Annotated in this window: 61 protein-coding genes, 1 tRNA gene and 3 pseudogenes (2 of these 65 only partly in view); 48 read left to right on the top strand and 17 right to left on the bottom strand. The window is 61.6% G+C overall.

The features are described from left to right. The 7 genes from kdpF to G6N73_RS10790 all read left to right on the top strand — a co-directional run. On the top strand, positions 1–48 hold the 3' portion of the coding sequence (kdpF, locus tag G6N73_RS38560; protein ID WP_165027489.1) for a K(+)-transporting ATPase subunit F. The gene continues 39 nt to the left of window position 1, outside the view; 48 of the gene's 87 nt are visible here — the last part of the coding sequence; its start codon lies off the left edge, out of view; its stop codon occupies positions 46–48. A gap of 12 nt (positions 49–60) precedes the next feature. Then, on the top strand, positions 61–1,767 hold the full coding sequence (gene kdpA / locus G6N73_RS10815) for a potassium-transporting ATPase subunit KdpA (protein WP_165027416.1): 1,707 nt from the start codon (positions 61–63) through the stop codon (positions 1,765–1,767). Between the two features lie 10 nt (positions 1,768–1,777). Continuing rightward, complete coding sequence (gene kdpB, locus G6N73_RS10810) at positions 1,778–3,829, top strand: potassium-transporting ATPase subunit KdpB (RefSeq protein ID WP_165027414.1); 2,052 nt, start codon at positions 1,778–1,780, stop codon at positions 3,827–3,829. Between the two features lie 14 nt (positions 3,830–3,843). Further along, positions 3,844–4,425, top strand: coding sequence for a potassium-transporting ATPase subunit KdpC (gene kdpC, locus G6N73_RS10805; RefSeq protein WP_165027412.1), 582 nt, complete (start codon positions 3,844–3,846; stop codon positions 4,423–4,425). Between the two features lie 3 nt (positions 4,426–4,428). Next, positions 4,429–7,128 (top strand): sensor histidine kinase, encoded by a 2,700-nt coding sequence (locus tag G6N73_RS10800; protein ID WP_165027410.1) that lies wholly within the window; start codon positions 4,429–4,431, stop codon positions 7,126–7,128. Beyond that, positions 7,125–7,826: a response regulator gene (locus G6N73_RS10795; RefSeq protein ID WP_165027408.1), complete on the top strand. Its 702-nt coding sequence runs from the start codon at positions 7,125–7,127 to the stop codon at positions 7,824–7,826. The genes G6N73_RS10800 and G6N73_RS10795 overlap by 4 nt, the downstream gene beginning before the upstream one ends. 215 nt (positions 7,827–8,041) lie before the next feature. Beyond that, positions 8,042–8,126, top strand: a tRNA-Leu gene (locus tag G6N73_RS10790). A 108-nt stretch (positions 8,127–8,234) separates the two neighbouring features. On the opposite strand, the pseudogene G6N73_RS36310 reads toward G6N73_RS10790, so the two are convergent. After that, a pseudogene (locus G6N73_RS36310) lies at positions 8,235–8,474 on the bottom strand (LysR substrate-binding domain-containing protein); the annotation flags it as partial. On the opposite strand from G6N73_RS36310, the pseudogene G6N73_RS10780 reads away from it, so the two are divergent. The 3 genes and pseudogenes from G6N73_RS10780 to G6N73_RS10770 all read left to right on the top strand — a co-directional run. Beyond that, a pseudogene (locus G6N73_RS10780) lies at positions 8,466–9,500 on the top strand (molybdopterin cofactor-binding domain-containing protein); the annotation flags it as partial. The pseudogenes G6N73_RS36310 and G6N73_RS10780 sit on opposite strands and share 9 nt — an antisense overlap. A 284-nt stretch (positions 9,501–9,784) precedes the next feature. After that, positions 9,785–10,180, top strand: coding sequence for a (R)-mandelonitrile lyase (locus tag G6N73_RS10775; RefSeq protein WP_165027487.1), 396 nt, complete (start codon positions 9,785–9,787; stop codon positions 10,178–10,180). Positions 10,181–10,216: 36 nt separating this feature from the next. Beyond that, positions 10,217–11,206: an aldo/keto reductase gene (locus tag G6N73_RS10770; protein WP_165027402.1), complete on the top strand. Its 990-nt coding sequence runs from the start codon at positions 10,217–10,219 to the stop codon at positions 11,204–11,206. A 51-nt stretch (positions 11,207–11,257) separates the two neighbouring features. Here G6N73_RS10770 and G6N73_RS10765 read toward each other — a convergent pair whose 3' ends face one another. After that, complete coding sequence (locus tag G6N73_RS10765) at positions 11,258–11,434, bottom strand: hypothetical protein (protein ID WP_165027080.1); 177 nt, start codon at positions 11,432–11,434, stop codon at positions 11,258–11,260. 157 nt (positions 11,435–11,591) lie between these two features. On the opposite strand from G6N73_RS10765, the gene G6N73_RS10760 reads away from it, so the two are divergent. After that, positions 11,592–13,226, top strand: a complete 1,635-nt coding sequence (locus G6N73_RS10760; RefSeq protein ID WP_165027400.1) for an AMP-binding protein — start codon at positions 11,592–11,594, stop codon at positions 13,224–13,226. Between the two features lie 19 nt (positions 13,227–13,245). Here the strand turns inward: G6N73_RS10760 and G6N73_RS10755 are convergent, their stop codons facing one another. Together G6N73_RS10755 and G6N73_RS10750 are read right to left on the bottom strand one after the other, a co-directional pair. Next, positions 13,246–14,529 carry a GNAT family N-acetyltransferase gene (locus tag G6N73_RS10755; RefSeq protein ID WP_165027398.1) on the bottom strand — a complete coding sequence of 428 codons (1,284 nt, stop codon included), beginning with the start codon at positions 14,527–14,529 and terminating at the stop codon, positions 13,246–13,248. Continuing rightward, positions 14,529–15,938 (bottom strand): oligosaccharide flippase family protein, encoded by a 1,410-nt coding sequence (locus G6N73_RS10750; protein WP_165027396.1) that lies wholly within the window; start codon positions 15,936–15,938, stop codon positions 14,529–14,531. Before G6N73_RS10750 ends, G6N73_RS10755 begins: the two co-directional genes overlap by 1 nt. 157 nt (positions 15,939–16,095) lie before the next feature. Here G6N73_RS10750 and G6N73_RS10745 point away from each other — a divergent pair, with 157 nt between their 5' ends. The 7 genes from G6N73_RS10745 (at position 16,096) to ubiG (ending at position 19,774) form a co-directional block, all read left to right on the top strand. Continuing rightward, the gene (locus G6N73_RS10745; RefSeq protein WP_165027394.1) at positions 16,096–16,326 is read left to right on the top strand and encodes a hypothetical protein; all 231 of its coding nucleotides are present in this window, start codon (positions 16,096–16,098) and stop codon (positions 16,324–16,326) included. Continuing rightward, positions 16,295–16,753: a type II toxin-antitoxin system HicB family antitoxin gene (locus G6N73_RS10740; protein ID WP_206078786.1), complete on the top strand. Its 459-nt coding sequence runs from the start codon at positions 16,295–16,297 to the stop codon at positions 16,751–16,753. The genes G6N73_RS10745 and G6N73_RS10740 overlap by 32 nt, the downstream gene beginning before the upstream one ends. A gap of 97 nt (positions 16,754–16,850) precedes the next feature. Beyond that, positions 16,851–17,108 (top strand): type II toxin-antitoxin system Phd/YefM family antitoxin, encoded by a 258-nt coding sequence (locus G6N73_RS10735; protein ID WP_165027392.1) that lies wholly within the window; start codon positions 16,851–16,853, stop codon positions 17,106–17,108. Beyond that, on the top strand, positions 17,105–17,488 hold the full coding sequence (locus G6N73_RS10730) for a type II toxin-antitoxin system VapC family toxin (protein ID WP_165027390.1): 384 nt from the start codon (positions 17,105–17,107) through the stop codon (positions 17,486–17,488). The genes G6N73_RS10735 and G6N73_RS10730 overlap by 4 nt, the downstream gene beginning before the upstream one ends. Before the next feature lie 74 nt (positions 17,489–17,562). Then, the gene (locus tag G6N73_RS36805) at positions 17,563–18,225 is read left to right on the top strand and encodes a hypothetical protein (protein ID WP_246251880.1); all 663 of its coding nucleotides are present in this window, start codon (positions 17,563–17,565) and stop codon (positions 18,223–18,225) included. Beyond that, entirely contained in the window at positions 18,111–18,857 is a 747-nt protein-coding gene (locus tag G6N73_RS10725) for an adenylate/guanylate cyclase domain-containing protein (RefSeq protein WP_343044592.1), read from the top strand. Before G6N73_RS36805 ends, G6N73_RS10725 begins: the two co-directional genes overlap by 115 nt. Positions 18,858–19,021: 164 nt before the next feature. Next, complete coding sequence (gene ubiG / locus G6N73_RS10720) at positions 19,022–19,774, top strand: bifunctional 2-polyprenyl-6-hydroxyphenol methylase/3-demethylubiquinol 3-O-methyltransferase UbiG (protein WP_165027386.1); 753 nt, start codon at positions 19,022–19,024, stop codon at positions 19,772–19,774. Positions 19,775–20,044: 270 nt separating this feature from the next. Here the strand turns inward: ubiG and G6N73_RS10715 are convergent, their stop codons facing one another. Further along, entirely contained in the window at positions 20,045–20,962 is a 918-nt protein-coding gene (locus tag G6N73_RS10715) for a DMT family transporter (RefSeq protein ID WP_165027384.1), read from the bottom strand. 98 nt (positions 20,963–21,060) lie between these two features. Between G6N73_RS10715 and G6N73_RS10710 the strand changes: the two genes are divergently transcribed. Further along, positions 21,061–21,549: a MarR family winged helix-turn-helix transcriptional regulator gene (locus tag G6N73_RS10710; protein ID WP_165027382.1), complete on the top strand. Its 489-nt coding sequence runs from the start codon at positions 21,061–21,063 to the stop codon at positions 21,547–21,549. A gap of 6 nt (positions 21,550–21,555) precedes the next feature. Here G6N73_RS10710 and G6N73_RS10705 read toward each other — a convergent pair whose 3' ends face one another. The 4 genes and pseudogenes from G6N73_RS10705 to G6N73_RS10690 form a co-directional block, all read right to left on the bottom strand. Continuing rightward, on the bottom strand, positions 21,556–21,981 hold the full coding sequence (locus tag G6N73_RS10705) for a DUF1178 family protein (RefSeq protein WP_165027380.1): 426 nt from the start codon (positions 21,979–21,981) through the stop codon (positions 21,556–21,558). Further along, on the bottom strand, positions 21,978–22,844 hold the full coding sequence (locus G6N73_RS10700; RefSeq protein ID WP_165027378.1) for a carbon-nitrogen hydrolase family protein: 867 nt from the start codon (positions 22,842–22,844) through the stop codon (positions 21,978–21,980). The genes G6N73_RS10705 and G6N73_RS10700 overlap by 4 nt, the downstream gene beginning before the upstream one ends. An 11-nt stretch (positions 22,845–22,855) precedes the next feature. Beyond that, positions 22,856–23,125 carry a glutaredoxin 3 gene (grxC, locus tag G6N73_RS10695; protein WP_165027375.1) on the bottom strand — a complete coding sequence of 90 codons (270 nt, stop codon included), beginning with the start codon at positions 23,123–23,125 and terminating at the stop codon, positions 22,856–22,858. A 22-nt stretch (positions 23,126–23,147) separates the two neighbouring features. Then, a pseudogene (locus G6N73_RS10690) lies at positions 23,148–23,525 on the bottom strand (ComF family protein); the annotation flags it as partial. Between the two features lie 124 nt (positions 23,526–23,649). On the opposite strand from G6N73_RS10690, the gene G6N73_RS10685 reads away from it, so the two are divergent. The 4 genes from G6N73_RS10685 to G6N73_RS10670 all read left to right on the top strand — a co-directional run bounded on the left by G6N73_RS10685 (position 23,650) and on the right by G6N73_RS10670 (position 28,322). Then, entirely contained in the window at positions 23,650–24,804 is a 1,155-nt protein-coding gene (locus tag G6N73_RS10685) for a tyrosine-type recombinase/integrase (RefSeq protein ID WP_165027373.1), read from the top strand. Positions 24,805–25,019: 215 nt separating this feature from the next. Beyond that, a complete protein-coding gene (locus G6N73_RS10680) occupies positions 25,020–25,229 on the top strand; it encodes a helix-turn-helix transcriptional regulator (protein WP_165027371.1) in 210 nt (69 codons plus the stop codon). Further along, on the top strand, positions 25,226–25,996 hold the full coding sequence (locus G6N73_RS10675; RefSeq protein WP_165027369.1) for a hypothetical protein: 771 nt from the start codon (positions 25,226–25,228) through the stop codon (positions 25,994–25,996). The genes G6N73_RS10680 and G6N73_RS10675 overlap by 4 nt, the downstream gene beginning before the upstream one ends. Before the next feature lie 31 nt (positions 25,997–26,027). Continuing rightward, a complete protein-coding gene (locus G6N73_RS10670; protein WP_246251878.1) occupies positions 26,028–28,322 on the top strand; it encodes a DUF3987 domain-containing protein in 2,295 nt (764 codons plus the stop codon). A 275-nt stretch (positions 28,323–28,597) separates the two neighbouring features. On the opposite strand, the gene G6N73_RS10665 is transcribed toward G6N73_RS10670, so the two are convergent. From G6N73_RS10665 to G6N73_RS10655, 3 genes are all read right to left on the bottom strand, one after another. Next, a complete protein-coding gene (locus G6N73_RS10665; protein ID WP_165027367.1) occupies positions 28,598–28,744 on the bottom strand; it encodes a hypothetical protein in 147 nt (48 codons plus the stop codon). Positions 28,745–29,224: 480 nt separating this feature from the next. Then, complete coding sequence (locus G6N73_RS10660) at positions 29,225–29,491, bottom strand: hypothetical protein (protein ID WP_165027365.1); 267 nt, start codon at positions 29,489–29,491, stop codon at positions 29,225–29,227. Positions 29,492–29,626: 135 nt separating this feature from the next. Then, entirely contained in the window at positions 29,627–30,295 is a 669-nt protein-coding gene (locus G6N73_RS10655; RefSeq protein ID WP_165027363.1) for a hypothetical protein, read from the bottom strand. A gap of 303 nt (positions 30,296–30,598) precedes the next feature. Between G6N73_RS10655 and G6N73_RS10650 the strand changes: the two genes are divergently transcribed. The 4 genes from G6N73_RS10650 to G6N73_RS10635 all read left to right on the top strand — a co-directional run bounded on the left by G6N73_RS10650 (position 30,599) and on the right by G6N73_RS10635 (position 33,144). Then, on the top strand, positions 30,599–31,615 hold the full coding sequence (locus tag G6N73_RS10650) for a hypothetical protein (protein WP_165027360.1): 1,017 nt from the start codon (positions 30,599–30,601) through the stop codon (positions 31,613–31,615). Further along, a complete protein-coding gene (locus tag G6N73_RS10645) occupies positions 31,612–32,046 on the top strand; it encodes a hypothetical protein (protein WP_165027357.1) in 435 nt (144 codons plus the stop codon). The genes G6N73_RS10650 and G6N73_RS10645 overlap by 4 nt, the downstream gene beginning before the upstream one ends. A gap of 424 nt (positions 32,047–32,470) precedes the next feature. After that, positions 32,471–32,629, top strand: coding sequence for a hypothetical protein (locus G6N73_RS10640; protein WP_165027355.1), 159 nt, complete (start codon positions 32,471–32,473; stop codon positions 32,627–32,629). Positions 32,630–32,697: 68 nt separating this feature from the next. Then, positions 32,698–33,144 (top strand): hypothetical protein, encoded by a 447-nt coding sequence (locus G6N73_RS10635; RefSeq protein WP_165027352.1) that lies wholly within the window; start codon positions 32,698–32,700, stop codon positions 33,142–33,144. Between the two features lie 702 nt (positions 33,145–33,846). Here the strand turns inward: G6N73_RS10635 and G6N73_RS10625 are convergent. Next, positions 33,847–34,155 (bottom strand): hypothetical protein, encoded by a 309-nt coding sequence (locus tag G6N73_RS10625; protein ID WP_165027346.1) that lies wholly within the window; start codon positions 34,153–34,155, stop codon positions 33,847–33,849. A 44-nt stretch (positions 34,156–34,199) separates the two neighbouring features. Here G6N73_RS10625 and G6N73_RS10620 point away from each other — a divergent pair, with 44 nt between their 5' ends. Then, positions 34,200–34,568, top strand: a complete 369-nt coding sequence (locus G6N73_RS10620; protein WP_165027342.1) for an HNH endonuclease — start codon at positions 34,200–34,202, stop codon at positions 34,566–34,568. A gap of 2 nt (positions 34,569–34,570) precedes the next feature. Here the strand turns inward: G6N73_RS10620 and G6N73_RS10615 are convergent, their stop codons facing one another. Continuing rightward, positions 34,571–34,876, bottom strand: a complete 306-nt coding sequence (locus G6N73_RS10615) for a hypothetical protein (RefSeq protein ID WP_165027339.1) — start codon at positions 34,874–34,876, stop codon at positions 34,571–34,573. 172 nt (positions 34,877–35,048) lie between these two features. Here G6N73_RS10615 and G6N73_RS10610 point away from each other — a divergent pair, with 172 nt between their 5' ends. The 7 genes from G6N73_RS10610 (at position 35,049) to G6N73_RS10580 (ending at position 41,322) form a co-directional block, all read left to right on the top strand. Continuing rightward, complete coding sequence (locus G6N73_RS10610) at positions 35,049–35,480, top strand: P27 family phage terminase small subunit (protein WP_165027336.1); 432 nt, start codon at positions 35,049–35,051, stop codon at positions 35,478–35,480. After that, positions 35,425–37,278 carry a terminase TerL endonuclease subunit gene (locus G6N73_RS10605; protein WP_165027331.1) on the top strand — a complete coding sequence of 618 codons (1,854 nt, stop codon included), beginning with the start codon at positions 35,425–35,427 and terminating at the stop codon, positions 37,276–37,278. The genes G6N73_RS10610 and G6N73_RS10605 overlap by 56 nt, the downstream gene beginning before the upstream one ends. Next, positions 37,278–38,534 carry a phage portal protein gene (locus G6N73_RS10600; RefSeq protein ID WP_165027327.1) on the top strand — a complete coding sequence of 419 codons (1,257 nt, stop codon included), beginning with the start codon at positions 37,278–37,280 and terminating at the stop codon, positions 38,532–38,534. Before G6N73_RS10605 ends, G6N73_RS10600 begins: the two co-directional genes overlap by 1 nt. Then, positions 38,531–39,151 carry an HK97 family phage prohead protease gene (locus G6N73_RS10595; protein WP_165027324.1) on the top strand — a complete coding sequence of 207 codons (621 nt, stop codon included), beginning with the start codon at positions 38,531–38,533 and terminating at the stop codon, positions 39,149–39,151. Before G6N73_RS10600 ends, G6N73_RS10595 begins: the two co-directional genes overlap by 4 nt. Before the next feature lie 73 nt (positions 39,152–39,224). Then, positions 39,225–40,496 (top strand): phage major capsid protein, encoded by a 1,272-nt coding sequence (locus tag G6N73_RS10590; protein WP_165027321.1) that lies wholly within the window; start codon positions 39,225–39,227, stop codon positions 40,494–40,496. A 65-nt stretch (positions 40,497–40,561) separates the two neighbouring features. After that, on the top strand, positions 40,562–40,738 hold the full coding sequence (locus G6N73_RS10585) for a tudor domain-containing protein (RefSeq protein ID WP_165027318.1): 177 nt from the start codon (positions 40,562–40,564) through the stop codon (positions 40,736–40,738). Continuing rightward, positions 40,738–41,322, top strand: a complete 585-nt coding sequence (locus tag G6N73_RS10580) for a head-tail connector protein (protein ID WP_165027314.1) — start codon at positions 40,738–40,740, stop codon at positions 41,320–41,322. The genes G6N73_RS10585 and G6N73_RS10580 overlap by 1 nt, the downstream gene beginning before the upstream one ends. Before the next feature lie 3 nt (positions 41,323–41,325). On the opposite strand, the gene G6N73_RS10575 is transcribed toward G6N73_RS10580, so the two are convergent. Further along, the gene (locus G6N73_RS10575) at positions 41,326–41,511 is read right to left on the bottom strand and encodes a hypothetical protein (RefSeq protein WP_165027311.1); all 186 of its coding nucleotides are present in this window, start codon (positions 41,509–41,511) and stop codon (positions 41,326–41,328) included. Positions 41,512–41,582: 71 nt separating this feature from the next. On the opposite strand from G6N73_RS10575, the gene G6N73_RS10570 reads away from it, so the two are divergent. The 7 genes from G6N73_RS10570 (at position 41,583) to G6N73_RS10540 (ending at position 44,346) form a co-directional block, all read left to right on the top strand. Then, the gene (locus G6N73_RS10570; protein WP_165027308.1) at positions 41,583–41,996 is read left to right on the top strand and encodes a hypothetical protein; all 414 of its coding nucleotides are present in this window, start codon (positions 41,583–41,585) and stop codon (positions 41,994–41,996) included. Between the two features lie 4 nt (positions 41,997–42,000). Then, entirely contained in the window at positions 42,001–42,351 is a 351-nt protein-coding gene (locus G6N73_RS10565; RefSeq protein WP_165027305.1) for a head-tail adaptor protein, read from the top strand. Then, positions 42,348–42,527, top strand: coding sequence for a hypothetical protein (locus G6N73_RS10560; RefSeq protein WP_206078794.1), 180 nt, complete (start codon positions 42,348–42,350; stop codon positions 42,525–42,527). The genes G6N73_RS10565 and G6N73_RS10560 overlap by 4 nt, the downstream gene beginning before the upstream one ends. Continuing rightward, positions 42,511–42,969, top strand: a complete 459-nt coding sequence (locus G6N73_RS10555; protein ID WP_165027301.1) for an HK97 gp10 family phage protein — start codon at positions 42,511–42,513, stop codon at positions 42,967–42,969. Before G6N73_RS10560 ends, G6N73_RS10555 begins: the two co-directional genes overlap by 17 nt. Next, the gene (locus G6N73_RS10550) at positions 42,966–43,388 is read left to right on the top strand and encodes a DUF3168 domain-containing protein (RefSeq protein WP_165027299.1); all 423 of its coding nucleotides are present in this window, start codon (positions 42,966–42,968) and stop codon (positions 43,386–43,388) included. Before G6N73_RS10555 ends, G6N73_RS10550 begins: the two co-directional genes overlap by 4 nt. A gap of 71 nt (positions 43,389–43,459) precedes the next feature. Then, complete coding sequence (locus G6N73_RS10545) at positions 43,460–43,894, top strand: phage tail tube protein (protein ID WP_165027297.1); 435 nt, start codon at positions 43,460–43,462, stop codon at positions 43,892–43,894. Then, the gene (locus tag G6N73_RS10540) at positions 43,894–44,346 is read left to right on the top strand and encodes a gene transfer agent family protein (protein ID WP_165027294.1); all 453 of its coding nucleotides are present in this window, start codon (positions 43,894–43,896) and stop codon (positions 44,344–44,346) included. Before G6N73_RS10545 ends, G6N73_RS10540 begins: the two co-directional genes overlap by 1 nt. A gap of 119 nt (positions 44,347–44,465) precedes the next feature. On the opposite strand, the gene G6N73_RS10535 is transcribed toward G6N73_RS10540, so the two are convergent. After that, positions 44,466–44,759: a hypothetical protein gene (locus tag G6N73_RS10535; protein WP_165027292.1), complete on the bottom strand. Its 294-nt coding sequence runs from the start codon at positions 44,757–44,759 to the stop codon at positions 44,466–44,468. Between the two features lie 43 nt (positions 44,760–44,802). On the opposite strand from G6N73_RS10535, the gene G6N73_RS10530 reads away from it, so the two are divergent. The 6 genes from G6N73_RS10530 (at position 44,803) to G6N73_RS10510 (ending at position 53,832) form a co-directional block, all read left to right on the top strand. Continuing rightward, entirely contained in the window at positions 44,803–47,304 is a 2,502-nt protein-coding gene (locus G6N73_RS10530) for a phage tail length tape measure family protein (protein ID WP_165027289.1), read from the top strand. Further along, positions 47,305–47,979, top strand: a complete 675-nt coding sequence (locus G6N73_RS10525) for a hypothetical protein (RefSeq protein WP_165027286.1) — start codon at positions 47,305–47,307, stop codon at positions 47,977–47,979. Positions 47,980–47,982: 3 nt separating this feature from the next. Next, a complete protein-coding gene (locus G6N73_RS10520; protein WP_165027283.1) occupies positions 47,983–48,579 on the top strand; it encodes a hypothetical protein in 597 nt (198 codons plus the stop codon). Between the two features lie 8 nt (positions 48,580–48,587). Next, a complete protein-coding gene (locus G6N73_RS38550; protein ID WP_425484071.1) occupies positions 48,588–48,968 on the top strand; it encodes a DUF6950 family protein in 381 nt (126 codons plus the stop codon). Beyond that, entirely contained in the window at positions 48,965–51,103 is a 2,139-nt protein-coding gene (locus tag G6N73_RS10515; protein WP_246251873.1) for a phage tail protein, read from the top strand. The genes G6N73_RS38550 and G6N73_RS10515 overlap by 4 nt, the downstream gene beginning before the upstream one ends. A 77-nt stretch (positions 51,104–51,180) precedes the next feature. Then, on the top strand, positions 51,181–53,832 hold the full coding sequence (locus tag G6N73_RS10510; RefSeq protein WP_165027280.1) for a hypothetical protein: 2,652 nt from the start codon (positions 51,181–51,183) through the stop codon (positions 53,830–53,832). An 8-nt stretch (positions 53,833–53,840) separates the two neighbouring features. On the opposite strand, the gene G6N73_RS10505 is transcribed toward G6N73_RS10510, so the two are convergent. Then, positions 53,841–54,375, bottom strand: partial view of an acyltransferase family protein gene (locus G6N73_RS10505; RefSeq protein ID WP_165027277.1) — the 3' portion only. Its footprint extends 530 nt past the window's final position; 535 of the gene's 1,065 nt are visible here — the last part of the coding sequence; its start codon lies off the right edge, out of view; its stop codon occupies positions 53,841–53,843.

The following is a 54,375-nucleotide window of genomic DNA, read 5'->3' as shown; positions in this document are numbered from 1 at the left end:
CTTCTCGTCTATCTAACGGTCGCGCTGCTGCGTCCGGAACGGTTCTGAGGGAGGCGTGGCGTGGCATCCGATAGTCTTCAGTTCCTGCTTTACGCAATTATTCTCGTCGCGCTCGCCTGGCCGCTCGGAGGCTACATGGCGCGTGTGTTCCAGGGCGAGCGCACGCTGCTGTCGCCGGTTTTGGCGCCGGTAGAGCGCGGCATCTATGCCGCTGCCGGCAAAGGCGCCACGCAGGGCCAGCACTGGACGCGCTATGCGCTCTCCATGCTCGTCTTCAATCTCGCGGGATGGCTGCTGCTCTACGCGATCCTGAGGCTTCAGCATCTGCTGCCGTGGAACCCGGAAGGCTTGGCGCCGATGTCGCCGGACCTCGCCTTCAACACCGCAGTCAGCTTCGTCACCAACACCAACTGGCAGGCCTATGGGGGCGAGACCACGCTCTCCTATTTCAGCCAGATGGTCGGCCTGACGATGCAGAACTTCGTCTCGGCCGCTACCGGCATTGCCGTCGCGGTTGCCGTGATCCGCGGCTTCGCGGCGAGGAACGCCAAGTCGATCGGCAATTTCTGGGTCGATATGACGCGCTCGGTCCTCTACGTGCTGCTGCCCTTGTCGATCGTCGGAGCCATCGTGCTCATCTGGCAGGGCGTGCCGCAGACGCTCGGCGCCTATGTGCCGGCGACCACGCTGGAGGGCGCGAACCAACTCATCGCGCAGGGGCCGGCCGCCTCGCAGATCGCCATAAAACAGCTCGGCACAAATGGCGGCGGCTTCTTCAACGTCAACTCCTCGCACCCGCTCGAGAACCCGACCCAGCTCTCCAACCTTCTCCAGCTCGTTTACATCCTGCTGATCCCGGCGGCCTTCTGCTTCCTGTTCGGACATATGGTGAAGGACAGGCGACAGGGCGTGGCCATCTTCGCCGCCATGGGCATCCTGTTCGTCATCGGCCTCGCCATCATCTACGGCTCTGAGCTGCGCGGCAATATGCTTTACGACGCCCTGCCGATCGACCAGGTCGCGGGAAATATGGAAGGCAAGGAGGTTCGATTCGGCGCCGGGCTCTCGGCGCTCTGGGCCGAGGCCACGACTGCCGCCTCCAACGGCTCCGTCAACTCCATGCACGACAGCTACATGCCGCTCTCCGGCCTGGTGCTGCTCCTCAACATGCAGGTGGGGGAGGTCATCTTCGGAGGCGTTGGCGCCGGCTTCTACGGGATGCTGCTCTTCGTGGTGCTCACGGTATTCCTGGCCGGGCTGATGGTGGGCCGGACGCCGGAATATCTCGGCAAGAAGATCGAAGCCAAGGAGGTCAAGCTTGCCGTACTGGCCTTCCTGTCGATGCCGATAGGCATCCTGGTCTTCGGCGCGCTCGCCGCCGTGGCGCCGTCGGCCGTGGCCGCGGTTCAGGATCCAGGACCGCACGGGCTCTCGGAAATCCTCTACGCCTATTCGTCGGCCACGGGCAACAACGGCTCGGCTTTCGCCGGCTTCGGCGCCGGCGCACCGTTCCACACGACGCTGCAAGGCGTCGCCATGATGCTCGGCCGCTACGCCTTCATCGTGCCGATGCTGGCGATCGCAGGCACGCTTGCGGCCAAGACGCCGGCGCCGGCCTCGGCCGGCACCTTCCCTACTCACGGGCCGCTCTTTGTCGTCCTGCTCATGATCGTCGTTCTGATCCTGGGCGGACTCACCTTCTTCCCGGCGCTCGCCCTCGGTCCCATTGCCGAGCACGTGGCGATGCTCGCCGGCCAAACGTTCTGAGGTGGTTTCAATGACCAAGCACAAGCGCAGGGACTTTTCGCTCTTCGACGGGGCGCTCGCCGCCCACGCGGCACAAAGCGCGGTCGCCAAGCTCGATCCGCGCGTGCTCTATCGCAATCCGGTGATGTTCGTCACGGGTGTGGTCGCGGTGCTCACGACGCTCATTTTCGTGCGCGATCTCGCCATGGGCGCCGCGACAGCAGGCATCGTCGGACAGATCGCGTTCTGGCTGTGGGTGACGGTGCTGTTTGCCAATTTCGCCGAGGCCATCGCCGAAGGCCGGGGCAAGGCGCGCGCCGACAGCCTCCGTGCGACGCAATCCGAGACCGAGTGCAAGCGCCTGCGTGGCAAACCGACAGACCACGAAGAGTTCGAAATCGTATCGAGCCGGGCGCTGCGCAAGGACGATCTGATCCTGGTCACGGCGGGCGAATTGATCGCTGCCGACGGCGAGGTGATCGAGGGCGTGGCCTCGGTCGACGAATCGGCGATCACCGGCGAGTCGGCGCCCGTCATTCGCGAATCCGGCGGCGACCGTTCGGCGGTCACCGGCGGCACTCGCCTTGTTTCGGACTGGCTGGTGGTCCGCGTGACTGCCGAACCTGGCAAGAGCTTCCTCGACCGCATGATCGCGATGGTTGAAGGGGCTGAGCGCCAGAAGACGCCGAACGAGATCGCACTGAACATCCTTCTTGTCGGCATGACGATCATTTTCCTGATGGTGGTGGTCACGCTGGAGCCCTTCGCCCTGTTTTCCGGCACGTCGATCCCTGTCGCCTTCCTGGTCGCGTTGCTGGTCACGCTCATACCGACGACCATAGGTGGACTGCTGTCAGCAATCGGCATCGCCGGCATGGACCGGCTGGTGAAGGCCAATGTCATCGCCAAGTCAGGTCGCGCAGTCGAAGCGGCGGGTGACGTCGATACGCTGCTGCTCGACAAGACCGGCACCATCACCTTCGGCAATCGCATGGCCGACGCTTTTATGCCGGTGCCCGGCGTGAGCGAGCGCGAACTGATCGAGACGGCGCTGCTCGCCTCGTTCCCCGACGAGACGCCCGAAGGCAAATCCATCGTCGAGCTGGCCCGCAAGATGCTGGGCAGCCAGGTTGATGTGCATCAGGAGCAAGTCGCGAACTTTGTTCCCTTCAGCGCTCAGACGCGCCTTTCGGGAGCGGACCTGACGGACGGGAGTGAAGTTCGCAAAGGTGCGAGCGATGCGACCCTTCGGTATGCAGGCGCAACGGCAAGCCTCGATCTCAAGCGCATCGTCGAGGGCATTGCCAAGTCGGGCGGCACCCCGCTCGTCGTCGCGCGCGACAAGCGCATCCTGGGCGTCGTCCATCTCAAGGACATCATCAAGCCCGGTATTCGCGAACGTTTCGCCGAACTCCGGCGGATGGGCATCCGCACGGTCATGATCACGGGCGACAACCCGCTGACCGCAGCCGCCATCGCGGCAGAGGCCGGCGTCGACGATTTCCTGGCCGAGGCGACGCCGGAGAGGAAGCTGGAGCTGATCCGCAAGGAACAGAACGAGGGCAAACTGGTCGCTATGTGCGGCGACGGTTCCAACGATGCGCCGGCGCTCGCCCAGGCCGATATCGGCGTGGCCATGAATTCGGGCACGCCAGCCGCCAAGGAAGCGGGCAACCTCATCGACCTCGACAGCGACCCGACCAAGCTCATCGAGGTGGTGCTGGTCGGCAAGCAGCTTCTCATCAGCCGCGGCGCGTTGACGACCTTCTCGATCGCCAACGATGTGGCGAAATATTTCGCCATCCTGCCGGCCTTGTTCATCACGGCCTATCCGGGCCTGCAGTCGCTCAACATCATGGATTTGTCGAGTCCGGCGAGTGCTATTCTGTCGGCTGTGATCTTCAACGCGCTGGTTATCTTAGCCCTGATCCCTCTCGCCTTGCGTGGCGTGCGCTATACACCGGCAACGGCAGGGCAACTGCTTCGGCGCAACCTGTTGATCTATGGGCTGGGCGGTCTGATCGTGCCATTTGTCGGGATCAAGGCGATCGACATGGCGGTCTCCGCACTCGCTCTCGCGTAAAGAAAGAGATGATGATGCTTTCGCAGACAAGACCGGCAATCGCCCTGCTCGCGATCATGACCGTCCTGACCGGCGTCGCCTATCCGCTGGCTATTACGGGAATCGGGCAGGCGCTCTTCCCGCACCAGGCCAATGCCGCCCCGATCACCAGGGACGGCGTCGTTGTCGGCTCCGAACATATCGGACAGACGTTCACGCGGCCCGAATATTTCCACGGCCGGCCGTCGGCGGTGGACTACGATGCCGCAAGCTCGGGCGGCACCAATTTTGCGCCCACGAACCGCGAGCTGGTCGATGCCGTCGCCGAGCGAGCGCGCCGGCTGGCCGCCGAGACCGGCGTCGAAAGAATCCCGGTCAATCTCGTCACTTCGTCGGCCAGCGGGCTCGATCCGCACATCTCGCCCGATAGCGCCTATCTACAGATAAAGCGCGTTGCGGAGGCGAGAAGTGTTCCCGCCGAGGAGCTGCGCCGGATCGTAAACGAGCACATCGAAGGCCCGCTGCTCGGCGTGTTCGGTGCGCCGGCGGTCAACGTGCTGAAACTGAACCTCGCGCTCGACGAACGGGCGCCGCATCCGGAAACAAAACGAGACTGATGGATGGCGCCAGCACCGAACGGTGAAAACCGCCCCGAGCCGGAAGCCCTTCTCGCGGAGGCGGAGAAGGAGGGCCGAGGAAGGCTGAAGATCTTCCTCGGCGCGGCGCCCGGGGTTGGCAAGACCTACGCGATGCTCCAGGCCGCGCGGCAACGCGCGGCCGAAGGCGTCGATGTAGTCGTGGGCATCGTCGAGACACACGGGCGATCCGAGACGGAAGCGCTGATACGGGACCTGACGGTCCTGCCGCGCCGTGCGCATTTCTATCGCGGCCGCATTCTCCATGAAATGGACCTCGATGCGCTCATCGAGCGCCGGCCACAACTGGCCTTGATCGACGAGCTCGCCCATACCAACGTCCCCGAAAGCCGGCATGACAAGCGCTGGCAGGACGTGGAGGACGTGCTGGCCGCCGGCATCGACGTCTACACCACGCTCAACATCCAGCATTTGGAAAGCCTGAACGATATCGTCGCGCGCGTTTCGGGCGTGCGCGTGCGCGAGACCTTGCCGGACAAGGTGCTGGAGCTGGCTAACGACATCGAACTCGTCGACCTGCCGCCCGAGGAACTCATCGAGCGCCTGCGCCAGGGAAAAGTCTACCTGCCCGACCAGATCGCCCGCGCGATCGAGAACTTCTTCTCGAAGGGCAATCTGACGGCGCTCAGGGAACTGGCCATGCGCGTGGCGGCCGACCGGGTCGACGCGCAGATGATCGCCCATATGAAGACCCACGCAATCAGCGGTCCGTGGCCGACCCAGGACCGCATCATGGTCTGCATCAACGAATCACCGGTCGCAAAATCCCTGGTGCGCGCGGCAAAGCGCATGGCGGACCGGGCCCGCGCGCCATGGATAGCCGTCAACATCGTGTCGTCCACCAGTGAAACCCTGCCCGACGAAGCCAAGGATCGAATTGCCGAAGCCCTGAGGCTCGCGGAAACTCTTGATGCGGAGGTCGCAAGCGTCAACGCGGAGGCGAATATCGCCGGCGAGATCCTGGAGTTCGCCCGGTCCCGCAATGTCACGCGCATCCTTGTCGGACGTCCGCGCCCGCGCCGCCTCTTCGCATCCTTGACACGAGAGACGGTGGCCGAGACGCTGATCCGCAAGGGGCAGGACTTCGAGATCACGCTGATCGCCCCCGACCAGGAGGAGGCCCGCCGGGCCGCCATACGCGCCGGGCGCATCCAGGTCGAGCGCGACCCCAAAGCCTATTTTGCGGCAACGGGCATTGTTGCTGTCGCCACCGCGACCGCCTTCGCCATCGAACGCATTCTGCCGGTCGCCAGCCTGTCGCTCGTCTTCCTGACCGGCGTCCTCATCACCGCGACGCGCTTCGGGCTGTGGCCGTCGCTTTATGCCGCGACCGTCAGCTTCTTCGCCTACAATTTCTTCTTCACCGAACCCTATCACACCTTCGTCATGCACCGCCGGGATGACATCCTGACCCTTGTGCTCTTCTATGTGGCGTCGGTCCTGGCGGGGAATCTGGCGGCGCGACTGCGCAACCAGGTGAACGCGCAAAGGGCGATCGCAAAGCGCACGGCGAACCTCTACGAGTTCAGCCGCAAGCTCGCGAGCGCCGCCTCCTTCGACGACGTCGTCTGGACGGCCGTCAGCAATGTCGGCCTGATCCTGCAATGCCAGGCCGTCGTCCTCACGCCAGGCGCCGAGGGGCGCCTGGAAATCAATGGCGCCTTTCCGCCGCAGGACGAGCTCGGCGTGCGCGACTACAGCGCAGCGCTGTGGGCCTGGGAGCATGGGGAGCCGGCCGGCTGGACCACCGCGACCCTGCCTTCCTCCGCCTGGCTCTTCTTGCCGCTCAGGACGGCGCAAGGGACCCATGGCGTACTTGGGATCACCTTCGAGGAGCTGCGCCCGCCGACGCCCGCTGATCGCCGCGTTCTCGTCGCCCTGGCCGATCAGGTGGCGATCGCCGTTGAACGCACGCAGCTTGTCTCCGATCTTCAGAATTCCCGCATTCTCTCGGAGACGGAACGCCTCCGCTCGGCGCTGCTTTCCTCGGTCAGCCACGATCTGCGAACGCCTCTCGTGTCGATCATCGGCGCAGCCAGCTCCTTGATCGAGGCGGATGAGGCGCTCGGGCCCGATAGTCGCCGCCAGCTCGCCGAAACCATCAAGGAGGAAGGCGACCGGCTCAATCGCTATGTTCAGAACCTGCTCGACATGACGCGGCTCGGCTACGGCGCCCTGAAGCTCAACCGACAGCCGAGCGACGCGCGGGAACTCGTGGGTGCGGCGGCGCGCCAGCTTGGCTCTGCGTTGAGGGACAACACTCTGATCCTTGATATCGCGGAAGACTTGCCCGCGATCGACGTCGATCCCATTCTTATCCAGCAGGTCCTGGCCAATGTGCTCGACAATGCCGCCAAATACGCTCCATCCGGTTCCACGATCGCCGTCGCCGCCGCAGCCGGCAAGGGAGACCTGACGATAGCCGTGAGCGACGAAGGGCCAGGCATTCCACGCGAGGACAGGGAGCGCGTCTTCGACATGTTTTATCGGGTGCGCGCGGCAGACGGTCAGCGCGCCGGCACCGGGCTCGGGCTTGCCATCTGCAAGGGCATCATAGATGCGCATGGCGGCAGCATTCACGCCGAGCCGGCCAGGACGGACGGAACGGGCACGCGGATCGAGATTCGGCTGCCGCTGGCAACGGACAGGAGGGATACCGCGTGAGCGCTCTTGCCCGGATCCTCGTCGTCGACGACGAAACCCAGATCCGCCGCTTCCTGCGCGTCGCCCTCGAAGCGCATGCCTATGAGATCGCCGAAGCAGCAACGGGACGGGAAGCCGTGCAGAAGGCGGCAACCGAAGAACCGGACCTCATCGTGCTCGACCTCGGGCTTCCCGACATGGACGGCAAGGACGTCATCGCGAAGGTCCGGGAATGGTCTCAGATACCGATCCTGGTGCTGTCCGTCCGACAGGCGGAGGCCGAGAAGGTCGAGGCGCTGGACGCGGGTGCACAGGACTATGTGGTCAAGCCGTTCGGCATCAAGGAACTGCTGGCGCGCATTCGGACGCTGCTGCGCGACAGGTCAGCCGCAAGCGACGCTGCGGGTCAAGCCGTCGTGAAGATCGGCGACCTGTATATCGACGTGGCGGAACATGAAGTCCGTCAGGGCGGAGCGCCGCTCAAGATGACGCGCAAGGAGTTCGACGTTCTCTGGGTGCTGGCCCGCCACACCGGCCGCATCGTTACCCACCAGACCCTTCTGCGCGAGGTGTGGGGCAAGGCGCATGAACACGATACCCAGTATTTGCGGGTTTTTGTCCGCCAGCTTCGCCAAAAGCTCGGCGACGATCCGGCCAGCCCCCGCTACATCATGAATGAGCCCGGCGTCGGCTATCGGATGCTCGAGCCGACCGATTGAAACGACCGTGCGCTTGACAGGGCCTATCGCGGTTTCGGCGTTGCACAGGTGAAGCTCCGTCTCAGGCCTGCTTCGGCCTCGCGTCAGTAGGGGCATAGATCACTGACAAGCCGAGGAATTTTGAGCGCGGCTTCCATCTGGAAATCCTGGGGAAGGTGTCGTATAGGAGCGCTCGGCTATCCTCGACGCGCAATGCACGCAGGGATCCGCACCGTGCGGGTGTGGTGGAATTGGTAGACGCGCCGGACTCAAAATCCGGTTCCGAAAGGAGTGTCGGTTCGACCCCGACCACCCGCACCATCTTTATCTCGATAGAATCCGACGGTCAGGAATTCGAGTTCGCCCGGCTCCCCGGGCGGCGAAGATGCGACCTGCGAATTTCTCGGTTCCCCGCTCGCTGCCCTTGGCTCAGGCGCGGTAGCGCAGCGCATCGACCAGCAGGGCGAAGGCCGGCGTGGGTTGCCGGCGGCTCGGATAGTAGAGATGGTAGCCTGAAAAGGGCGCACACCAGTCATCGAGCACCTTGACGAGCCGCCCGTCGGCGATGTGCGGCTGCACCGCGTCCTCGGGCAAACACGCCAGGCCGAACCCGGCCAGAGCTGCCTTCAGTATCAGGGCCGGGCTGTTGAACACCAACTGCCCTTCCAGCCCGAGCGGCGCTTCTCGCAACGTCAACTGGTCGAATGCCTGCGGCTGGGCGCGGAGCGGTTCGGATGGGACAAGCGCAACGCCGCGCCCGGCAGCACTCGCGACGGGCGCTGGCTCGTCGGCATGGGTGTCGCCCCAGGCTTCCGCAACAATCTGTTGACGAAATCGGCGGCGCGCGTCCGGCTCGACAATCGCGGCATGGTGACGGTCGAGACCGACATGACCGATATCGGCACCGGCAGCTACACCATCATCGCCCAGACCGCGGCCGAGATGATGGGCGTGCCGCTCGATCATGTAGTGGTGCGCCTCGGCGACTCCGCGTTCCCGGTTTCGGCCGGGTCGGGAGGACAATGGGGCGCCAACAACTCGACTTCCGGCGTCTATGCGGCCTGTGTGAAGTTGCGCGAAGCCGTGACCCAGAAGCTCGGCTTCAACTCCGCCGACGCGGTGTTCGCCGACGGCGAGGTCCGCTCGGGCAAACGCAGCGTCTTACTCGCCGAGGCCGCAGGCGAAAACGGCCTCGCCGCCGAGGACGCGATCGAATATGGCGATCTCGACAAGCAGTACCAGCAATCGACCTTCGCGGCGCATTTCGTCGAGGTCGGCGTCGACGTCGCGACAGGCGAGAGCCGTGTCCGGCGCATGCTCGCGGTGTGCGCGGCAGGCCGCATCCTCAATCCGAAATCCGCCCGCAGCCAGGTGATCGGCGCGATGACGATGGGGGTAGGGGCGGCGCTGATGGAAGAGCTCGCGGTCGACAAGCGCTTCGGCTTCTTCGTCAATCATGATCTCGCCAGCTACGAAGTGCCGGTCCATGCCGATATCCCGCACCAGGAGGTGATTTTCCTGGACGAGACCGATCCGATCTCCTCGCCGATGAAGGCCAAGGGCGTCGGCGAGCTCGGCCTGTGCGGGGTTGGTGCGGCCGTCGCCAACGCGATCCACAACGCCACCGGCGTGCGCGTGCGCGACTATCCGATCACGCTCGACAAATTCCTCGACCGGCTGCCGGACGCGGGGTGATCGCTGAAGAAGAGGCGCGCCTGCCGCCTCCCCTTCCGGCGAACACATTCATGAGCATTGGTCATAAGTACATACGCATTTTTGCAGCTAATCGCAGGCAGGCGCAGCCGCTAAATAGCTGTCGCCTCGAAGCAGGAGGCGCGATGATCACGCGCAGACGAATGCTCGCCGGGACCGGCGGCCTCGCCGCGCTGGCGGCGGCTGGACCTGCCGACGCACACGCAAGGCTCAAGGCTCCGGCGATTTCGACACCGACTTTGCCGACAACAAGAAGGACAGGAACGATGCAGATCATGCGGAACGGTTCACAGCCATCCGAAAGGGGGCCGGCGGATTATTTTACCGGTTCCGTGCGCATCGATTCACGCTTCCAGCGTAGCGATCCAGCGCGCGCCGGCGGCGCGATCGTCACTTTCGAGCCGGGCGCACGCACTGCCTGGCACACGCACCCGCTCGGTCAGACGCTGATCGTCACGGCCGGGCGCGGCTGGGCGCAAAGAGAGGGCGGCCCGGTCGAGGAAATCCGGCCCGGCGACGTGATCTGGTTCGAGCCCGGCGAGAAACACTGGCATGGCGCTACGGCAGTCACGGGCATGACCCACATCGCCATCGCGGAGGCGCTCGACGGCAAGGCCGTCGACTGGCTGGAGCATGTCAGCGACGAACAATACCAAGCCTGACGACACAACCAATTGGACAGCGCAGGAGAGCAAACAATGCAGAAGCGAAAACTCGGAAGCAGCCTGGAGGTTTCGGCGATCGGGCTCGGCTGCATGGGGATGAGCCAGTCCTACGGACAGCCGATGGAGACACCGGATGCGATCCGCCTGATCCGGTCGGCCGTCGAGCGCGGTGTCACCTTCTTCGACACCGCCGAAGTCTACGGCCCGTTCACGAACGAAGAACTTGTTGGCGAGGCTCTCGCCCCCGTCCGCGACCAGGTGGTGATCGCAACCAAGTTCGGCTTCGATCTCGACCCGGGCACTGGTCAGCAGCGGGGCCTCAACAGCCGGCCGGAGCACATCAGGGAGGTCGCCGAGGCCTCGCTGCAGCGGCTCAGGACCGACCATATCGATCTGTTCTACCAGCACCGCGTCGACCCGAACGTCCCGATCGAAGATGTCGCCGGCGCGGTGAAGGAGCTCATCCGGGAAGGCAAGGTCAGGCACTTCGGACTTTCCGAGCCCGGCGCGCAGACGATCCGTCGCGCCCATGCGGTGCAGCCGGTCGCAACGGTGCAGAGCGAATATTCGCTTTGGTGGCGGCAACCCGAGGAGGAAATCCTTCCGACGCTCGAGGAGCTTGGTATCGGCTTCGTCCCCTTCAGTCCTCTGGGAAAAGGCTTCCTCACGGGCGCCATCAACGAGAACACCACCTTCGACGGCAACGACTTCCGCAACATCGTTCCCCGCTTCACGTCAGAGGCTCGGAAGGCGAATCAGGCGCTGGTCGATCTGCTCGGGCAGATCGCAGCGCAGAAGCAGTTAACGCTTGCACAGATCGCGCTCGCCTGGCTGCTCGCCCAGAAGCCGTGGATCGTCCCGATCCCTGGCACCACGAAGCTGCATCGCCTGGAAGAGAACATCGGAGCGGCCGCCGTCGAACTGACGCCCGACGATCTTCGCGACATCGACAGCGCGGTGTCGAGTATCGAGGTGCAAGGGGCACGCTACCCGGAACATCTGCTGCAAATGGTCGGTCGCTGAGGGGGAGGATGCGGACGCGGCGCAATTCCCCGGTTTCGGAGGGGCTCCAGGCTACGAGCTGGCGATGACGCCGACGAGCGCACCGACGCCGGCGCCGATGACGACGCCGAAACCCAGCCCGACCGAGCCGTCGTCGAATATCCAGTCGCCGCCCACATATCCGACCAGCGCGCCGACCGTGATGCCGACGGCCATGCCGAGAGCAAACCTGGCAAAGTCGAGATCCATCTTCTCTCCTCGGTTTCCCTCTGTCGAAAGCATACGCCAAGCCGGGCCGATGGTTCCATAGGACAATGGCGCACATTTGGCGCGAGGGCGCGCCAGCAGGGGCGTTTGACCTTGGGGCAGGTTGTCAAAGCACGGTCCGGCGGGATAACCATCGCTCATGCTCGAACGGCGCGACAGCTATGCCAGCCTCATCCGCGATTTTCGCTGGACGATCCCTGAGCGTTTCAACATCGGCGCAGCGGTCTCGGATCGCTGGGCGGCAAGCGAACCGGGCCGCACAGCGCTGCTCGACTACCGCGCCGAGGGCGAAGCGCAGCGCCTGAGCTTCGGCGAGTTTGCGGCGCGCTCCAACGGGCTCGCCAACGGGCTCAGGGCGCTAGGCATAAGGCGCGGCGACCGCGTCGCGCTGCTTCTGCCGCAATGTTTCGAGACGGCGATCGCCCATGTCGCGATCTACAAGCTCGGCGCTATCGCCGTGCCGCTGGCGCTGCTGTTCGGCGTCGAGGCGCTCGAATACCGGCTGCAGGCGGCCGGCGTCAGGGCAGTCGTCACCACTGCCGGCGGCCATGCGAAAATCCGGAAAATCGCCCAGAGGCCGGCGGGCCTCGAGCGGATCGTGTCGATCGACGGGGCGGACGGCGACGCCATCGATTTCCACCGGCTGGTCGCCGACCATTCGCCGCATTTTTCCGCCGAGGACACAGGGCCGGACGACCCGGCAATGATGATCTTCACCTCCGGCACCACCGGCCCGCCAAAGGGTGCGCTGCATGGCCATCGTGTGCTGCTAGGGCATCTGCCCGGCGTGCAGACCCATCATGAATTCCTGCCGCAGCCGGGCGACCTCCTGTGGACGCCGGCAGATTGGGCATGGGCGGGCGGCCTGCTCAACGTGCTGCTGCCCGGCCTTTATTTCGGCGTGCCGGTGGTCGCCGGGCGGTTCGAGAAGTTCGATCCGGAGGCAGCGCTTGGACTTGCCGAGAAGATGCGGGTCAGGAACGCCTTCATCCCGCCGACAGCGCTTCGAATGCTGAGGACGGTGCCTGATATAGGCCGGCGCTTCCGGCTCGACCTGCGGACGGTGGGTTCCGGCGGCGAGTCGCTCGGGCGCGAGACCTATGAGTGGGCGCGCGCGGAATTCGGCATCACGATCAACGAATTCTACGGCCAGACCGAGTGCAATCTGGTGCTGTCGTCCTGCGCGGCGATCGGCGTCAGCCGGGCCGGCGCGATCGGCAAGGCGGTGCCGGGCCATGCGGTGGCGGTGATCGGCGAGGACGGCCGCCGCATGAAGGCGGGCGAGGCGGGTCAGATCTCGATTTTGCGGCCCGATCCGGTGATGTTCCTGGGCTATTGGCGGGACGAGCAGGCGACCGCGAAGAAATTCATCGGCGACTGGATGACCACCGGCGACCAGGGCATCGAGGACGAGGACGGCTACGTGCATTTCTTCGGCCGCGACGACGACGTCATCACCTCGGCCGGCTTCCGCATCGGTCCCGGCGAGATCGAGGACTGCCTGACCGGCCACCCGGCGATCGCGCTCGCTGCCGCTGTCGGCAAGCCGGACGCGATGCGCACCGAGATCGTCAAGGCCTATGTCGTGCTGAAGGACGGGACCGCCGCCAGCGAAGCGCTGGCCGAGGAGATCAAGCTGTGGGTGCGCGAGCGGCTCTCGGCGCATGAATATCCGCGCGAGGTCGAGTTCGTCGACGAAATGCCGCTGACCACGACCGGCAAGGTCATCCGCCGTATTTTTCGCGATCGGGCGCGAGCGGAGGCGGGGGTGTAAGGCACCCGAACGAAACGGGCTACCGCCTCTTCAGCAGCCCACGCACCCGGTTGCGCAGCAGGCGGGCGATGTTGCGGGTCTCGCGATAGAGGTGCAGTTGCGAAGCCGCCTGGCGGGTGACGCGGTCGGCGCCCGGCGTCATGCCGATGACGATGGTTCCCATCGTCTTGCGTTCCGACCACAGCCGGCTCATCACCGGATGGTCGGGCACCGCGCAGGAATCGGTCGTCATGATGTTGGGATCATCGAGATGCTGCTTCGTCACCTCGATCATCAGCAGCGTGCCCGGCGAAAAGGCGGCATAGGCCTCGTCATAGGCGGTCTTCCAGGTGTAGGCGACACCCGCTTCGACGAAGACGACAAGGCAGGCGACGACCTCGCCGTTCAGCGTCAGCGAATGCACCCGGCACATATCCTGCTCGGCAAGGCGATGGACCGCCTCGCGGGCGAAGGCGGCGCGGTAGCGGTCGGTCGCCATGGCGGTGCGCTTGCGCCCCTTCCAGCCGGCCGCCTCCAGCGTCAGGAAGGCTTCGATGGCATGGCGGATATCTTCGGGGCCGCGCGCGACGACGTGTTCGAGCGTGCCTAAATCGGCCAGCCGGCGCTTCAGCCGGCGGAATTCACGGTCGTGGTGCGAGCGCAGCGATGCCTTCAGGTAGGCGTTGCCGTCGAGCGTGCTTTCGAGGAAGGGCCGCTCGGCCTCGGCCGTGGTCACCAGCGGCAGGCCGCGCGTCTCGGCGACCGATTTCAGCATGGCGGTCACCGCGCCGTCGAGCCGCATGTCCGGCAGCACGAACACCTTGGGCAGCCTCAGATGCGGGCGCGACAGCATGGAAAAGAAATCCTCGATCACGCCTTCAGGGTCGTCGCGGTCGACCAGCGGCGTTCCCAGCGGTCCGAACGGGCTTGCCCAGGTGCGCATGATCGAGACGCCGAGCGGCGTGGCCGGGCGCTCCACCGAGAACGGCACCAGCAGCCGCAGCCGGTTCTTGTAATCGTGGCCGTCGCGGATGACGGCGAGCCGCACCTCGCGATCCTCCAGCCGGGGCATGGCCGGGGCGAGGAAGCGCGGATTGAAGAACACGTTCGGTTCGATGGTGCGCGAGCAGAGGTAGTCAAGTTCCTCGACGAGGTCGAAGCCGGCGGACGCCGGGTAGATTGCGAGCCTGCGCGGCGGGCGATGGCTTTCGAGCAGCTCGATCTGTCCCGGCTCGACGGCGGCGCCGTCAAAACCGGCGAGGCCAGAGATCATCGTGCCGGCCGGGCCGGCGCTCATTTCCTCAAGCAGCGGAATGGCGGCCATCAGCGTGCCTCCGGCGCGGTTGCAGGCGGCGCGAAGATCGCCATGACGATGCCGAGCTTGCGCCAGACGGTGAAGGCCAGTGCGCCTGCTTCGAACATCATGGCGAGCGCGGTGGCGATCGCCGCGCCCCATAGACCGAATTGCGGGATCAGCAGCACGCTTAAGCCTATGTTGAAGGCGAGCGTCATCGCGTAAACCAGCGCGCAGATATTCTGGTTGCCGCTCATGGTGAGCAGGCTTTCGCAGGGACCGACGGCGGCGCGCGCGACGACGCCGGCGACCAGCAGGAACAGCAGCGGATAGCCGGCGTCGAAGCCCGGTCCGAACAGCATCAGCATCGGCTTGCCGAGCGCCAGCACGACCAGCGCCATGATGAGCGACGGCCAGAACGTCCACGCCACCGTCTCGCGGGCGAAGCCGGCGAGCTTGTCAGGCTCGCCATGGGCGATCGCGGCGTATCGCTGGGCGACGCCGGCCTTGACGGCGAAATACACGAAATGGACCAGCGCCAGCGTTTTGACCGTGGCGAAATAGACAGCGACGTCGTCGGGCTGCATGTAGAAGCCGACCATCAGCACGTCGGCATTGGTCAGCAGGAAGAAAAAGCTCTCGACCAGAAAGATCGGCAGCGAGATTGCGAACCACAGCCGGAAACGGATGTTTCGCGGGCCCTGCGGCAGCCGTCGGTCGACGCGCGCGGTGACGCTGACCAGTTGAATGATGGTGGTGGCATAAGTGGCGAGGATGGCGGCGATCAGAGCGGTTTCGGCGCAAGGCTCGTAACCCGCCAGGAGCGCGCCCGCCATGAAGGCGAGGATCAGCACGGGACGGATCAGATAAGTCGGCGACAGCGCCGAGACCGCCCAGGAATGCGCCCGCGAAATGCCCTGAACCACATCCGACAGCGCGATCATCGGCAGGCAGATCAGCCCGAGGATGAAGGGCACGAAATAGTAGCTCTCGATCGCACCGGAAAAATACCAGACGCCTAAGCCCCCGAGAAAGGCCATTGCCGTCGAAGCGACCAGCACGAACAGCCGGCTCGCCACGAGCACGCCCCGCAGCTCGGCGGTCATGCCGCGTTCGCGGTATTCGGGAATGAAGCGGATGATGGAGGTGTGGAAGCCGAAGCAGGAAATGTTGCCGGCGATCACCATCGTCGTCCAGACGAGGACGAAGATGCCGTATTCGAAGCTGCCCATCCAACGCGCCAGCAGAACCTGGCTGACGAAGGCGATGGCCGCGCTGACGATGCGGATCGCGAAGGCGATGAGCGACATGCGGCCCGCCTCGCCGCGCTCGTCGGCGGTAAACAGGGCCGCATCGATCTGGCCGAGCAGCGGCCGGGCGCGCAAAGCGAGGCGCTCGGGCAAAAGCCGCTCTGCCGTCGTTGCCGCGGAAAAGCGCACGCGAGAACTCTCCGATTTCCGCCAGACCCGATGCCGGCGCATGGCCTGGCGCGAAAGTCTGCTTTTTCGCACCACGCCGCACCTTTTCCGGTCTAGACAACACACGTTAAGAAACGGTTCGGCGAGCCGGCGGCGGCTCCGCAAAGGCGGTACCGGGATGATCGGCAAGACCGAACGCGAAAAGATGCTGAAGGCTCATTCGATCGGGCCACGGATGATTTCTTATCTTGAGGAGATCGGCGTCGAGACCCTGTCGGAATTGCGCGGCGCCGACCCGCACGAACTCGCCATGCGTATCGACATCGCGCTCGGCCGCAAGCATATGAACCGGCTCGGCGTCGAGGCGCTGCGGAACCTTGTGGAACTGGCGGAGAGGGAGGGGGATTGAAGTAACGTTTGGTTACAGGATTGAACTCACCCCGGACGACAATGACACGTTCCTTGTTACGTGCCCGCAACTTCCTATGGTGGCGACGTTCGGCGAGACGAAGGAAGAAGCTCGAGCACATGCCGTGGATGCCATCGAAACCGTACTTGCCAGCATGATCGATGATGGCGAGGATATTCCGGCTCCGGACACGGCAGATGGCGAAATCATTGCGCTACCGCTGCTGACCGCGCTCAAGCTCAATCTTTATTGGACGCTCCGGTCGTCGGGCATTACCCGGGCCGAGTTGTCACGCCGGCTTGGTTGGAACCGGGAATCCGTCGACCGGCTTTTCCGGCTCGATCACCGGTCGAGACTTGAACAGATCGAAGCAGCCTTTTCGGCTCTAGGCCGTGCGGTTGAGATTGAGGTCCACCAGGCTGCGTGAGGTTGGCACGAGGATCAGCGCTCGCCGCCGCCTCGATAGCATTTCTTGACATGGACCATATGATGGTCCATTTTTTAAACGAACACTGGGCCATGCCATGCAAATCTCGGTTACCGAAGCCAAGGGACAACTGACCGAACTCGTTCGGCGCGCCGAAGCCGGCGATGAGGTCGTGCTCACCCGTCATGGGCAGGCTGCCGTCAGGCTGGTGCCGGTCAAAGTAGCGCCAAGCCCCAAAGCTCGGCGGGCATTGATCGACGCCGTTCGTGCTTCGGGGGCGGCAAAGGCGACCGCCGGGCCTGACGCCGCCCGGAGCCAGGATTTTCTCTATGATGACGACGGCCTGCCGAAATGATCGCAGTCGACACGTCTGCCCTCATGGCGATCGTTCTCAACGAGTCCAGCGCCGATGCCTGCAGCGCCGCGATCGAAGCGGCCGATGGCCTCCTGATTTCGGCGGGAACGATCACCGAGGCGCTCATCGTGTCCGCCCGCAGGAATGTCGGCGAGGAAATGGCAGTGCTGATCGAAGGTCTGGGCTTCGACGTCACGACTGTAACAGCGGCCTCGGCGCGACGGATCGCGCAAGCCTATGAGCGGTGGGGCAAGGGCGTTCACCCGGCCAGCCTGAACTTTGGTGACTGCTTCGCCTATGAGGCGGCGAAGGAGAATGCCTGCCCGTTGCTTTATGTCGGCGACGATTTTGGGAAAACCGATATCGAAGGCGTGCTGTAGGCCGCGGTCACGCCGCCTAGCGCGGGGGCGAAACTTCGGTTAAGCCACGGTCTGGGATCGGGGGGTACCTGACCATGACTTTCGTGGCGGCTATCGAGCATTATGCGCAGCCGGCGTTGAAGCCGTTCGGGCGCTATCTGAATTACGGCGTGGGCGATCCCGACAAACGCAAGGAGCGCGGCGCCGCGCTGCTCAACTTCGTCAGCCTGGCGACGGTGTTCTCCAACACCGGCTTCGCGGTCATCTTTCTGCTCCTCGGCCCGGTCCGCTATCTCCCGTTCATCGCGGCGCTGCTTGCCTTCTCCCTGGTTTGGCTGGCGACGCCGCTACTGCATCGCTTCGGCACGCTTGCCGCCGGCACCTATCTGTGGGCGACGGCGGCGGTCGGGCTTTCGACCTATGCGCTGATCGCCGGGGCCGACGCCGGCCTGCAATATTTCCTGCTCGCCGGGCCGGGCATACTGATCATGATACTGGGGTCGGGCCGGCTCGGGCTCGCCTCGATGTATTTTTCGCCTATCTCGTGGTGTTCGCGGCGATCGAACTCGCCTTCCCGCGCCAGTCGGCGATCATGCCGATGCCGGAGAGCGTGGCGACCTTCACCTTCATCCTGTCGGTCTCGATGTCGGCGATCATCAATTTCATCGCCGCCTTCTACACGTTCCGGCGCGCGGAAGCCTCCGAGGACGCGCTGGAGGCGGAGCATGAGAGGTCGGAGCGGCTGCTGCTCAATCTGATGCCGGCCTCGATCGCCGCGCGGCTCAAGCAGCGGCCGGACGAGATCATCGCCGACGGCCTGCCTGCCGTGACCATATTGTTCGCCGACATTGTCGGCTTCACGCCGCGCGCCGCCCGGCTTCCGGCCGACCGGCTGGTGTCGTTCCTCAACCGGATCTTCTCCGAATTCGATACACTTGCCGAACGGCACGGCCTGGAAAAGATCAAGACGATCGGCGACGCCTACATGGTCGCCGGCGGCCTGCCGGAAAAGCAAGAGGGCCATGCCCGCGCTGTCGCCGAGATAGCGCTCGACATGCTGGAGGTGACGGCGGCGTTGTCGCGGGAACTCGGCGAGGAGATCGCCGTTCGCATCGGCATCCACAGCGGCCCCGCGGTGGCCGGCGTGATCGGCTCGCGCAAGCTGTTCTACGATGTCTGGGGCGACACGGTGAACACCGCCGCCCGCATGGAGCAGCATGGACAGGCAGGCCGGATCCAGGTTTCGCACGAGGCGAGGCAGGCGATCGGCGACGGCTACAGCTTCGAGGAGCGCGGCATGGTTCTGATCAAGGGGAAGGGCAGGATGAAGCTCCATTTCCTGACCGGCCGGGCCGAAACCGCCGACAATTCCACTTCGGCCGCCGCCTGACACGGTTTTCCACGAAAAAATGCAGGCGGGCAGTCCAGCGCGAGCCGCGCAATATCGGCTTCGGTTCGACCTCAGGAACCGGTGGTGGTCGCCCCGTTTGCGATTGCCGCCTTGACAAGACCGCCATGGGACCCGACTTGGTTGCGCTCGAAGGAGACCACGCCATGCCCGAACCGACACGATCTACGATCGATGCCGGAGAAGTGGAACGCTTCTCCGCGCTGGCCGCCGAGTGGTGGAACCCGAACGGCAAGTTCAGGCCGCTGCACAAATTCAACCCGGTCAGGCTCGCCTACATCCGCGACCAGATCGCAGCCCGGTTCGGGCGCGATTCGCATGCCGCGCGGCCCTTCGAGGGTCTGCGCATCCTCGACATCGGCTGCGGCGGCGGCCTTTTGTGCGAGCCGATGGCCAGGCTCGGCGCCGAAGTGGTCGGCGCCGACGCATCGGAGACCAATGTCGAGGTGGCGCGGCTGCATGCGGCCGAGGCAGGCGTGGAGGTCGACTACCGCGCGACGACCGCCGAGGCGCTGGCGGACGCCGGCGAGACCTTCGACGTCATCCTCAATATGGAAGTGGTCGAGCATGTCGCCGACATCGATCTGTTCATCGGCAAGTGCGCAGACATGGTGAAGCCGGACGGCATCATGTTCGTCGCTACGATCAATCGTACGCTGAAGGCGCTCGGCCTGGCGATCGTCGGGGCGGAATACCTGCTGCGCTGGCTGCCGCGCGGCACCCACCAGTACGGCAAACTGGTGCGGCCGGAGGAACTGGAAAAGGCGCTTTCCAATGCCGGCATGATGACAACGGACCGCACCGGCGTCATCTACAACCCGCTTGCCGACCGCTGGCAGCGCTCGCGCGACATGGACGTGAACTACATGGTGCTGGCGGAAAAGCGCCGACCGTCGTGAGGGCGGCTGGAGGCGGTTGGCGTCAATCGTCCTCGTAGAGACTGTCGATAAACGCTTTGTCCGCAGGTTGCCCTTTTTGAGGATCGCCACGAGTGCGAACCTCGCGGCTGAATTTCATGCTGAGTTCGACCAGCGAAGGCTTGGCTCCTCCGGCGCAAGTTCATTGCCGGGCGCGGTGGCCCTCGGGGCAAGCTCGTCGGCGTCTGGATTCTTAATGTGAGAGGCCATCTCGATTTCCTCGTGCTGGCCAATGATACATCAAGATATTGACTACTTGTCGAGCTTCTGCGCCTTCGTCGTCATGATGACGCCAACGGTGACGATCAACGCGCCGAGCCAGGTCAGGAGCTGGTAGCGTTCGCCGAGGAACAACACGCCGGCGACGAGGCCGATAGCTGCGGCGACATAGCCGATCTGGCTCAGATAGACCGGGCCGCCGACCGCCTGAAGCCGGAAGAAGAAGGCGAACATCGCCGCGGCCGCGGTCATCTGCGCAAGCACCACGACGGGCATACCGGACAGGACGGCGAACGAGCCTGCTCCCTCGATCGAAAGCAGGCCCACAAGCAGCATCGCGGCCGCCGCCAGATGGCTGCCGACGGCAAGCTCGATGGGCCCTGCGTCGCGCGGCCAATCGAAGGTGCGGTAGATGTTGCCGGCCGCGAGGAAGAAGGGGATCAGGAGGCCCACGGCCACCCAGAACAGGTCCGCCGGCGCGCCCGCCTCGCCGCGCGTCGCCGCCACCATGACCGCGCCGACGAAGCCTATGGCAATGCCGGCGACGCCGAGCAGATTGGGGCGGCGGACGCCGAGCAGGATGGACAGGACCAGCGTGATCACCGGCGACAGCGTGAACATGATGCCGGTGTAGCCGGCGCCGAGATGCGGAATGGCCGAGAACATCAGGAAATTGGGGATGGCGTAGGAGACCGCCGCCGTGATCGCGAAATAGCGCAGCTTATGGGTATCGAGCACGATGCGCTTTCCTCTTGAGAGGAGCATGGCCAGAAGCACGCCGCCCGCGCCCAGGGAGATGACGAAGGCCCACAGCATGCCGGAGGCGCCGCCCTCGGTGGCGATCTTGCCGAAGGGAAGCGAGAGGCCGAGCAGGCCGCCGGTGACGAGGAGGAGGGCGAAGGCGGAGTTCCAGAGGTACGGCCGCCATAGGCCAGCGCCGTCAAATTGCATGCCGCCGAAGATCAAGGAGGCCGGGACTTGGCCGCTGCCCGGTTTCGAGGTAACATAGTACAAAGATTCTTTATGTCAAGATACTTTACGGTGAGGCAATGGACAGAGCCGCAAGGGCTGTCGAACAATGGCAAAAAGAGCGTCCGGACCTCGACGTCCGTCCGATGTTGGTACTGGGGCGATTGAGGGAGGCAGCCTCCCTGATCTCACGCGACCGGCTCAACCCCCTGTTCGCACGCTTCGGGCTGCAATCCGGCGAATTCGACGTGCTGGCGACGCTGCGCCGCTCAGGGCCGCCTTATGCGCTGACGCCGACAGCGCTTTACGAGGCGACGATGGTGACGTCGGGCGCCATGACCAACCGGCTCGACCGGTTAGAGAAAGCCGGGCTGATTGCGCGCGGTCCGCATCCCGACGACCGGCGCGGCGTGATCGTGCAACTGACGGAGAAGGGCCGCGCACTGATCGACGAAGCAGTCACCGCGCGTGTCGAAAATGAGCACCAGGTGCTGGCGGGATTGACGCGCGCGGAGCAGGATAGGCTGGCGGAACTGCTGGAAAAGTTGATCAGGAGCGTGGGCGGCTAGTCCACTTCAGTTGCGATCCTCTGGAAACACCGGGATCGGCATGAACTCGACGCCGTCCTCAATCAGGCCGCGCGCCTCCTCGGTGGTGGCTTCGCCATAGATGCCGCGCGGGTCGGTCTCGCCGAAATGGATTTTGCGCGCCTCCTCGGCGAATTTGTCGCCGACATAGTCGGCGCTTTCGCGCATCTTTTCCGACAGCGCCTTCAACTGCGCCATCGCCTGCTTCTGTTCCTCGCCCATGGCGAGCGCGATCTTTTCACGGCTGCGGCCGGTGGAGACGGCGGGCGCCATCAGCGCCTTGTCGACCTTGTGCGAGCCGCAGGCCGGGCATTCGACAAAGCCGCGTTTGCGCTGCGTCTCGAAATCGTCATTGTTGCGAAACCAGGCCTCGAAGCCGTGCTCGTGCTCGCATTCGAGCGAAAATCGTATCACGACGCTGCTCCCCTGAGCGCTGCCTCGGGCCGGCCGGCCTGGGAGACGCCGAATTCGCGCGCGTTCTTCAGATTGGGTATTTTTCTCCGGGCGGCAGCCGACAGGGCAGTGTCGATCTCGGCGACGATAATGGCCGGTTCGTCATGCGCGGCTTCGGCCAGCACGCGGCCCCACGGGTCGACGATCAGCGAATGGCCGTAGGTCTCTCGGCCGTCCTCATGAAGCCCGCCCTGCGCGGCGGCGATGACGAAGGCGCCGTTCTCGATGGCGCGGGCGCGCAGCAGAACGTGCCAATGGGCCTCGCCGGTCTGCCGTGTGAAGGCTGCCGGAACGGTCAGCACATCGGCGCCTGCCAGCGCCTCGGCGCGGAACAGCTGCGGGAAGCGCAGATCGTAGCAGATGGCGAAGCCCAGCTTCGCGAAGGGCAGGTCAGCGACGACGCCCTCGCGGCCCGGCTCATAGGCGGCGGATTCGCGCCAGCTTTCGCCATTGTCGAGATCGACGTCGAACATGTGGATCTTGTCGTAGGTCGTGACGATCTTTCCGTCCGGCGAAAACAGCAGCGCTCGGTTGGCGAGCTTGCCGTCGGCGCGCAGGATCGCCGTCGAACCGATATGCAGGAAGATGCCGAGTTCGGCGGCGAGCCGGGCCGACGCGGCGACTATCGGGTCGCGGTCCTGTGTCGTGAACAGCGAATTGCGCGCCTCCCGGTCGCGCACGATGGCGCCTGTCATTTCGGGCGTCTGGATGTAGGTCGCGCCCTGCGAGGCGGCGTCGCGCACCAGCTTTTCCAGATCGGCGGCGTTGCGCTGCGGGTCGGTACCGGAGCGCATCTGGATCGCTGCGGCCTTGAACATGTTCATGATCGGGATTCCTACTTCAAAGTGCCGTTGGCGAGCAGCCTGTCGAGCCGCCCCTGTGCGTCCAATGCATGCAGGTCGTCGCAGCCGCCGACATGGACGTCGCCGATGAATATTTGCGGGAAGGTCGAGCCGCCATTGGCGCGATCGATCATCTCTCGGCGCAGCTCCGGCGAAAACGAGGCGTCGTGCTCGGTGTAGGACACGCCCTTCCTGTCGAGCAGCCGCTTGGCCGCCGAGCAGTAGCCGCACATCATGCGCGTATAGATCGTCACATCAACCATGATCGGTCCTGTTGCCTGAAATCTATATAGTCTGCGCTTCGCCGGGCTGAAAGTCCCCTGGCAGAACCCGCGCGAAGGTCAGCACGTCGACCGCCTTGGCGCCGCTTTTGGCGAGCGCACGGGCGACGGCGGAGACGGTGGCGCCGGTGGTGTAGACGTCGTCGACCACCAGCACGCGCCGGCCGCGCACCTCAATGTCGGCCTCTGGCGGCACGCCGAAGGCGGCGCGCACATTGTCCTCGCGCTCCCTGAGCGGCAGCCCGACCTGCTGGCGCGTGCGCTTGACGCGCCTGACCGCATCCGGCGCGAAGGGCAGGCCGGACATGGCCGCAACCGTGCGGGCGAGTTCGGCCGACTGGTTGAAGCGGCGCTCGAGAAAGCGCCGCCAGTGCAGCGGCACAAGTGCTTTTGAAGTCATTAGCTTTTTTACCATAACTCGTTGTGTTCGCTTGTCTTTGTGTTGACTTGGATAATATGGTTATCCATAGTAGCAACCGCTATTGTTATGTTAGGCGGTATGGTAGATGGCACGACACAAGCTCACGGATTCGAAGGTCAAGGCACTCACAAAGCCCGGCGTCTACGGTGACGGCGATATGTTGTATCTTCGCGTTCATCCGGGCGGAAGCAAGAGTTGGTTTTTCATTTATCGACGGCACGGCGTGAGGCGTGAGCTTGGTTTGGGAAGTTACGGAGGCGCAGTTTCCATCAACCTGGCGAACGCCAGAAGGAAGGCCGACGCCTTCCGCGACATGCTTGCCGAGGACCGAGATCCGTTCGCCGAGCGCTCGACACAGAAGGCCAGCCGCGCAACGTTCAAGGAAGTTGCCGAGCGCTACATTGATGAAGCCGGCGACTGGACGACGAAGACACAATCCGAATGGCGGTATCACCTTCTTGTCCACTCTGCGAAGATAGCGAACGTTGCCATTGAAAAGGTGAATACGGAACTGGTCGAGGAGGTGTTGCGGCCGCTATGGGCCAAGAAGCCGGCTACCGGCCAACGTGTCCGGAGCAAGATCGAGAATGTGTTGGACTATGCCAAGGCGAAGAAACTGCGCAGCGGTGAGAACCCTGCACGCTGGCAAGGGCATCTAGAGCACGTGCTAGCCGAAGCTGGCCGCGTCACCGGAGCCAATCATGCCGCCATGGCATACGCGGACGTTCCAGCATTCCTGAAGGAACTTGGCGACTCACCTGAAGAGAGGTGCCTGCTCTTCGCCATCCTTACCGCCGTGCGAACCGATGAGGCGCGTAAGGCGCGATGGCGCGAGATCGACTTGGCAACCAAGCTATGGACGATACCGGCCGAGCGGATGAAGGTTAAGAAGAAGGAACATGTTGTTCCGCTTTCCGACGCCGCCATTGCCGCACTTGGCTCCCCCGGCGAGGGTTATGTGTTCGCCGGGCGGTTAAGAGATCGCCGTCCTATAGGGCATAGCCGCATGCGCGACGTCACGGTGGAGAAGCGTCCCGGCATCACCGTGCATGGCTTCCGTTCCGCGTTCCGCGATTGGGCAGGTGATTGCACAGACTTCCCGCGCGAAGTTGCCGAGGCGGCACTGGCGCACGCCGTTGGCGACGCGACGGAGCGTGCCTATCGCCGTGGCGATGCCTTGGCGAAGCGGCGGGAATTGATGAATGATTGGGCCGTCTACTGCGACAAAGCGCCTCACTAAATATTTGTCCTTGACATTAGAGGCGAATTGTAGGGTGAAATTCACCTTGCTTTTGTAGGCGAAAACGCCTATACGGTTGTAATGGTTGGTTTTACCAGCCGCGTAGCCGGCGCCGAGAGGCGTCAGTCTTTCCGATACCCGGCCCAAACCCTTTAACTTTCCCAAGAACCAAATTGAACCGCGCTCGGATTTTGTCCGGCGCCGGAGGAGGAACCATGCATTTCGACAATGACAACTCGCCGACTCTTGTTTCGCTTAACACCGCTGCGGCCATGACCAGCTTAAGCCGCACAATGCTGAATCGCTATCGCGCAGAGAAACGCTTCCCGGTGGCTGTATTGCTCGGCGACCGCCGTGTGGCATTCGTCAAAAGCGAAGTCCAACAGTGGATTGACCAGCGCATCGCGGCGAGGGCGGCAGCATGATTTCCGAGAAAGTACAGGATCGCATCGACGCACGAAAAGCCGCATCTGAATCCGTCAACGATAACGCACCTCGTCAGACCAGCGCTTTTAAGCCGACCTTCGACTTCAAAGCCTATCGCGTCAGGTCAGTCGACTGCTCTGCAATGGCGGACGGCTTCACTCAGATTACGGTCGGATACTCGGCCGTGCGCGCGCCCAAAATCGTGTGGGCGATGGAGCTATGCACGGCAAGGACTTCGTTTCACCGCGGCTGCAGTCCTTTTTTTCTGCTATCGGTGTCGGACACCTTTCTCATATCCACGACGGCGACCAACTTGTCGGACGCTATTTCGCTGTCCGCGACGGGGGCAATAAGCCCGACGAATTCGCAACCTTGGAATACGCGTCCTCATGCCTTCGATGCGATATCGCGCGATTCAAAGATGGGGCAGCATATGCGGCGCAGTGTGCGGCTGAAGAAGCTTTGGGGGAGTACGCCATTGCCGCCTGAACCGAAAATTCAGCGCTTGAAGGTGGCGGGCGAATCCCCGTCGCCGAACGGCTTTCAGCGAATAGCGACGTTCGACGTCGAACTCACTCCGGACGTCACACTGTTGGGCTGCCGGCTGGTGCGAACGCCGTCTGGTGGCCTTCAGGCCTACCCTCCCGACGCGCGAGACGGATCCAGAAGCGCTGCTCTATCGCCAGCATTCCGAGACCACATCGCTGATATCGCCGCCCTTGCACTGGAGTCGTCAATTGTCCCCACTTCCCCGCCCGCAGCCTAAGCCTTCCTGCCCAATCCGTAATCATGTCGAAATGCTCCACCAACTCGCCGCCGGCATTGACGGCGTGCTTGTCGTATCCGTATTCCATGCCTCGCCGACTGGCGAACAAGACCGACCTGGCACAGTGACCCGCCACCCCGTGGGGGATGTGGACGGTATGCTGGCCGCAATAGATGCGCAGCAGGACGTTCCCGGCGCCAACTGCTACGTCGGCCTTCAAGTCATGCGGAAGGGCCTGGCCCGTGGCAAGCGCGGCACTGAAACGGACATTCTCGCGGTGCTCGGCCTCGTGGCTGATATGGACGGCGACACCGGCAAAGTGGGCGACCTGCCTATTGAACCCAATCTGATCCTCGAAACCTCGCCGGGAAATGGCCAACCATTTTGGCTGTTCGACGGTCCGCTGTCCGCGTCCGAGGCTAAACCGCTCGCCGCAGCGTTGAAGCGAGCGACCGGATCCGATCACGGCACGGCCGATATCGCCCACGTTTGGCGCGTGCCGGGAACCCTGAACCATCCGAATAAAAAGAAGCTGGAACGCGGTCGCTCACCGGATCCTGTTGGTGTCACCGTCGCGCAAGATTGGGACGGCACCCTGACCAGCGTCGACGAATTGCGCGTGGCGCTGGCGCCGTGGATGACGGCTGCCGCGGAAAAGCGGTCGGTCGAGGTTGGCGACCTGCCGACGATTGACGGCATAGCCGTATCGCCCGCCGCTGCAGAACTTCTTTCTGAGAACGATGTCGAAAAGCGTTCAGAACACGCTGCGGCCGTTGTCGAGAAGCTAGCTTTCGACGGCCACCCGGTTGAAGAGGCGTGCGCGCTGTTCTTGTCGGCCGAAGGCAACTGGCTCGCACGGTACGAAACCGAGGCTCGGGCACGCGCTGATTTCGAACGCATGTGGGGCAAGTTCGGCCAGCCGCACGTCGATGCACGCGAGGCCAACGCTAACGCGGTCGCGGACTTGGTGGCGAAGAAGGCCCTGCCTGAGCCGGCCAATGACAATGACCCAAAGGCCGCGCCGCCCCGCGTTCTCCCCGTACCGCCGCGGATGTGCTCGGATCCCTTCAGCCTGTCGTCGGCGGGATGGCTGCTGGCAGAAATCTCCGAGTGGATCACTTCAACCGCAATCATTCCCGTGCCCGAACTGTCCCTAACGTCGGCTATCGCCTTACTAGGCGGCATGTTCGGCGACCGTGCCCTCGGCCCAACTAGAAGCGGGCTTAACCTCTATCTGGCAACCGTGATGGGCGTCGCCAGCGGCAAAGGCCACGCGCCTAAAAGCATAATCACCCTCGCGTCGAACGCAGGTAAGCCCGGCGCAGTCACGAACGGTGACCCGACCAGCTACGCCGCAATCGAGCGAATATTACGCAAGAACATCTCGACCGTCTGCGTCATGGACGAACTCGGGGTGACGCTGCAAGACGTAAACAGCCGACACAAGAACAGTGCCGCAGCCTCGATCCGCAAGTTCCTACTGACCGTCTATGACCAGGCAGATTCGGTCTTCCACGGCCGGCAGTACGCATCCGACGAAACGAAGAAGGACGATTCACCGCTAGTCGGTCCGGCCCTTACGATTTTGGGAATGACCACGCCGACGACGCTTTACGCTGGCCTTTCCGACGACTCTCTGAACGACGGCTTTCTTAGCCGCTTCGTGTTCATAGAGGGTGCGGGGCCAGAAGAAGTAACGGCACCCAAGCTCAATCGGTCCGTTTCGTTGCCAAAGCCGCTCATTGCCAGCCTCAAGGCAGCATATGAGGCCTTTCCAAAGTCGGACCGGTCCGCCACTCAACTTCGTGCCCCGAAGTACCAGATACGGTTCGAAGGCGACGAGAGCGGCGACGCTTACAAACTGTGGGCCGAAGTCTTCCATTGGCAACATTGGAAGGGATGGGAGCCGCGGGAATACCATGTGAATGGTCGTGCCGCCGAAAACACAGTTCGGCTCGCCTCCATCCGGGCGATAAGTCGCGACCCTGCGAAACCACTCGTCATGGTGGAAGATGTTGAGTGGGCTTGGGCGATCGTGCACCGCTCGATCGCGATCATCACAGAAGGCGTCGAACGCCACATGGCCGGTTCCATAGCCGAGTCCTTACGCAAGGCGATCGTCCGGGCACTGTCACAAGCCAAGGATAAGACGCTGCCCTGGTCGCAACTGTTGCAGCGGGAAGGGGTCAGCCACGCCGAAGGCGACGACGTCGCCAAATCAATCCAGTGGCTGATCGAAACCGGCAAGGTTGTCGACCTGTCCGGCAGGTCAAAGCCTGGCGCGAGGGCGAGTTTCAAACTTTTGGACGAGGCAAAAGTTGCTTAGCAGTTCAAAAGTTCGGAGCACGAAAAGACCCTTCGAACTTTTGAAACTTTTGCCAAGTTTTGGCGACGACAAAAGTTGGGAGGTCAGAAAAAACCTAAAGAATATCAATGATATAATAGGATTATATATATAGAATATCTCTTACTTTTGAACTTTTCCCATCAGTTTGAGAATCCTGTTTTTCCGATATCTGACGTGGCTTTCCCCTGTCCGTCAGGGTAGTTGGGAAAAGTTCAAAAGTTGCAAAATTTCATCCGGTGACCAGTAGTAGGCCCTTAGCCGAACCATATGTACACGACGGTTGCTCCGACGAGGACCAGCAGGGCCGGAAGAATGAAGTCCATTGCCTGTGTCGCCACCGACGGATGGTCCTTTGCCATTGATTTGTCGAAGCTGAAATTGTGCTGAGAAGGCTTGGTCATCGCCGTGGCGCCACCCGTTTAACTTCGAATAGGCTGTCACACGGTCGTTAACGAGTGACCATCAAAACTCGTGCAATGTTAGCAATAGCTAAATCAAAGCAGTCGGTTGTTCGCGACTATTTGCTCCGCACGACGCCTTGCCCCGTCGCAATCTGCTAGTTTTCGACGGAGCATCTCGTCCGCTGGCGGTCGGAGCATCTTGTCTTTAGGGGGCAGCGCAAACGTCCTAATGGGTTCGTGCAACGCAGGAAGGACAGGATCGTGGTCCTGATGCGGCCGTCTGTAGGGTTCCATGGCAGATCCGTGAATCAATGGTCGCGGCCCAGTCAGACTGTGACGGGCATATGCAACAACTTACGCATCAAAACGCGAACTCTACTCCGGACTGACGAAGGTGACACCGAAGGGTGTCCTTTGTTGGGCGAAAGCACGCGAACAGGGCCTCGGAAAGGGGTTTACTTATTGATTTTTGCGCCGGGTCTACCGGTGCCTGTCGTACCAGTGCCTTGAGCGTTCTTCCGATTGGCCGACAGCCAGGCCGATAAGAAAGCCGATTACCCCGCCAAGGACGAAGACCGAACTAACAACGCCGGGATTTTCCCGAATGGGTGTCACAACGGCCTGTGCGCCGCGGGAAGCGGCGGCGACCATGTCGTCTCTGCGTTCCGCCAGCACCGCTCTTAGGTTGGCAAGTTCGCGACGAAGTCCATCGGCATCATCATCTTCTTCATTGGGGTCGTCAGCCATGGTGCTGCACTCCGGAGGTAATTGTCACGCGGAACGAAGGACGGTCCGCAATGGTTCCGGTGTGCGGGATCGCATCCCTCCCGCATTTACTGGCTAGGGGCGCATCGGGATTGGGGCACAGACTGACGCGAGATCTCAACGTGACAACCAGACGTCCCGTCGCCGATGCGACTTCTCGGCATCATAGTACTTATAATCTTCAAGCCGTTCTTTCACATCCTCAGTAACCAGACCAATCTGGTTGAGAAAATCTTCAAGTTCCGAGGGAGATGGTTCATAACCAATCCCCTTTCTTCGGTCTGCATTGAAAAATTCGTTCCACTTTTTCTTTTGATGCTCGTCCGACGGGGCCAAGCCTCTGGTCACATCGCTGGCGTAATCGAAACGAATGAACGGATATTCTGCTTCAGATATTCTGTCTAGGCGATCTTCTTCGATTCCTATGCGCCTCAATCCGTCAAACATCCGTCTTTTCAACGCCTCGTTCTGTGCCCGGCTCTGGCCACCCCATCGGCCGCCGCCCTGGACGATTTGTAGAACCAAACGAGCCTGCTCTTCGGCGAGGATGTGCAACTGCGAAACGGTGGCTTTGGCATCGTCCAATGCTCTCTGCATTTCGGCATGAATTCCAGTCGGAGAAAGCTTTAACGTTATTACATCCGCAAACCTCGACCCAAGAAGGCACAGGGCCGCTGCAATGAGTGTGATTGTTTGACCGTCCCAACCCTTCAGCACCAAGAAAACCAGCATGCCCAGCAAGACAACCGCGGCTGCACCGAACACATTTCCCCAAGGCTTTGCCATGTCTGTCTCCCCTTCAGCACGCCAATCTAACATACTCAACGGGACAACGATCAACACAATGCACTAGCACAGCGGGGCAGGGATAGCAGACTGGGGGGCATCACAGCCCGGAGCGGTGCCGCTAATACACGCGACGCCGCAGGTTTAGACGACATGAGCGCGGCAATTCTAAATATTGTGTCAGACATAACATAGGCGCACAACATATTGACTTTTGAAGCGAAAAAGTCTATATTTATATTACACATAGCTTCGGCATTGCGCCGCCCGCCGCCCTGATTTTCCACATCCAAGGATCCATTCATGACCGCGACCAATGCCGGCGCCGCGCGCGCCGTTGCAGCAGAGCATGCTAGCCGCATAGAAGCAGTCTCCCTGTCGGCGGTCGCAGATACCGCGGCAACCTATGACCCCTACGAAGCGGCAAACGATAACATAGCCGCAGCACAACAGCAGCAAACCACACCCATGCCCGCCGACCGCATTCTCGGCTGGTTGTTCACGGAGGGCCACATCGGCCAGGACGAACGCGACGCGGGCGAGCACATGATCAAACTGGCGTCGATAGCGCGTTCTCCTTTGACGTCCGCTATGGTTCGCTACACCGCCCGCGATGCCGATCGCAAGTGGCGACCCGTTGAGGTTCAGCGGCATACGATCAGGCCGGCGCTGGACAAGATCATTGAGTCCATCCGCTACGAGCCCCGCCGCAAAGCCACGGTCCAAGCATTCGTGGTCGATGAAACCAATATCGACTTGGACAGCCCACATCGCGTTGCGCAGGGCCTTTCCGACGTTGCCCGTTACCTCTGGGGCCGTCCTGAAGCCGTAACGCGCATCATGGTTGCAGCCAACGATAACCAGCCGCAGGCCGACAAGGCCTCGGCCAAGGGCGGTGTGTTCCGCGTTGCAGACAATCTGCAGCGGATGCATACGGCAAAAAATCTGGATGATGATCCAGAAACGAACGATGCGTTGTTTGCTGCGGGCTTACGCTATGCGCAGGATCACCATCAGGCTGGTTTGTCGCCGCTAGGCGCTGTCGACTACAGCCGCGTGGTCGTGGATGGCGGCGGGCAGCAGAACTCCGCAGACAGCAGGGCGGTTGCTCGTGACCGGTATCGAGCCGCACGCGAGCTGCTGGGCAGCAGATACGGCGGTGTCGTTGAAGGCGTGGCGGTCGAAGGCAAGTCGCTGGGCGAGGTTGGCGCCGAGATCACGCGATACCGCGACCGTGGAAAGGCCATTGCGGCGGCAGGCGAACGCCTCAACGCCGGTCTGCGCTTGTTGGCTGTGCGGTACGGGATCCTGCGGTCATGAAGGCACCATACGACTATTCCCACATCCGCCAGAAAGATGGGGAATCGCTCGCCGAATACTACACGCGAGTTGTTGCCGATTGGGCCGTTGTGGAGAGCAAAGGCAGGGTGGCGCGAGTGCGGCATGCACTACACCACATGGAAGGGTTGGCGGAGGGAGCGGGCCTGGCAATCGCGCGTCGCGAAGGGGAAGAACACCTCAGGCAGGAGACCGCGCGGCTGCAGAAACGCATTGCCGACCTGGAAGCAGTAGTGCGCGGCAGCGTGTCCAAGGTGGAGGCGGAAGAAGAGCGGCGGAAGGCTGCTGTTGGGATGCGAACTCGGGCAGGGTTATTGGCAGAAGGGCCAGACGGCGAGCCGTGGGGACTATCCGAAGCGATCTATGCTTTGCCGCCGCCGTCAAACAGGTGGACGCAAGGAATATTGACCTAATCATATACATGACAAAGCATGATTCAGCGGTCTATGATTCGGGTGTGTGGACAGGTCGGATTTTTTCGTGAAGGAATGTCGTCAAGTGGGTTGGAATTTTGATTTGTTTGCGTAATGTGTGCGATGGAGGCGGTGGGGATCGAACCCACTAGACCAAAGGTCGGAAGCCCGGACTAGCACCAAGCCGCCCCCACAACCTCCCCTGATGGACCGGGGAGGAAGGCACCCGCAAACATTGCCGGGTACGCCAACCAGCAGAGCCCGTTGGGGCGGGTGTGTGAGACCTAGGAAGCGATCACACCCCTCCATCGCGCTGGCACGTATGACAAAAGGCGACTCGCTTTCGCCCGTCAAGGGTTCGTTTCCGTAAGTTTTACCAACCCCAACATGTTGTGGGCCGCGAATGTGGATAGCGGGGAGTACAATGGTAGAATCGACCGGCGACGACGCCGACGACAAAAAATTCAACGAGACGCTAAAGCGGATGCTCAAGACGCCGCCAAAGCCGCATGAAAAGCGCGGCCTAACTAAGGATGATCCAAAACAGAAACCAGTTGGAATCCGCAAAGATCACAAGATCTGAAGTGGCTTACCGATTGTGAGAAAAACCTGCTAGATTGCCCTTGGGGATCATGGGGGGCCGATCTACAGATGGCAAAATCTGAAATCGCCAAGACTGGGCAGATCGCGCCTCCCGTCACCTATTTCACATATGACGAGGAGAGGGTTGAACACATAATCTCGGATGACAAGCTCATGCTCGTAGCAAATGGCGGCAAAGATATTTCGTTCGACATTTGTATCTGCGCGTTTGGCATTGCCTTGGGCTACGCGCAGAACTTTGTAAACGTGGTGACCAATGTAAAGGCGGGTATTCCCGTAGACCCGTGGCAGGGCTTTGGCTCCGCCATATTCTTGGCGGCTGCGGCCGTTTTTACTCTGACGGCATTGCACCACAAGCGCAGCAGCACGAATGTCAGTGAATTACTTACTCAGATAAAGAGCAGAAAGGTCGGTGTCATGGGTGAGGCCCCATTTGTTGGGGGGCAACCATTTGCGCCCGATCCTTCTAAAGATACTTCTTCAACCACTGGCTGACTGCATCAGTATAGCCCTGCCACGCAGCCTCACCCGAAAGCCTGGCGACGACAAGTTTGTCATTCGTGTCGAGGCAAGAGGAGAGAGAAGCACGGATTTGGACTGAGGTCTGGTCCGAAATAACAAACCAGACAGACTGCTGTACATGCCAATGAGTGCCGTATTGTTTAAGCTTTTGAATCAGGCATTCGTAATTCTGCCCTTGCTTATGCAGATCGTACGCGACGATGTATGACGCCATAGGAAACCCCCGCCGGAAACCGTTCGCTACTTAGCACGGTTTTTCGCTTTACGTATCGCCAAAAACCTTCGCGCCTTCTGCTTAGGCGATTGGCTTCACCGACAAGCCACCCTCCTCGTGCGCACCATGCGCACCGAGTTTGCTATGATTGATTCAGGATTAAGTATTGGGGGTGGCGAAAGCCGCCCGTTTCGTTTCGGCGCGCAGCTTATTTGCGGCCGACCCCGTGCAAGAGATTAGCACGGGGGACCCCACCCGCAATCAGTAGCCGTGACCGCGCATAGCGCGGATATTGTGCCCTAGTCAGGTACAGCGGAGTGATTGCGGGCTGACATACCCGTGGCACTGCTTCGGCATGCGGCCATGGGAACATCACCGCAGCGCGTGAAGACGCGACGCGGTGCGCCCCGCTCCCGCCGGTCGCAAGTGGCTGCGGTTGAGCGGGGCGGCTAACTGGCGATCTATCGCGTGCGATTATTGAAATCGTCGACTGCGCTGCTGTATTCCTCAGCGGCCGCCTGGTTCGCTCTCTGTGCCTGGTCAACGGCTTCCTGCGCTTCCCGATTATTGCAGGAGATGAAAGATTCCACCTCGGACTGATAGTCCTCCATATCGTCCTTGCAACGGTCGAACTCCCATTCATCATCGAAGGAACCGTAGTCCGATGCGCATGAAGGCGCCGAGGGCTCCGAGCAATATGCAAACGCAAAGTTTGGGTAAACCAGCGCGAACGCCACGAGCGCTCCCAGCGCAGCACCTGACAATCCCATCCCGTTCCCCTCCAGCGGCCACGGATAGCTAAGCACCAAGACGCATGGCGAACAAGCGCCCTCACCACCGTTCCACGGAAGCCAAGCAATACCACCACCTCTACAGCGACAAGCGCTGGTGTGGCCCGCAGGGCATTCGGCAGCAGGCACTAATCCGCGACCTTTACGCCTGCCAGCGTTGTGGCTGCATCCTGGTTGCCGGTAATCGCCATCATCCGCGGGCCGCTGTCGTCAACCACAAGGTCAGACACCGGGGCGACCCAGCATTATTCTTCGACCTAGAGAACACCGAGAGCGTCTGCAAAACAGACCACGACACGCTGATCCAGCGGGAAGAGGCGCGAGGCTACACGATCGGTAGCGACGTCAATGGGCGGCCGGTTGATCCGAAGCATCCTTGGAATCGATCGTGACCTCACATCTGGTCGTTGTAAGGTTCTTTCATTTGGCCAACCATTCGAGCCAATTTTGAAAACGACGGTATATCAGCCTCCGGCTGACACTGATTGGCCAGTTCCAGCAGTCTGATCGGGAAGTTGACAGCATCGCGACTCGACGGTGACATCCCGTCAGACCGTTCTTCGCCGGTCTCGCTTGCTTCAGCTTTGCGCAAGGCTATGTCTATTTCCTCAGCCGAGAGCACTCCCTTGCGGACAAGGACATGATTGATCGATGCGATGGCCATAAGCAGGCCTTCGAGTTGCAGGTTGGCCACGTTCATTGCTCTTCCTCCATTCGGTAAGCTCCAAACGCGCGAACGTCTGAACTGATCCAGGCGGGAGGGGGGGGTCGAAAGCCCCCAGCTAGCCGCTCCCATACCCGTGCCCCTCCTCCGTTCGCAATGAGATGAATTTTGGGATGGGGGGATGTCGCCCGTTTCGGGAGGTAACCCCATGAGCAGAAACGCTATTCAGGACGTTGAAGGCGGATTGATTGAGCCCGATTGGGCGTCTCTATTCGCCGAAGTAGCCGATGCCGAAGCCGCTCATGAGCAGTGGTCGATCGTTTGCCGCGAACTCCGGGATGCCGGAACGCTGGCCGTTTCGAACGGCCACGCGATCAAACGCCTTGTTGAGTTTCGGGTGCAGTTCGAGCGGTCTTCCCGCCACGTCGCTGAGCACGGGCCGATCATTACGGCGAAGCGCGCCAAGATCGGCCAGTGGAACCCGCACTGGTCGGTAATGCGACAGGCGGACGAAGCCATCCGGGCAATTGAATCGGAGTTGGGAATTTCACCGGCTCGCCGAGGGAAGGTAACGAAGGTGGCGCGTGGCAAGAAAACCTCCCGCGCCGCGGACGCGTACCTCAAACCCGCGTCCGAGTGACCCGACGACTGCTTACGCAACTGATGCTGTGGCCGGCAGGATTGTAGCTGGCGAGCACCATATTGCAGCCGCCGAGCGGCACCTGAAGGATTTGCGCGATGGACGCGCCCGTGGGCTGCATTGGCGCCCCGAACTTGCCGCGCGAGCGATTGGCTTTCCGCCAGCGGTTCTGAGCGTAACGGCCGGCGCACATGAAGGTCGCCCCTTCAACCTGCTGCCGTGGCAGTTGTTCTGCACGGGCAACCTATTCGGCTGGCGCAAAGACAGCGGCCGAATGCGCTTTCGATCCGCATGGGTCGAGACCGGGAAAGGCCAGGCGAAGAGCCCCTGGATGGCAGCCACAGGGCTGTACATGGGCGGGTGGCATGGCGTTAAGCGCGCCGAAGTCTATGCGATCGGTCAGGACCGTGCGACCGCGAACGTTCTGTTTCGTGATGCGGTCGCCATGTGCCGGGCAAAGATACCCGGTGGCGAAGAAGACGAGCACGATTCACTTCTGACACGCGGCGATGTGGTCATCCGCGGCGAACTCGACAACGCCTGGAAGATTGAGTTTCCGGAATCCGGAAGCAAGTTTCAGACGCTGGCGAACGGCGAGGCCATATCCGGCCCGCGTCCGACGCTTGTGGCGGCCGACGAGATCCACGAGTTCAAATCGAACTCATCGATCGAGACGTGGAAACGGGCCATCGCAAAGATGCCCGGCGACGCGCTGATGCTGCTCGGCACCAACACGCCAGCGTCGACGCAGATCGTCGGTACGGACTATTCTGAATTTTACCAAAAGGTCGCTACTGGCGAAGTCTTGGATGACGAGGCGTTCGCCTTCATCGCTCGTGTCGACAAGGCCGACCGTGAGAACGTCTTCGATAATGAGAGTTGCTGGCCAAAGGCGCTGCCGGCGCTCGGCGTAACGTTCCCGGTCGAGAACATTCGCGGCGAGGTGAATACGGCGCGTGTTCTGCTTTCGACCGCGTTTTCGGTCAAGCGGCTTTATTTCGGGATTCCGATCGGTTCGACCGATTTCTGGATTTCCGAGGAAGCCTGGTCAGCCGTTCAGAACCCCGTTGATCCAGCCGCCTTTAAGGGGCGCAAATGCCACCTCTCGTTGGACCTGTCGGACAAAAACGACCTTACGGCGCTCTCCGCTGCATGGGGGCAGGACGATGGCCGGCTTGCGGTCAAAACCTGGTATTGGACGACACAAAGCGGCCTGAAAGAACGCGCGCTCGCGGACAACGCAAAGTACGTCGAGTGGGATGCTGATCCGTTGGTCGACTTCACGGCTGTCCCCGGCGCCGTGATCGACAAGACCTTTGTCGCCGAACAAGTCAAAACGCTGTGCGCTGAGCATGACGTCCAGTTCCTCGCCTTCGATAGTGCCGGCATGGCGGACTTCATCGCGGCCTGCGAGGCGATCGGGTTCGCGGTCTGGAAATATGAGGGGCCGGACAAGCCCGAGGGTCAGGGTCTGAAGCTTGTCGCTCACGGCCAAGGCAAGCGTATCGTGTTCGAAGATCGGGCACTCTGCATGCCGCGGTCTGTTGAGAAACTGGAAGATCGAATCCTCGCCGGAACGATCGACATCGACAATTCACCTGTGACCTACATGTGCGCCGGCAACGCCTTTTTGGATGCTGACGGCCAAGGCAACCGCGCCTTTGATAAGAAACGGTCGCGTGGCCGTATCGATGGCCTGGTAACGATCGCGATGGCCGCTGGCGCCGCGGACAATGACTTCGACGGTACGCCAGTCTCCCCTTGGGACGATCCGGCCTACAAATATCAGGTGGCATAATGGGCTTTTTTGATCGCTGGCGAGGGCGCGAACAGCGCTCCTCGATCGAAGACCCACGTGTTCCGATATCTTCGCCGAATATCATCACCTTCCTCGGTCTGGACGCTATTTCAGCTTCCGGAGAAGCTGTCACCATTGACTCGGCGATGGGAGTTCCTGCGGTTTGGGCCGCGGTGAACTTCATGTCAGGCACGCTGGCAGGCTTGCCGCTGCACCTTTATCGCAGGACCGATGAGGGCAGGGAGAGGGTCAAGGGTGGCCTAGCCACTATCCTGCACGATGCGGTCAATGACGAAACGTCCAGCTTCGAATGGCGGAAGCATTGCTTCGACCAAGCCTTTACGGGCGGGCGAGCATATTCGTTCATCGAACGGAGTGCCGGACGCAAGGTCACGAACCTGTGGCCGCTTGATCCAACGAAGACCGTGGTTAAGCGTGAAGGCGGACGGAAATTCTACCAGTATACGGATGGCAGCCGCACCCACCGGTACGACGCGGCGGAAATCATAGACATCCCGTTCATGCTGAAGAGCGACATGCTCCAGCATCGATCGCCGATCTTGGCGAACAAAGACATCATCGGCCTGGCGCAGGCTGTCACCAAATACGGCGCCAAGTTCTTCCAGAACGGCGGCGTGCCACCGTTTGTTATTGAAGGGCCGTTCCAGTCGCCCGGCGCGATGACGCGTGCGGCCGAGGATTTATCGGCCGCCGTACAGAAAGCAGCCAGGGAGAGCCGGCTCGCTCTTTCATTGCCACTCGGCCACACGCTGAAGCAGATCGGCGTCGACCCCGAGAAGAGCCAGCTTGTTGAACTGCAGCGGTTCATAATCGAGCAGATTGCCCGAATTTATTCGCTACCTCCGACGTTCTTGCAGGATCTGACGCACGGAACCTTTTCCAACACCGAGCAGCAAGACCTGCATTTCGTGAAGCACACCCTAAAGCGGTGGGTGGAGCAGTTCGAGCAGGAACTGAACCTTAAGCTCTTTGGCCGCGGCAACACCCGCCAATACTGCGAGATGAATGTCGACGGATTGCTCCGTGGGGATTTCAAAACCCGCATGGAGGGTAATGCGCGTGCCATTCAGACCGGGCAGCTTACGCCGAACGAAGCCAGAGCAATGGATAACCGCAAGGCGATGCCGAACGGCGACGACCTGCTGATCCAAGGCGCAACGGTGCCGCTCGGCACACAACCGGTCATGCCGGTGCCGGCCAATGACAACGATGAACCGAAGGCGGATGCCGCATGACGAAGATTGAGAAGCGCACGGCGCTACTCGGCGTGGAGACCCGCGCTGCAGACGACGGCAAGCGTACACTGGCCGGGTATGCGGCGGTCTTTAATAGTGACGCAGACCTGTATGGCATTTGGATTGAGAGGATTGAGCCTGGCGCATTTACGCCGGCCCTTTCCGCAGATGTTCGCGCGCTAGTAGACCACGACACAGGCCGAGTGATCGGCCGTACAAAGTCAGGAACGTTGCGATTGGCGGAAGACGCCAAAGGCTTGCGCGTTGAGATCGACGTGCCAGACACCACGGACGGCAACGACCTTTGGACTCTGGTTGAGCGCGGCGATATCTCCGGCATGTCCTTTGGGTTCATTGTGACGAAGCAGGAATGGGACGAGAGTGTCGAGCCGCCAATCCGCACGATCAAGGAAGTCGAACTCCTTGAGGTAAGCGCGGTTGCGTTTCCGGCGTACGACGACACTTCAATCGGCAAGCGATCACTTCAAGAGTGGCGTGATGCACGGTCCAACGAGACCATAAAAGATCCGGCGGCGACGTCGGTTAACCGGGCAGCCGCGAACCTAAAGCAGCGGCTGGCCATGCGCTTGGACTTGAAAGTCCGCACCGGCGCCTAGTCGCCGTTTCCAACCACACCTCATCCACACGCACGGCTCGCCTCGGCGGGCCGTTTTCTTTTGGAGAATTCAATTGACCGTACAGATTACCGAGCTTCGCGAGAAGCAGGCCCGCATTGCTACCAACGCTCGTGCGAAATTCGACGAGATCAATGACAACACGCCGGCCGATCGCGCGGCCGAAATCGAACGCGAATTCGACGCCATGATGGTCGAGCACGACGCCATCGGTGCGCGTGCGGAACGGCTTCAGAAGCTGGAAGACGCTGAGAAGCGCGCCAGCCAGGAGGATCCCCGTCGGCCGAAGGGCGAAAATGCCGAGGCCCGCAGCGGCGCCGATACCGTGCCCGAGTACAGGGATGTTTTTGCGAAAGCGATCCGCTTCGGTGCCGCTACCCTGACTGGAGACGAACGCAGTATCCTCATGGAGGGCCGCACGGATGTACCGGCGGAAATCCGTGCGCAGGCGACCGGAACCGATGCCGCGGGCGGATACACCGTTCCCGAAGGCTTCTCCGGCGAGATCGATAAAGCCATGGCTGCGTGGGGTCCGATGTGGGACGCGAACATCGTTCGCGAACTGACCACTTCGACCGGCAATCATCTGCCGTGGCCGACCGTCGATGACACCTCCCAGACAGGCGAGTCCAAGGCCGAAAATGCCGCGGCGACCGATGACGGATCCGGCGATGTTGTCTTCGGCGAGAAGGCCCTCGACGCCTATGTCTACGATACAAAGATCGTGCGCATCCCGTTTGAGCTTCTTCAGGATTCTGCTTTCGACATAGAAGCGCTGATGAATGATCTGTTTGGCGAACGCCTCGGCAGACGAGCGAATACAGCGCTGACGACCGGCACCGGAGTTAGCCAGCCGCACGGCATCGTGACCGCTTCCTCGCTCGGCAAGACTGCGGCGTCGGGCACGGCGATTACGGCGGACGAGCTGATCGACTTGGTTCACTCGGTCGATCCAGCCTACCGTGCCTCGCCAAAGTGCCGCTGGCAATTCAACGACTCCACGATGGCCACGATCCGCAAGCTGAAGGACGGCCAGGGCAACTATCTATGGCAGATGGGCGACGTTCGCGCCGGTGAGCCGGATCGTATTCTGGCGCACACGTATTCGGTGAACCAGGCGATGGCGAACATCGGACTGTCAGCGAAGCCGATCATCTTCGGTGATCACAGCCGCTACGTCGTGCGCAAGGTCCGTGGCTTCACCGTCCTGACCCTCCGCGAGCGTTATGCCGAAAACTTCCAGGTCGGCATGGTGGGCTTCAAGCGCTTCGACGGCGAATTGCTGAATACCGCAGCGGTCAAGCACCTCGCCAACGCGGCGGCGTAATTCGGCTTTGCAATGTGGCGGGCGGCTTCGGTCGCCCGCTCGTATATTACGGCGGAGGCAAACTAATGAAAATCAAGCTCCTTGTGTCGCGCTGTGGACCTGCCGGCGCATTCGCCCCCGGCGATGAAATCGACGTGGGGGAGGCCGAGGCAAAGCGCATGTTCGAAGCACAGCCTCCGCAGGCCGTGCCTGTGCGCGAAGCCCGACTGGCGACGGAAGTCGCGGCTAAGAAGGGTAAGTGATGTGGACCGGGGTTTCCGTCGTCACAAGGCCCACGGGCGAACTGATCACGCTAGCAAGGCTGAAGGCCCGCCTGCGGATCGACCACAATGACGACGACGGCCTTCTTGCCGATCTGATCAAGGGCGCCATCGCACGCGTGGATGGTCCTTCCGGCATCGGCTGCGCCCTTATGGAGCAGACGTGGCGCAAGTCCATGGACTGCTTTCCTTGTGTGATCATACTCCCTGGTGCGCCGATCAAGAGCATTGCGGCCATCACGTACGTGGATGCGGAGGGCGCTACGCAGACGCTAGACAGCGCCGATTATCGCTTCGACCTCGATAGCGAGCCGGTCCGTATCGCGCCGGCTTACGGCACTGCGTGGCCGTCAACTCGACACGTGATCGGCGCCGTTAAGATCGATTACAGATTAGGCGAGACCGAAGCCGCGAATGTTGAGCAGGACTTGATCGACGCCGTTTGCCTGATAGTGGCCCATCGCTACGAGAACCGCGAAGCGGTTGTTGCCGAGAGCGCCCACGAGCTACCGCTCGGCGTTGAGTGGATTTTAAATGAACATGCCCGAGGGCATGTAGCCTCGTAAGCCCTAGCCGCCCTTCTTGGGTGCAATGGCCGGCTTCTCTCCGGGTTTTCGCTTTTCGCTTTCGAGATGATCGACGTCGAAAGGCTGCGCCGGGCCGGTAGGCATATGACGTCCGTCCATGGGGCTATCGTCAGGGTCTTCATCGCCTACAGCGGTGCCACCCTGACGTTGCTTCGGAATTTTACTCATCGCGCGCGCTCCTTTCGAGCGGCAACGCATGGCACCTCGTTTGGTGCCAACAAACAAAAGGGAGGCCAACGGTGGCCGATATCATCATCAACGCGGCGAATGTCGTCGCAGGCAGCAATGGCACAAAAGAGGCCGGCACGGCAGGCGAGGCGATAACGGCAGGTCAAGCCGTTTACCGCGCCAGCGCAACAGGCAAATACATGCTGGCTGACAACGATTCCGCTACGGCGGAAGTGCGTCAGCCACGCGGCATTGCGCTGAACGGCGCGGCGGCGAACCAGCCCCTCACGATTGCGCGTCCTGGCAGCGACATCACGATCGGTGGCACGCTAACCGCCGGTACGGACTATTACCTCTCGGCGGTGCCAGGAGGGATTTGCCCCCGTGCCGACATCCTGGCGGGCGATTACGTCTGTCTGCTTGGACTGGCCAAGAGCACATCGGTTCTCGCGCTCGATATCCAGTACCCGGGCGTCGCGCTCTAGTACCATGGCGAAGAAGCCAGCCGCGGGCAGCCTCAAATATCGAGTCGACTGCCAGAAGCGAACCGAAGTCGACGATGGTTACGGCAACACGGTCAGCGGCGACTTCGAGACCCAGTTCACCGTCAGCGCTGCTTACCAACACTTGCGGGGAGGCGAGGGCGTGATTGCCGCGCGCCTCGAAAACCGTCACCCGATGATCGTCTCCGTACGGGCATCTTCGGCCACAAGGCAGATCACCTCCGATTGGCGGCTGGTCGATACTCGCAATGGTTCCGCCTTTGCCATTCGCGATGTGACGCATGAAACCGATCGCGCATGGATCTCGCTCCTGGTTGAAAAAGGAGTTGCGGCTTGATGCCTTGGGTTCGCTTCACCACGGATTTCGATTGGAAGCCGTGTCCGCAGGTAACCATCGCCTACCGCGCCGGCCAGGAGGTGAACGTAACCACGCTCTGCGCCGCGAAAGCAGTGAAGGCAGCCAAGGCCGTTCGTTTCTCGAAGTCGAAGAAATCCGATGCGCATCAAAACTAAAATTGAGGGCCGTGATGCGGTCATGCGTCGATTGCGGCAATTGGTTCCCGAAGCCGAGAAGGAGCTTGCCAAGGCCCAGCTTGAGGGCGCGCAGGAACTGGCGGAGCGCATCCGCCCAAGGGCGCCCGTAGGAGAGCCTGGCGGCGGGCAATATGCTGCCAGTATCAAAGGCGAACGCATTGCCGGTCGGGAGGTAGCGAAGCCGAGGAAAGGCGCAAAGGGTCAAACTAAGGATCCGAACGCGACCGGGATTTTCGCGAGCCCGCTTTGGCATCTGCTCGAATTCGGCACCGCCGAGCGGTTTCACAAATCGGGCAAGTCTGTCGGTGCTGGTCCAGCCATTCCGCACATCTTCCCGACCTATAGGGCGTTTCGAAAGCGCCTTCGCCGCATGATGGCGGGTGCAGTTAGCAAGGCCGTTCGCAGGGTTCGTAACAAATGACCTCGCCAGCCAAAGAACTGCAGGGCGCGATCGTCTCGCGCCTAAAGGCGGACGCGACTGTGGCTGCGTTGGTCGAACAGCGCATCTACGACCATGTTCCGCGGTCGACGACGGGCGACGTTTCCGCGACCTTCCCGTTTGTTGGAATAGCCAATTGGCAGGAGATTTCGGACGACGCTGATTGCATCAACGGCTTCCAGATATTCGTCGACATAGATTGCTGGTCTAGGAGTGTTGGGTTTCCGCAAGTCCACGACCTAGCTGATGCTGTGCGGGCTGCGTTATCGGATGCCGAATTCGCCTTAAGCGCCAATGCGCTCGTCTACTTTGAGTGCCGAGAGAACCGGACTTTCCGTGATCCCGACGGCCTCTCCAGTCACGCGGTCCTCACCTTCGAAGCCTTCGTAGAGCAGCCGTAACCCTCACCTAGAACGTACCCACCAACAGCCCGCCATTGTGCGGGCTTTTTCATTTTGAAGGAGCCACGACATTGGCACAGCCGACGACCATAAAAGGCGGCAAAGTCCGCGTCCTACTCGACCTGACGGGTGGCGGAACATACACCGCGCCGTGCGGTTTCACATCGAAATCAATCACTCTCAACAAGGCGCTGAACGATTTCCAGATTCCCGACTGTGACGATCCGGACTCGGTCGACTGGCTTGGTCGCGATGCGGTGTCGCTCTCCATGTCCGTAAGCGGAGAAGGCGTTCTTGCGTCCGAATCCGTCGAGACGTGGCTCGACGCTTGGGAGGATGTGGACTCTGTTGCCGTCAAGGTCGAGTGGGAGTTTCCCGCCAAGACGATCACCTGGACTGGCAGCATGCACGTCGAGAACTTTGACGTCGGCGCACAGAACGCCCAGCGGGCAACCGCCTCGGTTTCGCTCCAGTCAGACGGCGTCATGACGCGCGTGGTGACCTAATGAGCCGCGACGCTTCAGTCACGCTCGACTTCGCGGATGACACTTATCATTTTCGCCTCGCATGGGGCGAAATTGAGAAGCTCCAGGAGGAGCGCGACACCGGCCCGTATGTGATCCTCGACAGACTCCTCACTGGCCGGTGGCTTGTTCAGGACATCGCCTCGACGATCCGGCTTGGCCTGATCGGCGGCGGCATGGAACCGATCGCGGCGCTCAAGCTCACGCGGTCCTACGTCGAAGGCCGGCCGCCTCTGGAAAACCTCGTCGTCGCGCAGCGCGTGCTGGGCGCGGGGCTTCTGGGGGCATCCGACGAGGATGAAGTCGGAAAAAAATCCGAGGCGGCAAGTCCGGAGGAGGAGAAGTCCCTCTCCCCAACGGAAAACTCCGATTTGCCGCCATCTACGGGAACGGAGCCATCCTCGGCTTCACGCCGCAAGAAGTCGGCCGGATGAGCGTCTGGCAGTACATGGCCGCCCTTGATGGCCATGCGCGAGCGAATGACCCCGACGGCGACAAGAGATTGTCTGGCAGCGAGCAGGACGAGCTCTGGGATTGGCTTCAAAGCAAGTAGCTACTCGGCGATCTGCGCCTTGAAGCGATCGAACGTGTTGCGCTCATAGGCTCCCAGATCTGCGTGGATAGCGCATGTACGCGCATCCAACCTGTCGCCCTTGCTGATGTGGCCGGAGGTATCCACCAGGCGTGTGGCGAGGGCGGTGCAAGTTCCCGACCTCGCCAGTTCTGATGCCCGCCCTACGGTGGTGTCGCGGACGATTTGCCGGACTCGTGCTTGTTCGGCGGCTTGCTGCGCTTCGTAGGCGCGATACTCGCCCCAGAAAAAATAAGTGACTGCTGCGATCACCATCACACACGTGATTGCTACCAATGCGCGCATAGCGAGACCCCCCATGGCCGGCGATACTGAAGATCTTGTTCTAAGCATTTCGGCAGACGTGCGCCAGATGCAGCGCGCGCTTTCGCGTTTGACTGGCGACACGGCGAAGACGACTGCTGTCATTCAGCAGCAGTTCGACAGCATGGGCGACGTCGGCGGCAAAGCCTTCGACAAGATAGCGGACAACGGCAACCGGGCGTTTTCGAAAGGCTCGCAGAGCGCTGCCAAGTTTGGTCAGGCGATGAAGGTGTCGAGCCTTCAGACCGGCAACCTGGCCGCGCAGATCAACGATATCGGCGTGCAGCTTGCCGGCGGCCAGTCGCCATTCCTGATAGCTCTCCAACAGGGCACGCAGATCAACCAGGTGCTCGGGCAAGGCGGCGCGCGTGGCGCAGTGGCTGCTCTTGGCGGAGCATTCGCTTCGCTGATTAACCCGGTGTCGCTGGCGACGATCGCCATCATTGGCCTCGGCGGTGCGGCGGTCCAATACGTCACTTCGTTCCTTGGCGACAGCAAGGATATGGCAAAGGCTCTGAAGGAAGAGGCCGAGCTGATCGATAAGGTCGCCCAGAAGTGGGGCGATGCACTCCCCGCGCTGAAAAAATACAATGACGAGCGCAAGCGGCTTCAGGAAGAGACGGAGATTACCACCGCGGTCGAGGCTGTCGCGCAGGGCGAATACGAGAAGATCCGGGAGATCATTAAGGACGTTCGCGGAGAGATCGGCCGGCTTGTCGTCGACCTCCAGCAGGCGGGGACCGAAGACACTGATATCCTGAAGCTGCAGAAGGTATTCAACACACTCTTCGAAGAGGTCGAGGCTGGCAACGCCAAGTTCGAACGGCTGCGTCAGGTTCAGGCTGCGCTCAACGATCTGTTCAAGAATACCGGCATTCCCGCCGCAAAGGACATGGCTGATAGCATCGGCCAGATTGCGGATGAGCTTGAGCGCGCCATTGACGCGGCGAACCAGCTTCGTGCTGAGAACGCTATCCGCGATTTCTTCCAGCGGACGCCGCTCGGAACGCTGGGAGGCCTCGGCCCGATCACAAGCGGCGGCGGGCAATTCCTCAACCCGGGCCAGTTGCAGGATTTCCGGGCCTCCAACACACCTTCGCAGTTCGAGCGGGATCTCGAACGGGCAAGTGGCGCGATCGACAGCTTCGTCGACCGTGTGATCAAGGCGGAAAGCGGGGGCGACCCGAACGCCAAAAATCGCGATTCCTCGGCGACGGGGGTTGGCCAATTCCTAAAATCGACTTGGCTCGAACTGTTCCGGCGCCATTTTCCCGAACGCGCTCAGACCATGGGTCGCGATGCGATCCTTGAGCTTCGCAAGGACGCGGACGTTAGCCGTTCTCTGATCAGGGCGTATGCCAAGGAAAACGCGGCGGTGCTTCAGCGGGCCGGCGTCTCGGTCAACGAGGCTGCGCTGCAGCTCTCGCATTTCCTCGGCGCGGGCGATGCCGCAAAGGTTCTTCGAGCCGCACCTGGAACGCCTCTCGCCGGTCTGATTTCGCAGGCGTCGATCAATGCCAACCCAACCATTCTCGGCGGCGGCCGAACGGTCGACGATGCCATCTCCTATGCGGAACGCCGCGCCAGCGCATCGACATCGACGAGGACGGCGCGAGAGAAGCGGACTCCGGCCGATATCTTCGCCGGTAGCACCCAGCAGATTCAGGCGCGCATAGATCTGATCAATGCCGAGATCGAAGCGCAGGGCCGGCTAAATCCTCTGATCGAGGACTATGGATTCGAGGTCGAAAAGGCGCGCATCAAGCAGCATCTCCTCAACGATGCCAAGAAAGCCGGTGTTGAGGTAACGCCGGCCCTTGCCGCTCAAATCGACCAACTGGCCGGAAACTATGCAAGGGCTTCGGCCAGTGCAGATCAGTTGCGGGCCAGCCAGGAGCGAGCGGCGCAGGCGGCGGTGGAATTCAGCGAGTTCAGCAAGGATTTGCTCGGCGGCTTTATCCAAGACCTTCGGGAAGGCAAGGACGCATCGGAGGCGTTCGCCAATGCGCTGCAGAAGGTAGGCGACAAGCTGCTCGATGTCGGCCTGAATGCGTTGTTCGGCGGTGGCGGCGGCGGTCTGTTCGGAGGAGGTGGCGGCCTCTTCGGGGGCGCGATCATCCCCGGCATTTTGCACAATGGCGGCGTGGCTGGGCAGGACGGCTATGGGCACGGCCGCGCGGTCTCCCCATCGGTGTTTGCGGGCGCACGGCGTTATCACCAGGGCGGCGTTGCAGGGCTTATGCCAGGCGAGGTGCCCGCGATCCTGCAGAAGGGTGAAGTCGTCATTCCGAAGGGTAGTTCCGCCGCTGCTCCGCAAGCCGTCCACGTAACGGTCGGCGTATCGGCAGACAACAACGGCAATCTTATGCCGTTCGTTGAATCGGTAAGCCAGAGGACGGCTACGCAGACCACGCGGCAGGGCTTGGCGACTTACGACAAGCAGATGAATCGGTCGTTCGGCGGGCGGATGGCGCAAGCGCAGGCGAGGGAGTTGTAAATGGCCACACTGCTTTGGCCGATTCACGTACTGCGCGCCCGCGACATTTCTGTGGACGTCTCGCCCCGATCTCTTCGCGGGCCAGCGTCTGTTTCTGGCTTTTCGCAGGTTGTTTCGTCGGATGCCGGCCTGTTTAAAATTACACTCGGCGGAATTATTATAAGGAGCCGCGCTGAAGTGTTGGCGTTCCGCGCCATCGCCAACCTTTTGGAAGGCCAACTCAATCCAATAAACATACCAATTTGCCGCGCCTACCAACCTGTACCAGCAGGCGCCGTAGCGGCTGGCCTTTACGATGAGGTTCCGCATTCCGACGACGCCTACTTCGATGACGACACAGGCTATGTCGGCACGGTTATCGACGTGGTTGCCGCGGCTAACGCTGCGGTGCGCGCTGTCTCGATGACGGTCACGGTAAATTACGCGGGCGATATCGAAAGCGGGCAGCATTTTAGCGTCGGCGACGGCCGCCTCTATCGAGTGCGAACGTTCGACGCAGACACTGGCGCACTAACGTTTAGGCCGCCCTTGCGGGAAGCGGTTACGGCAGGCGATCGGTTGGAATTCGATAATCCAATTCTGAGGTGTCGTTTGGCGGCGGATGATTCCATGAATTTGGAATTAGCCGGCAGGCGCTTCGGTTCTCCGAGCGTCGCGTTCCTAGAGGACATCTGAGCCATGGCTGAATTCTTTACGGAGGCGCAACTCGCCATCTTGGCGGCAAGCACAGTTAGGGCTGACTTCGTAGTAAAGTTCGATTTCGCCACGACCGGCACCAAATACGCCTGGAACGGTAATACGCCTCTGGTCATCGGCGCAAATACGTATTTGCCCATGAAGGGCTACGGCGTAATCGAAGGTCTCGGCCATGGCGACGGTACGCAATCGCAGTCGGTGACGCTAAGCCTGGATGGCTTGCCAGACCAAGCGCTGGACTTCCTGACGTCGGCTTTGGCCGACACACCGGAAGTAGACCAACAGCCGGTTACGATTTCGCTGGTGCTGTTTGATAGCGATTGGCAGCCGGTAGGCTCGCCGCTGCCCGTGTGGTTCGGCTATATGCAACCACCACGGATTTCGCGGACACCTATGCGCGGCACGGAAGGCGGAACGCAGTCGGTCACGATTGTTGCTGAGAACGTGTTCTTCAACCGCAGCCGCCCTCCGTACGGCAGATACACTGATCGCGATCAGCAGGGCCGCTCGCCGGGCGACAAGTTCTTTGGTTTCGTTAGTTCGCTGTTGAATAAGACGATCACGTATCCGGACTTTTAGGGCTATCCATGACTGTTGACGAGTTCGTGGCCGCCGAGGCCGCAAGGCCGTTTGCATGGGGCGTAACGGACTGCTGCAGCACGGCCGACCGCTGGTTACAAACGGCGCGCGGTGTGTCGCCTATTTCTAGTGACGAATGGAACGGTTCGCGCGAAGCGGCGATGGAGTGCATCACGCATCCTTACGCGCTGCCCGCGCGCGTTAACCGAGCAATGCGGAGGGCGGGCTTTAGGCGTACGCCAGGGCCGAAGCCGGGCGACATTGGCTTGGTGCTGTTTGACCGCCGCGTCTGCATCGCAATCCGCACTTCCATGGGCTGGTCCTCGCGTCATGAGGACGGCTTGGTCGGAGCGCCAATCGACAACTTTTGGAAGGCGTGGGCGGTATGAAAGCCAGACTGTCGGACCTTATCACGTGGGACGGGAATAGCCGCCGCGCTATTAAGCAGGGGCGCACCGGCCTTGAGGGCATCGTGTTTGCCGTCCTCGCCTCGAACTCAATTACCATCGGCCTGGCGGGGTCCGCGCTTGCCATCAGCGCCATTACAGGCGCGCTCAGCATCGGCCTTTCTGTCGGTCTTTCGTTCCTGTCAGCATCGCTATTCAAGCAGCAGGCGCCCAAGCCAGAAGACGTTCAGGTTACGACCAAAAACCCAACCGCTCCGCGCGTGCGCCACTATGGCCGCACCAAGATGTCGGGCACGCTTGCGTTTCTGGAAAGCAAGAACGGCGCTATTTACAAAGTCATCGCGACCGGAACCGGCCAACTCGATGCGATAGAGGAATATTACGTTGACGACCGGCTCGTAACGCTCGACGGCTCCGGTTGGGTAAACAGCGGTGGCGAACTGAACGGACAGGTGCGGATTAGAAGCCGCCTCGGTTTACCGACAGAAACGCACTATTCGGAAGTAACGGCAGAGTTTCCGGAGTGGGATTCGTCTCACCGCGGCGACGGCGTATCGAGCATTTTCGTTCAGCAGACTGGCGTAAGGGCAGAGGACTTCTCTGAGACCTTCCCCAGCGGCGCGCACACGCTTTACCGCATAGTTGCGCGCACCAGCAAGGTTTATGATCCGTCTACAGCGACAACCGTTTGGACAGACAACGCGGCCGCTGTAATTCGCGATTATATCATTCATTCAGACGGCATGCGCCTGCCTTCGTCGCTGGTTAACACCACGCAGGCGGCGGCAGGATGGCTCACCGCGTATAATCGCTGCACCGAAAACGTTCCGCTAAAGGCTGGCGGCACGGAAGACAGCTACCGCATTTGGGGTTCATACGCGCTCAACGAGCGGCCCGCCGACGTGCTTGGCCGAATGCTGCCAGCCGCCGACGCGCGCTTGGTGCCTACGCCGGACGGCGGGCTTACGCTCGACGTTGGAACGTGGGCCGAGCCTACCGTTGTCTTGGACGCCGACGCTATTGTTGGCTTCACGGAATTGAGCCGGGGTCGGGACGTTCTAACGACTGCGAACATCATTCGGGCAACCTACACTTCGCCTTTCCATGATTATCAGGCGACGGATGCCGACCAGTGGATTGACGAAGACGACGTTGCTTTGCGCGGCGAAATCGTTTCGGACCTGGCGTTCAATATGTCGCCATCGCACGGGCAGACACGCAGACTGATGAAACTTGCTGCGTACCGCGCCAAGCCGAATTGGATTGGTTCGTTCTCATGCAACCTGAAGGCTATGGCTGCGTTCGGCAAGCGGTTTGTGCGGATAACGTATCCGCTGTTTTCGATAGATGAAGTCTTTGAAATTCAGGACTTCCGGTTTGACATTGGTGAAGGCGGTATTTTGCAGGGAGTCACCTTGCAGGTCGCATCAATGCCGTCTGTCGCCTACGATTGGGATGCCGCGACCGAGGAAGGTACGGAGCCGATTTCGGAGGAGACTACGGTTGACCGCACGATTCCGCTTCCGACGAACTTTTCGTTTACGGTCGACCGAATAACGGTGGGCACTTCGTTGGTGCCTTTCGGCGTACTGGCGTTCGACGCGCCACCTTCCGTGTCGCTCAAGGTTCAGGGGCGGTACAAACTAACGTCTGCTGGCGATACCGAGTGGAACACTGTGTCCATAGCCGAGGGCGCTACAGAAGGCCAGACAGCCGCACTGTCGGACGGCTCGGAATACGAGGCGCAAGTTCGCCACGTTACGATTACGGGCCGTACTGGCGAATGGACTGACAGCGAAATAACTACGCCGGTTGCCGATACGACTGCGCCGGGTCCGGTTACGGGCGTTGGTGCCGTTGGGGGCGTTGGTGAAGTTGACCTTTCCTGGACGTCGCCGAACAGCGCTAACTTTAGCGCGGTTAACATCCGGCGCAACACTGTGAATGTCGAAGGTTCGGCGGCGCTGGTGCATACCGAGTACGGCCCGGCTTCGAACTCCGATGCCTACACGGACGCGGCTTTGGCGCCAGCCACTTACTATTACTGGCTGAAGGCGCGCAACGGCTCTGGCGTTGAGTCTGCTTCAGTGGCTACCGGCGCGGTCGTTGTGACTTAGCGCATCGGGTCGCCGTACACCACCATCCACCCAATTACGGCCGCTCGCGCGGCCTTTTCTTTTAGGAGCATCCCCAAATGGTGGATCTGGCCGATAACGTTTGGCGCGATTTTGTTACGGACGGTGTTCCGGCTTCGGGTACGAACAAGCCGCTTAAGGCGAAGATTCGCGAGTGGGGCGTTTGGGTTGAAACGTTCGTTCAATCCGCCGCAGCAGGTAGCAGCCTAGTCTACGGGCTGAAATCGTCGCTTGATGTTGCACTGAATCACGGTCCCGGCTCAATGGGCTGGGTCGTGGCCGACCCGACCGTTGCCAACAACGGCATCTACCAGAAAGCCGGCGCCTCCGGAACTGGCTCCTGGTCCCGCATGGCGGACCTTCCTTATAGCTTCATCAAGGCGGCAGATGCTGGAGCGGGTACGGCGAACGCTATCGTCGCGACGACGAGTGTGCCGGTTCCGTCGGCTGATGGCGGGGCGCTGATCGCACTCAACATCTTTGAGACGAACACAGACGCCGCGACCGTTGCGTTCAACGGCGGTTCGGCGCTCACAATCAAGACGAACAACGGCAATGACGTATTGTCAGGTTATCTGGCGGCAGGCGCAATCGTTGCTGGCTATGTGTCGGGCACGACGTTCCGACTGATTTCTGATGTTGCTACTTCGGCCGATCGCGCTGCCGCGGAACAGGCCGCTGCCGATGCCGCTGCAAGTGCCGCAGGCGTAAACCTCCCTCCGGTCAGCGCCGCCGACGCCGGCAAGCTGCTGTACGTGAAGGCGGACGGCACTGGATATGAAAAATCATATCTGCGTCGCGACTATCGTCACCTCGTGGATGACTTCGGCCTAGTGGTCGACGGAGCGACCGATGGTCGGGCGGTCATCGCGACCGCATTTTCTACCATTACGTCAGAAGGCACCAAGCGCCGTCTCTATCTACCGGCAGGCGTGACGCGGTTGGACTATTCGACATTGGTCAGCCTGACGCCACCGACTGGTTTGGAGTTCTTTGGTGACGGGCCGGAAGACAGCATTCTTGAAATCGTCTGCACGGGTGGCACGCGAACGATATTCAACGTTAATGCGGCAGACATCGTATTCCGTGACATCGGACTACGGTTTGTAAGCAGCGTGACCGGTATTGCCCTGTGCTTCTCGCTCGGAAACTCTACCAACCTGTCGCTTCTCGGCGTCAACATCAACGGCGGCGTGGCCTTCACGGGGGCTGATCCTGACAACACGCTGAACTGGCAGGTTCATGCGATCCAGCGGCAGAATTCGGAATGGTCGGGGCTATATGTCGATGACTGTGAATGGAGCTTTCTCAACCGCTTCTATCTGAACGACCACCTGCAAACCAGTGCAATCACCCGCCGGGTGCGCTTCGGCAGCGGCTTTTTCGGCCATGATTTCTTCCGTGAAGGCTTCGCAATCAATGCGCCGGGCTGCCTGTCGGAAGACTGGGAATTTGACGGTTGCGACACGCGCGATTGTCTCGATCGCTCCGGGGTCATTCATCATTACGGCATCGGCAATGGCAAGCGGGTTCGGGTCGTCAACTGCAACATTCGCGGGGCGGGTTCAGGCATCCATATCGAGGAAAGCGCTGACGGCTCGGTTGTCGCCAACAATGTGATGAACCTGACGGAGGCGGGCGCTACGGCGATCCGCTTGCTCGACAATAACGTTGGAACCGGCTCGTCGGTGTCACCTCGGAACATCGTCATTTCCGGCAACACCGCGAAGGGGCCGGGCCGCAACAGCGTCGACAGCCGGGGAATCCTGTTTGCCAACGACGTAACCAACGATGGCCCGGTGTTTGGAGCCAATGTCTACGGCAACATCATGGAGGGGTTTGAGCGCGGCTACGCTGCCGACGACGATCAGCGCTTCGTGAATGCCTTTGGCAACATCGCGCGCGACTGTTTTTGGGGCTATTGGGCAACCGAGAACTCGCGCCGGCTCGTCCGCGACCGCTTCCAGAACAACCAGGCGGTTGATTGCATGATCAACTACCGTCACGACAACGTGTCGTTCGGCCTGTGGGGAGGCAAGAATTCCGCCGCCGTCCGCGAGATGTTCGGGGGTGCCTATGCCACCGGGCGCTGGACCCCGCTGCTTGGCTCGGACGGCACTAACGCCATTGGCGCGGCTGTCAGCCCGGCCACGGACCTGCGGCTAACCAGCGGTGACGGCGCGGCCGCCAGCGTGGCGGTTAACGGCACGGCGCTTGTTGGAAGCTTCTTGCAATATCGTGCCGCTGATGGGCGCCTGCGGTTCGATGTAAAGATGCGGATCCGCATTTCGGTCGCGGCTGTGGGCGCGTTCATAGGCTTCACAGACCAGAATTCCACACTTGAATTCCCGATCGAACTCGGCGCGGCGGGCGCCATCACGTCGAACGCGAGCAACGCGGTGGGCTTCTGCTTCCATACCATCATGGACGACCCCGACCGCTGGGTTGGCCTTGGGGTCAAAAACGACGTGGACACCGCGGTTATGGCGACCGGAACGGCTCCGGTGCTCGATACCTATCAAGTGTTGAGCGTTGAGGTGAATACGGACGGCAGCGCCGACTTCTTCATCGACAACACGCAAGTCGGTTCCACGCTCGCGAATGCAGTCGATCCGACCGTTTTCCTGACTCCGATCATGTTCATCTATAGCCGCACCACACAGGACCGCCGTATCGAGGCGGAATACGCGATGGCTTCGGTCGGGCCTTAAGGGGATGGCTACTCTGCCGGTTGCGGCACTGCCGTTGCTTTGCTCCCGAGCGCGGTGATCCATAGCCTGGCCGGCCGCTCTATTGCGTAGAAGCTAACGGTCGAGACGGTCAGTACAAGAGCGTGAGAAACGAGGAAGAACAGCCACACGTGCTCTCCAAGCGGCGTGAACCTGTTCAAATACCAGAGCACCGGCATGTGGAGCAGGTAGAAAGAGTAACTGACGGCTCCGAGGAACCGGAGCGGAGTGCTCCCAAATAGCCGATTTGCCCAACCCGATTTCACGGTTGTAGCGAGCAGCGCAGCGACAACTATTAAGTAGATCGGGCTCGACCACATTTCCTGAGCGGTCGCGCGAAGCGACTGCCCTGCGGCTGGAAGGGATACCAGCACCTCAAAGGACGGATAGAGAATAGGGACCGCGGCGAGTGCGGTGGCAAAAGCGGCGTTCCACGGGGCGTCATTCGGGAGGTGCTTCAGCACTACAAAAACCACCACGCCTGCGAGGAAATAATGGCCGGCATAGAAAACCGATTGAACCGAA

This window comes from Allomesorhizobium camelthorni, from assembly GCF_011045125.1.
Taxonomy (GTDB): Bacteria; Pseudomonadota; Alphaproteobacteria; order Rhizobiales; family Rhizobiaceae; genus Allomesorhizobium; species Allomesorhizobium camelthorni.
This window is presented reverse-complemented; position numbering and strand designations above follow the sequence as displayed.

Bases quoted from the DNA above. Each gene is read 5' to 3' on its own strand.
- kdpB (WP_165027414.1), top strand. From the start codon at position 1,778: ATGACCAAGCACAAGCGCAGGGACTTTTCGCTCTTCGACGGGGCGCTC.
- kdpC (WP_165027412.1), top strand. From the start codon at position 3,844: ATGCTTTCGCAGACAAGACCGGCAATCGCCCTGCTCGCGATCATGACC.
- G6N73_RS10800 (WP_165027410.1), top strand. From the start codon at position 4,429: ATGGCGCCAGCACCGAACGGTGAAAACCGCCCCGAGCCGGAAGCCCTT.
- G6N73_RS10775 (WP_165027487.1), top strand. From the start codon at position 9,785: ATGCAGATCATGCGGAACGGTTCACAGCCATCCGAAAGGGGGCCGGCG.
- G6N73_RS10770 (WP_165027402.1), top strand. From the start codon at position 10,217: ATGCAGAAGCGAAAACTCGGAAGCAGCCTGGAGGTTTCGGCGATCGGG.
- G6N73_RS10765 (WP_165027080.1), bottom strand. From the start codon at position 11,434: ATGGATCTCGACTTTGCCAGGTTTGCTCTCGGCATGGCCGTCGGCATC.
- G6N73_RS10760 (WP_165027400.1), top strand. From the start codon at position 11,592: ATGCTCGAACGGCGCGACAGCTATGCCAGCCTCATCCGCGATTTTCGC.
- G6N73_RS10755 (WP_165027398.1), bottom strand. From the start codon at position 14,529: ATGGCCGCCATTCCGCTGCTTGAGGAAATGAGCGCCGGCCCGGCCGGC.
- G6N73_RS10745 (WP_165027394.1), top strand. From the start codon at position 16,096: ATGATCGGCAAGACCGAACGCGAAAAGATGCTGAAGGCTCATTCGATC.
- G6N73_RS10735 (WP_165027392.1), top strand. From the start codon at position 16,851: ATGCAAATCTCGGTTACCGAAGCCAAGGGACAACTGACCGAACTCGTT.
- G6N73_RS10730 (WP_165027390.1), top strand. From the start codon at position 17,105: ATGATCGCAGTCGACACGTCTGCCCTCATGGCGATCGTTCTCAACGAG.
- G6N73_RS36805 (WP_246251880.1), top strand. From the start codon at position 17,563: ATGACTTTCGTGGCGGCTATCGAGCATTATGCGCAGCCGGCGTTGAAG.
- G6N73_RS10725 (WP_343044592.1), top strand. From the start codon at position 18,111: ATGTCGGCGATCATCAATTTCATCGCCGCCTTCTACACGTTCCGGCGC.
- ubiG (WP_165027386.1), top strand. From the start codon at position 19,022: ATGCCCGAACCGACACGATCTACGATCGATGCCGGAGAAGTGGAACGC.
- G6N73_RS10715 (WP_165027384.1), bottom strand. From the start codon at position 20,962: ATGCAATTTGACGGCGCTGGCCTATGGCGGCCGTACCTCTGGAACTCC.
- G6N73_RS10710 (WP_165027382.1), top strand. From the start codon at position 21,061: ATGGACAGAGCCGCAAGGGCTGTCGAACAATGGCAAAAAGAGCGTCCG.
- G6N73_RS10700 (WP_165027378.1), bottom strand. From the start codon at position 22,844: ATGAACATGTTCAAGGCCGCAGCGATCCAGATGCGCTCCGGTACCGAC.
- grxC (WP_165027375.1), bottom strand. From the start codon at position 23,125: ATGGTTGATGTGACGATCTATACGCGCATGATGTGCGGCTACTGCTCG.
- G6N73_RS10685 (WP_165027373.1), top strand. From the start codon at position 23,650: ATGGCACGACACAAGCTCACGGATTCGAAGGTCAAGGCACTCACAAAG.
- G6N73_RS10680 (WP_165027371.1), top strand. From the start codon at position 25,020: ATGCATTTCGACAATGACAACTCGCCGACTCTTGTTTCGCTTAACACC.
- G6N73_RS10675 (WP_165027369.1), top strand. From the start codon at position 25,226: ATGATTTCCGAGAAAGTACAGGATCGCATCGACGCACGAAAAGCCGCA.
- G6N73_RS10670 (WP_246251878.1), top strand. From the start codon at position 26,028: ATGCTCCACCAACTCGCCGCCGGCATTGACGGCGTGCTTGTCGTATCC.
- G6N73_RS10665 (WP_165027367.1), bottom strand. From the start codon at position 28,744: ATGACCAAGCCTTCTCAGCACAATTTCAGCTTCGACAAATCAATGGCA.
- G6N73_RS10660 (WP_165027365.1), bottom strand. From the start codon at position 29,491: ATGGCTGACGACCCCAATGAAGAAGATGATGATGCCGATGGACTTCGT.
- G6N73_RS10655 (WP_165027363.1), bottom strand. From the start codon at position 30,295: ATGGCAAAGCCTTGGGGAAATGTGTTCGGTGCAGCCGCGGTTGTCTTG.
- G6N73_RS10650 (WP_165027360.1), top strand. From the start codon at position 30,599: ATGACCGCGACCAATGCCGGCGCCGCGCGCGCCGTTGCAGCAGAGCAT.
- G6N73_RS10645 (WP_165027357.1), top strand. From the start codon at position 31,612: ATGAAGGCACCATACGACTATTCCCACATCCGCCAGAAAGATGGGGAA.
- G6N73_RS10640 (WP_165027355.1), top strand. From the start codon at position 32,471: ATGGTAGAATCGACCGGCGACGACGCCGACGACAAAAAATTCAACGAG.
- G6N73_RS10635 (WP_165027352.1), top strand. From the start codon at position 32,698: ATGGCAAAATCTGAAATCGCCAAGACTGGGCAGATCGCGCCTCCCGTC.
- G6N73_RS10625 (WP_165027346.1), bottom strand. From the start codon at position 34,155: ATGGGATTGTCAGGTGCTGCGCTGGGAGCGCTCGTGGCGTTCGCGCTG.
- G6N73_RS10620 (WP_165027342.1), top strand. From the start codon at position 34,200: ATGGCGAACAAGCGCCCTCACCACCGTTCCACGGAAGCCAAGCAATAC.
- G6N73_RS10615 (WP_165027339.1), bottom strand. From the start codon at position 34,876: ATGAACGTGGCCAACCTGCAACTCGAAGGCCTGCTTATGGCCATCGCA.
- G6N73_RS10610 (WP_165027336.1), top strand. From the start codon at position 35,049: ATGAGCAGAAACGCTATTCAGGACGTTGAAGGCGGATTGATTGAGCCC.
- G6N73_RS10600 (WP_165027327.1), top strand. From the start codon at position 37,278: ATGGGCTTTTTTGATCGCTGGCGAGGGCGCGAACAGCGCTCCTCGATC.
- G6N73_RS10595 (WP_165027324.1), top strand. From the start codon at position 38,531: ATGACGAAGATTGAGAAGCGCACGGCGCTACTCGGCGTGGAGACCCGC.
- G6N73_RS10585 (WP_165027318.1), top strand. From the start codon at position 40,562: ATGAAAATCAAGCTCCTTGTGTCGCGCTGTGGACCTGCCGGCGCATTC.
- G6N73_RS10580 (WP_165027314.1), top strand. From the start codon at position 40,738: ATGTGGACCGGGGTTTCCGTCGTCACAAGGCCCACGGGCGAACTGATC.
- G6N73_RS10575 (WP_165027311.1), bottom strand. From the start codon at position 41,511: ATGAGTAAAATTCCGAAGCAACGTCAGGGTGGCACCGCTGTAGGCGAT.
- G6N73_RS10565 (WP_165027305.1), top strand. From the start codon at position 42,001: ATGGCGAAGAAGCCAGCCGCGGGCAGCCTCAAATATCGAGTCGACTGC.
- G6N73_RS10555 (WP_165027301.1), top strand. From the start codon at position 42,511: ATGCGCATCAAAACTAAAATTGAGGGCCGTGATGCGGTCATGCGTCGA.
- G6N73_RS10550 (WP_165027299.1), top strand. From the start codon at position 42,966: ATGACCTCGCCAGCCAAAGAACTGCAGGGCGCGATCGTCTCGCGCCTA.
- G6N73_RS10540 (WP_165027294.1), top strand. From the start codon at position 43,894: ATGAGCCGCGACGCTTCAGTCACGCTCGACTTCGCGGATGACACTTAT.
- G6N73_RS10535 (WP_165027292.1), bottom strand. From the start codon at position 44,759: ATGGTGATCGCAGCAGTCACTTATTTTTTCTGGGGCGAGTATCGCGCC.
- G6N73_RS10530 (WP_165027289.1), top strand. From the start codon at position 44,803: ATGGCCGGCGATACTGAAGATCTTGTTCTAAGCATTTCGGCAGACGTG.
- G6N73_RS10525 (WP_165027286.1), top strand. From the start codon at position 47,305: ATGGCCACACTGCTTTGGCCGATTCACGTACTGCGCGCCCGCGACATT.
- G6N73_RS10520 (WP_165027283.1), top strand. From the start codon at position 47,983: ATGGCTGAATTCTTTACGGAGGCGCAACTCGCCATCTTGGCGGCAAGC.
- G6N73_RS38550 (WP_425484071.1), top strand. From the start codon at position 48,588: ATGACTGTTGACGAGTTCGTGGCCGCCGAGGCCGCAAGGCCGTTTGCA.
- G6N73_RS10515 (WP_246251873.1), top strand. From the start codon at position 48,965: ATGAAAGCCAGACTGTCGGACCTTATCACGTGGGACGGGAATAGCCGC.
- G6N73_RS10510 (WP_165027280.1), top strand. From the start codon at position 51,181: ATGGTGGATCTGGCCGATAACGTTTGGCGCGATTTTGTTACGGACGGT.